Here is a 57,553-nt window from a genome sequence, read left to right as displayed (position 1 = left end):
TCAGATCAGCCGGAACCTGTTTAATACCGAGAACCGTCATGCGGATCGTCGGAGGCATCGCGAAAATAACAGATGCCACAACGCCTGGCACAACCCCGATATTAAAGAAGAAAATTGCAGGCAGCAGGTATACGAAAGCCGGCATGGTCTGCATTAAATCCAGAATCGGTGTGACAATGCGGCGGACCGTTTCTTTCTGAGACGCCCATATGCCGATCGGAACCCCGATAATAATGGAAATCAAAACAGATGTGACGACAAGCGCCAACGTTTGCAGCATCGGCGACCAATAACCCAAATAATCAATAACAAGGAATCCGATTAACGTAAAGAGTGCAATTCCTCTCGTACTGATCCACCAAGCGAGAGCTGCAAAAATAACAGTCAATAAAATAGACGGGATGAAACCCAAACCGCTCACAATCGCGTTTACGAAAGCGGCCAAACCGTTTGAGATTCCGTCAAAGAAACCTCCGAACGTCATGGTAAGCCAGTCAACAAACCGGTCAACGATATCTGCTAACGGAATTCTAGGCAATCTGTCCATTTACTTCACCCCCTGAACAGAAGAATCCTGAGCTTGTTCAGCAGAATCTTCAACATTTATATAATCGTTATTTCCTGAAAGCGCGCCGATTAATGCGCCTTTTACGACAATGCCTCTCATGCGGTCCTTATCGTCCGTGACGGCGATCGGAATATTCGCATCAGACACGACATCGAAAATTTCCGTCAAGTATGTGCTTTCATGCACAGTCGTAAATTCAGTATTTAAAATATCCTGAAGCGATAAGTCGGATTCCACCGCTTTTTTCGCATCCGCCGCGTGAATGACACCGAGAAGCTGTTTCTGTTTATCAACGGCGTAAATAGAAGAAATACCGAGATTCTTCATGAGCTGCAGCGCTACACGAGGCCCTTTGTCAATCCGCACGGTTTCAGCGCGCTTCATGATGTGGCCCGCTGTCAGAACTTTGGATAAGTCAACGTCCTCAACGAATTTCTCAACGTATTCATTGGACGGGCTCATCAGAATTTCTTCAGGCGTCCCGATCTGAACGATGTTACCGTCTTTCATCAGCACGATTCTGTCACCGATGCGCAATGCTTCATCAAGATCATGCGTGATGAAGATGATCGTCTTGCCGACAGAGTCATGAAGGTCTAAAAGCTCATCCTGCATGTCTTTGCGGATCAGCGGATCAAGCGCACTGAAAGCTTCATCCATCAGAAGAATGTCAGGATCATTCGTCAATGCGCGGGCAAGTCCGACACGCTGCTGCATTCCTCCGCTGAGCTGATCAGGGAATTGGTGTTCAAAGCCTTCAAGACCGACAAGTTTAAGCGAATCAAGCGCTTTTTGCTCACGCTCTTTTTTGTCGACGCCTTGGAGCTCCAACCCGTATTCCGTATTTTCAAGAATCGTTCTGTGTGGAAACAGCGCAAATTTTTGAAAGACCATGCTGATTTTTTTCCGGCGCACTTCCCGGAGCTGGTCTTTTGACATATTTGTTATCATGTCACCATCAATATAAATATTCCCGGCAGTCGGTTCAATAAGCCGGTTTAACAGCCGAACTAAAGTTGATTTACCGCTCCCCGATAGACCCATGATGACAAATATCTCCCCATCATATACATCAAAGTTTGCTTGATTGACACCAACGGTTGATCCGGTCGCTTTCAGGATCTCTTTTTTGTTTTTTCCGCTGGACAGCATCTGAATGGCTTTTTTTGTCTGTTTTCCGAAAACCTTAGATACATTTTCGACTTTTATCTTAATTGGTTTCTCATCCAAATTCATATTTTCCCTCCATAATAAGCAATCTTTAATACCGTAACACGTTTGTAATAAGTCAAACAAACAGCATAATCCCTTTTATTTTGTATCATTACTTTAAAAACATCCCTGTGTCTTATTTTCCTCTGGTATGCTTCTAAATACTCTCTAATCCTCCTTATTGAGGATAAATTATAACGGAAACCGGGCTTTTATCAGGCTTGAGAACGTTTCCATCGAATGTGCTGCAAACTGATTTCCTACCCTTTTTTTACAAATACAAGAACTTTTTTGCGACATTGTCCCGGAAAAAGAAGTTTTCGCTTCCTGAAAATAAGGAATTTTAAGGAAAAATATAGGTCTGCCAACAGACAGCCCCACTAAAAAAAGCACCCCAAAAGGGTGCTCATTGCGCAAGCTCTGTCTGTTTCGTTTCTTTTCCGAGAATAAGAATAGTGATGACGGCAATCAGGATGGCCGCACAAAAGACGGCGAAAATCACTGTAAACGAAACGTTCCGTGCTGCAAGCGATCCGACGAGAAGCGGACCGAAAATGCCGCCGATTCTGCCGACGGCCGCCGTTGTTCCGGAACCGGTCGCACGGATCGCCGCAGGATACTGCTCCGGTGTATAGGCGTAAAGCACGCCCCATGCGCTGAGATTGAAGAAGGACAGCAGCATGCCGGCTGTGAGCAGCATGCCCAATGAATCCGCGGCACCGAAGAAATAAGCGCTGCCCGCCGTTCCGAGCAAATAGATGACTAAGATGGTCTTCCGCCCCGCTTTTTCGATCAGCCACGCCGCTGAGAAATATCCGGGAAGTTGGGCAAGTGTCATCAGAAGGACGTATTCGAAGCTCTCAATCATGCTGTAGCCTTTCATCAGCATCACGCTCGGCAGCCATAAAAACATGCCGTAATAAGAAAAGACGACACAGAACCAAACGACAGACAGCAGCACCGTCGCCCGGATATACGGTTTCGTCCAGACACTTCCCGCCTGCCCGCGTATGCTTTTTTTCTGCGGCAATGCCTGATGCGCCGGTGATTCCGGAAGGCTTTTCCGCAAGTACAGCGCATAAAACGCGGCCAGCGCCGTTAAGAGCAGCGCGGCCTGCCAGCCGAATGCCGGTATGACAAAGTAGGAAATCACCGCCGCAAGAAGCCAGCCCGCGGCCCAAAAGCTCTCAAGCAGCACGATGATCCGTCCCCGCTTTTCGGGAGCGGACGCTTCTGACACGAGCGTCGAGGCAACAGGCAGTTCCCCGCCAAGCCCCATTCCGATCAGAAAACGCAATATGAGAAAAACCGTCAATCCCGTTGCGAAAGCGGATATGCCGCTTCCGACAGAAAAGAATAACAGCGTGATCATAAACACTTTTTTCCGGCCGATCCTGTCGGCCAGCATTCCGAATACAAACGCACCCGCTGCCATACCTATGGAATTGACGCTTCCGATCCATTTCATTTGATCGGGTGTTAAATTCCAATCAGTGTGTAGCGCGGCGATAATAAACGATAAAATTCCGACATCCATCGCATCAAACAGCCAGCCCATTCCGGCAATCGCCAGAAGTTTTCGCGGAGTGACGGCAGGTTGTTTGTTCATAAGCAGCACCTCAAATCGAAAATGATTACCGTATAAGTTTACACCTGTCTTTACACATTGTCATTACCTTTTTCACAAAAAAATCCCGCTTGCCGTAAGCAAGCGGGGTGTGCGTTAATTCTTTAAGACTGCGTTTTTAATATTATCCTGAAGCTGTTGAATCCGTTTCGCTCCGTCTTCTCTGATACGTCTGTTCTCTTCCTCGATCTGTTTCGTTTCCTGCATACCGCTGACAATCGTATTCCAAGACGTTTCAATCGTCTCAATGTCAATGCTCGGACGGCCTGCCATACGGGCAATCTCCACGCTTTGGTTTGAAATATTTTCAGCGTTGCGCTTCAGCATTTCATTCGTGCGGCGGTCCAGCTCGCTCATTGAATCAGCCACAAGCTTTTGCCGTTTGACTGTGACAGCCTGAATAATGCCGTTTTTGAAAATCGGAATTGTAATGACGAATGCGGAATTGATTTTCCCGATGAGCTTCGTATTTCCGCGCTGAAGGAGGCGGATCTGCGGCGCTGTCTGCAGCGCCACCATCCGCGCCATATCTAAATCATAGACACGTTCCTCAAGCGCCTGAAGCCCGTCACGCAGCGTGTCAAGCTGCATTTGCGCAAGCTGGTTCCCGCCGGCCGCTTTTTCTTCATAAGAAGGAATGAGCGCCTGCATTTCCTCAAGCTTCATCTGCCCGGCAACGACATATTTTTCAAGCTCCATGTAGTAGTTAATGTTGTTTTCATACATCTCTTCAAGCGTATGGTTCGTCTTTGCCATTTCATCTTTGTATTTCGAAATTTCGACGTGGATTTTTTCAATTTCTCCGCCCAGGGTGCGGTACTTTTGAAAAATCTTTTCAATCATGCTGTTGCCGCGTTTGAACATTTTAGCGAGAAATCCTTTTGGTTCATCGAAATCATTTTTGTCGAAACGGTCCATGATTTTTCCGAGCTGCGTCAGCATTGTGCCTGAATCCGTGACACTTGTTGTTTTCATCATATTTAAGATGCGGTCGGAGAACTTCGAGATTTCAACTGCCGGTTCTTTTCCGTACTCAAGCAGCTCCATTTGGTTTTTCACGTCAATCTGCTGCGAAATGCGCTGCACTTCAGGGTCTTGGCGCAGCTGCATCCGGATGTCATCTGCTTTTTGTTCAGAAATCTCTTCATTTTTATCAAGAACAAGCGGATTTTGATTTTCTGTCATGTTTATTTACTCTCCCTGCTTTTGCGTAATGGTTCTAAACAGCTTTCTTACGAGTGACGGCTCCTTATATTCCTGCCGAAACACCATGTCCTCCAGCCAATGGACATCAAATTGGCTTTCTTCAATATAATGCTCAATGTCCTGATGGCCCGGCGGATTATACAAGATGATATCGACGCCGAATTTATTTAAAAACAAAAGAGCGGCGGCATCAGAACGTGTGAGTTCGCCATTTTGTTCCGTATGATATAAAACGAGTTTCGGAACGGTTTGGGCGTAATCAAACGTCTGAATCAATTGCAGCAGCGAAGCGGGCAGATTCGTCGCCTGGCGGAACAAATAGATTGCGGCATCCCTTGACTGCTCCCCGGGCAAAGTCTTCAGCCCTGGGTTTCTGCACATGTCAGAAATCACATTGGCGATGGCGCTCTGCACACCTGAAGGCAGATGCTTGTACTGCCAGATGTTGCTTCTTTTCAGCCTGTCCGCGTCAATCTCTCCTTTTTCATTTAAAACCTGACTGTAGTGATACTGGTAGTTGGCTTTCAGCTCTTCCGTAAACGGAAAACTGCGGATCATGTGTGTCTCCTGATAGTCCGCGGCGGTATGAAGTCTGTTCCAATATTCTTTCGTATCTTTGGAAACCCCCATCACTTTCGCAAAAAGGTTCGGAACGGCCACCCGCTCCCTGTCCGCTTTAAATTGCGGCCGGATAAACGCCCGCTCCTTCGCAATGAGAAATAACTCATCATATGTCGTTTTTAAGGTCACGGACTGCGGGGTGTGCTCCCTGAACTGCCAAGGCTTATACATCATGGATTCCTCATGGTTCAGCACATGCTCAATTTCTTTCGTTGACCGGTAGGCCGTCGTGGACGTTCTGTCCGGCTTTTCTTTCGGAAAAGGCTCAAGACCGCCTGTTGCGGGGAGCTTTATCACAAAGCTGAGCTCCTCATCCGGATCAATCAAGCTGAACGGATCTTCCGCAGCCGGATGAAACAATAGGACATCACAGCCGATCAGCATGAGATAATAGAGAAAATAGAGCTGGCTTTTGGTCGCGTCTCCATACCACACCACCTTCGGCATCTCACGCTCTATATCGGCTTGTTCGAGCCATGGATTCAGGTGGTTCAGCGAAAACTTTGACACATCCAAGAGCACACGCCGGAAATCGGGATGATTCAGCCCGTTTTCATGCCGGTCCGCAAAGGTTTCCAAAAGCGTCATAAACGCGGTCCTCAGCCGGCGGTGCATAAGCGGATCGGCGTGTTTGGCAAGCAGCCTGCCCCCATCGAGAAACGCGACAAACCTGGAAACCGAAAGCCCTTTCTCTTTTTGATTGACCGAATGGATGTGCTGCAGCGCCTGAAACGTTTCCGGCGCGATGGTCTTATCCAGCGTCTCGCTCAACACATGGATGTTTTCATGAGAAGACAGCTCGAAAAGCTTACTGTAATACTCCGTCTCATCATAAGGAGTGCCCAAAATCCGGACGGCAAGCCGGGTAAACGCCAGCCCGTTTTCCCGCTCGTAACCGGGACGTTCCGGCAGCGGCCGCATCAGAAACGTTTCCCAGTCATCGTTTTCCGGCTCGGCCTTTCGGATCACCAATTCTTCCTGCTTCATCATTTTCCTCCTTTCTCTTCATAATAATCGGTACAAAAAAGGAAGGAAATGAACTCTCCCTCCTTTTTTGTTTTATTCTTCTTTAGATGCAGCCGTCTGCTCCTGAACCTGCTTTTGTTTGTTGAAATAGTGGATAATAAACGTCACCACAAACGCAGCGATGATGATTCCGAAGAACACCACGTGCGGCATTTCATAATCAAAGGCGCTCGCCGCCATTTTCACGGCGATAATCCCGATCAGCACAAAAGCCGTGTTTTCAAGCTCAGGGATTTTATCAATTAACACAAGGAATACTTTTGCGACTGTACGCATCATGAGAATGCCGAGCATACCGCCGATCAAGAGCACCCACACTTTTTCCGATACCGCAAACGCGGCTAAAATGCTGTCAACAGAGAAGGCCAGATCCATTAACTCAACTGAAACGACAGTGGCCCAGAAAATTCCGAACGTACGGACCATCCATGAATTTTTCTTCATGCCTTCCGTATCGTCATCACCTTCTCCGATCCAGAAATGCTTAATGACGAGCCAAGCCAGGTACAGCGCGCCAAGCACTTTGATCCACCAGAACTTAATGAGAAGCATCCCGATTCCGATAAAGATAAAGCGGAAAATATATGCCCCGAACAATCCGTATGTTAATGCTTTCTTCCGCTGTTTTTCAGGCAGATGCCTTACCATAACCGCAAGCACTAACGCATTGTCGGCCGACAGCAGCCCTTCCAGCAGAACCAAGGAACCGATCAGCCCCCATGATACAGGGTCAGTCAGCACCTCACCCCACATTTTCCAATCAAAAAAGGAAGCGTAGGTCGACATAATATGATGTAGAAAATCCAAGTTTTTTCCTCCTATTTAGTAAAACGGTAATTTCCTGCTTACACCTGCAAGCCGTAATTCCGGCAAAGTGATGCCAGACCGCCGGAAAACCCGCTGCCGATGGCGTTAAACTTCCATTCAGCCCCATGGCGGTAAAGCTCACAAACGACAACCGCCGTTTCAATCGAGAAGTCTTCCCCTAAATCGAAACGAAGCAGTTCATTCTGGCTGTTTTCATCGACGACGCGCACGAACGCGTTCGAAACTTGTCCGAAATTTTGGCCGCGCGCTTCCGCATCATGAATCGTGACGGTGATGCCGATCTTTTCAATATTTGCGGGTATTTTTGAGAAGTCGACGATAATTTGTTCATCGTCTCCCTCTCCCTCGCCCGTCCGGTTGTCTCCCGTATGGATGACGCCCCCGCTCGGGTGTTCCAGGTTATTGTAGAAAACAAAATCAAGATCATTAACACAGTTGTCATGGGCATCGACAAGAAAAGCCGACGCGTCAAGGTCAAAGTCATGCCCTCCGGAGTACTTGTTCGTATCCCAGCCTAAGCCGATCACCGCTTTTGTAAGACCGGGGTTCGTTTTTGTCAGATCAACACGCTGTCCTTTCGCCAATTGAATAGCCATGTGCCGTCTCTCCCTTCTGTGCTTGATATGGTTTTAGCCGATTTGCAGGCCGTAATCTGTCGCAATACGGGCCAGTCCGCCTTGATAGCCTGAGCCGATCGCGGAAAACTTCCATTCGCCGTTATGTCTGTAAAGCTCTCCTGCGATAATGGCTGTTTCAATTGAGAAATCTTCAGCCAGATCGTAGCGGATCAGCTCTTCATTTGTCTCTTCATTGACAATGCGAACGAACGCGTTGGAAACTTGTCCGAAGTTTTGGCCGCGCGCTTCCGCTTCATGAATCGTGATGACGAATGAAATTTTGTCAATAGCGGCAGGCACCGCGCTCAGGTTGACCCTTACGCTTTCGTCATCGCCTTCGCCCTGGCCTGTGAGGTTGTCGCCTGAATGTGCGACAGAGCCGTTTCCGCCTTCAAGCTGATTATAGAAAATAAAATCATCGGGCGACGCGCATCTTCCTGCTTCATTTAATAGAAAGACGCTGGAATCTAAATCAAAATCATGTCCGCCGTCGTATTTGTTTGTATCCCAGCCAAGGCCGACAACGACTTTAGAAAGACCCGGATTTGTTTTAGTCAAATCTACTTTTTGTCCTTTTGCCAATGAAATTGCCATGTGTGCACTCTCCTTTTTATCGTTTAGGCGTATCGGTTAACGATATCGCCGATTTTTGTATCGTTTGTGCCTTCTCCTACCGCGGCGAATTTCCACTCGCCGTCCTCGCGGTAGATTTCAGCCGCGATCAGGCTCGTTCTGCCTGAATAGTTATCTCTTAAATTGTACGTTACCAGTTCTTCGCGATTAGCCTGATCAACGACGCGGATGAACGCGTTTTGAATCATGCCGAAGTCCTGTTTTCGTCTGACGCAGTCGTAAATATTGACGACAAACACAAGTTTATTAATCTGAGCGGGCACTTTCGCCAAATCGATGAGAATTTGTTCATCATCGCCGTCGCCTTCACCCGTCAGATTGTCACCCGTATGTACGACACCGCCGCACCGGCTTTTCAGATTGCCGAAATAGATGACGTTTTTGCTGTCTGTCATTTTATCATTTTCAAGCATCAGTACGGAAGCGTCACAGTCGATATTGGCACCGCCTCCGCCGAACAGCTTTCCGAAAAAGCCGCCGGATGATACAGGGTCCCAGCCGAGTCCGACCAGCAGTTTTGACAGGCCGGCTTTTCCTTTTGTTAAATCAATCCGCTGTCCTTTTTGTAAAGAGATCGCCATATGATTCACTCCTATTCTGTAAGGGTGCCGCTAAGCACGCCGCAAGTGCGCATTTTTACTAAATTCCGGGACAAGAATCCCGGTGTTTATTAAGATATACGTCTTTTATTATATCAAAGTTTCATAAAACATAAGAATTTTTGGCGAAAAACGGCGAAAAATTACTTCCTATATTCTCCTTCGTTCCGGAGAGAATAGAGAAAACAAAGAAATTGACGGGGACTGAACATTTTTCCTATCCTTGTATCAATACATGTCAGGAAAGGGGCAGACGAGTGATTGATTTAAGCATACTTGATCAGGCGCCCGTATCCAAAGGAAACGGGCCGCACGAGACGCTCCGCCGTTCAGCGGAGCTCGCCCGCCTCAGCGAAGGTTGGGGCTATAAGCGGTACTGGTTTGCCGAGCATCACGGCACAAGAGGGCTCGCAAGCGTTTCGCCGGAAATTATGATCGCTCATACCGCCGCAGCCACAACATCCATCCGTGTCGGATCAGGCGGCGTGCTGCTGCCGCAGTACAGCCCCTATAAAGTCGCGGAAACTTTCCGTCAGCTTGAGGCGCTGCATCCGAACCGGATTGACCTTGGGGTCGGACGCTCACCGGGCGGCACGACGAAAATCCGGCTCGCCCTCACAGACGGGGTAAAGAAAAGTATGACCGAGTTCAACAGGCAGCTTCAGGATTTATCATCCTTTCTGACAGATTCGGTTCCCTCGGACCATGCTTATGCCGGAATAAAAACAGCGCCTTTGATTGAAACAGCCCCGCAGCTTTGGGTGCTCGGCCTCGGGGAAAACAGCGCCAGACGCGCCGCTCTTCAAGGTGCGGGCTATGTCTTCGGCCATTTCATTAATCCGGAACGCGGGGTAAAAGCCTTTCAGATCTATCGGGACCATTTCCGGGCCTCCGCCCATTTTTCCGCTCCGGCCTCACTCTGTGCCATTTTCGTCATATGCGCAGCTACGGATGAGAAAGCGGAAGAACTCGCCTTAAGCCAGGATTTATGGCTTCTTCGTGTCGGAAAAGGCGCCGACAGCCGCGTGCCGAGTGTGGAAGAAGCGAAGGCTTATCCGTATTCGCCGGAGGACCGTAAACAGATTGCAGAAAATAGGAAGCGGATGGTGATCGGCTCTGCTGCCGCAGTGAAACGCCGTCTGCTTGAACTTTCCGAACGTTATCAGACAAAAGAGATGATGGTGCTGTGCAACGTCTTTGATTTCGAAGCAAAAAAAGAGTCATATGAGCGTCTTGCTGATATATTTCTGTAAAAAAAGCCGTCAAACGGCGCAGCAGATGAGACTGCTGCACCGCTTAACGGCGGTTTTTTCGTTCTTTTCCTTTTTTAAACGCATTCCAAATCCCCTGCAGCATAAAGCCGAGCAGAAGCAGAATGATTAACAGTAAAGTGATTGACGGCCCCGGAGGCGTCCCGAGCTGGTATGAAGACGTCAGCCCCGTGAACACACTGAACAGAGATATGGCAATGGCGGCCGTAAACACCCATTTAAATCCTTTGGCGATACGGATCGCAAAAGCCGCGGGCAATACGAGGAGCGCGGAAACAAGCAGCACGCCGATAATCGGAATAATGACCGAAATCGCAAGCCCCGTCACGATGCTGAAAGACATTGACAGAAGATTAGTGTTAATGCCGGATGTCTTCGCCGTCGCTTCATCAAAGGTAAGCAGATAGAGCGGTCTGTTTAAAATAATGAAATAAAGCAGGATCAGCAGGGTAATTCCGCCGATAATATAGACTTGCTGCTGGCTGACCGTCACAAGCGATCCAAATAAATATTGATCGATGCTCATCGACGCGCCGCCTTTTGACAGGCTGATCAGAAACATCGCAAACGACAGCCCGGCCGCCATTAAGATTGCGATGGATACCTCTGAATATGTACGGTATGCCCGCCGCATATATTCGATGCCGATCGCTCCGATCGTGACGACAACGATGCTCGCCGCCGTAATATTGGTACTGAGAAAAAAACCGATGGCCACGCCCGACAATGAAATATGAGACAGCGTATCCGCCATCAGCGCCTGTCTTCTCAGCACGAGATATACGCCTAATATCGGCGCCATAATTCCGATCATGCTTCCCGCTAGAAAAGCTCGTCGCATGAATTCCAAGTCAAACATTTCCATCCGCCTTTTTCCCCCCTCTCAAGCCGTATGACTTTATCCAAATACTGCTGTACTTCGTTTTGTTCGTGTGTCACCATGACGACAGTGCGGTTGTGATTTTTCACCTGATGGTGCATAAATTCGTAGAAACCCTGTCTGCTTTCATAATCAACCGCGGTTGTCGGTTCATCAAGCATCAGCAGATCCGGATTGCTTGCAAGCATTCTCGCAATGCAGATTTTCTGCTTCTGTCCGCCGGATAAATCGCCGATTTTCCGGTGGCGGAAATCCCACATTTCCACCATCTTCAGCGCGTTTTCCACCTCGTGGTGATCCGTTTCGTTCAATCGTTTAAACCATTTTCCTTTCGTATAACGGCCTGATTGCACAAGCTCCAGAACCGTGCTTGGGAATCCTGCGTTAAATGAAGAAATCTGTTGCGGAACATAGCCGATTGTCAGGCGTTTTCCGGCTGCGTTTTTTTTACTGATCTCGGCCGTTCCTTCCCAAGGTCTGAGCATGCCGAGCATGACTTTCATGAGCGTCGATTTTGACGCGCCGTTCGGTCCTGTAATGCCGACGAATTCGCCGCTTTTGATTTCCAGCGACACACCGTCAAGCACGGGTGTATGCGAATAACCAAAAACGATATCCTGTAATGTAACGAGATTCATGCTGACCTTCCTTTCCCGCATAGAAATAGTGTGCACCCCGCGGCGCACACTATGTTATTTAACCAATAGCGAATCTTTCAGTGCATCAAGGTTTTTCTCCATAATGTCGATATAACCGATGCCTTTATCCCGTTCTTTTTGGCTTAAACCTTCCAGTGTATTGAGCACTTCCGTTTTCGCGCCGATTTCACCGGCAAGTGTATCTGCAACTTTAGGCGATGCAACTTCTTCAAAGTAGATGATCTTCACATCATGCTTTTTGGCAAACGTTTTGAGATCCGCCAGTTTGGCCGCACTCGGCTCTTCTTCAGGAGAAAGGCCTGCAATCGCGACTTGTTTTAAGCCGTATTCTTTGGCGAGATAGCTGAATGCTGCGTGCTGTGTGATCAATTCTTTTTTCGACGCTTTATTTAATGTTGTACGGTATAGTTTATCAAGATCCTGCAGTTTTGCAATATATTCTTTACTATTTTTCTCATAGTATGCTTTATTCTTCGGGTCCTGTTTTACGATCTGCGCCGTAATGGTTTTGACCTCTTTTTGCGCAAGAACCGGGCTGAGCCACACGTGAGGGTCCATGCTGCGGCTGTGGTCATGACCGCCGTGTCCATGTTCCTCTTCCTCTTCATCCGAACCTTCGAGCAAGTCAATTCCTTTCGACGCCTTTACAAACTTCGCATGATCAGAGCTCATGCTTTTTTCCGCTGAAGGAACCCATGTCTCCATATATTCGCTGTTGTATACGAAAAGATCGGCGTTTTGAATGCCGGCGATATCCTTCGGCGTCGGCTCCCAATCATGGGGTTCGACCGAAGACGGGATGAGAATGTCTACATCGCCTTTGTCTTTGACAATTTGTTTCGTGAATTCGTACATAGGATAAAAGGTCGTCACGACGTGCAGTTTGCCGCTTTTCGAAGAACCTGACGAACCTTTCGAAGATGAATTGCCGCAGCCCGCCGCAATTAAAAAGCATGCCGCAATGACAATGATTCCGCTCCATTTTTTAAACAAGCCGTTTCCCCCTGTTCTGTAAATCAGAATGATGACGATTTCCAAAGCGTACTTTCTCGTTCATTTGTTACCTATACCATAATAAAACGAAGTAATTACGTTTTGCAAGAAATTTTTTTCTAAATTGATAACCGATTTACCTAAAAAGCCCCGCCATGTATGGACGGGGGCGTCGTATCACATATCAGGCAAGCAGATAAACTCTTGTTTCATAAGGGCGGAATGTGATGCGGGATTCCGCACCGCCGTTATTTTCATAGTTGCTGAGAAGCAGCTTGGCCCTTTCAGATCCGGAGCCGTCCGGCCAATAAAAGGCGGCTTCTTCTTTCGATACGTTGCTGATGGACATGAGTTTTTGTCCGTTTGCCTGTCTTTCATACACAAACAGCTGCGGGTCATCAGGAAACAGCAGCGTGTAGCTGCCTTTTATGATATCAGCATACTGTTTTCGCAGGCGGATCAGTTTTTTGTAAAAGTTCAATATAGAATCGGGATCATCCTGAGCCTCGGCCGCATTGACGGTTTTGTAATTGGGATTGACCTTCAGCCACGGTTCGCCCTCCGTAAATCCGGCATTCTTGCTGCCGTCCCACTGCATCGGTGTACGGGCATGATCGCGGCTTTTCGCCATAATGGACGCCATGACTTCTTCTCTGTCACGGCCCATTTCAAATACCCTTTTATGATACATATTGACGGTCTGAATATCTTGATAATCCTCTATTCTGTCAAACGGAGCGTTTGTCATGCCGATTTCTTCCCCCTGGTAAATGTACGGCGTGCCTTTCATGAAATAAAGCAGGGCGGCAAGCATTTTGGCGGATGCTTTGCGGTATGTGCCTTCGTCTCCGAAACGGGATACGATCCGGGGCTGGTCATGATTGCACCAATACAGCGTATTCCAGCCTTGATGTTCCAGTTTTTCCTGCCAGTCTGTGAGCACTTTCTTCAAATCGGCCAGCTCAAGCGGTTTTACATCCCAATGCTCTTGGCCCGGCTTTTGATCAAGCTCCATATGCTGAAAATGAAAAATCATATTCAGTTCATGCTCATCGGTTCCCGTGTAGACCAGTCCTTCCTCAGGCGTCACTGATCCGGCCTCGCCGACCGACATCACGTCATATTTGGAAAATACCTCTTTCGTCATTTCTTTTAAGTAATCATGTATCCGTGCTCCGTTTGGCCGGAAAGGCTTCGGGTCGGCCCGGCGGGCGATGTAATCTTCATATGGCGGCAAGTATTCTTTTTTTGACAGAAGATGAAGCTGGTCTATTCGCAATCCGTCCACGCCTTTATCGAGCCAAAATCTCATCATCTCGTATACTGATTGCCGAACCTCGGGATTTTCCCAATTCAGATCGGCTTGTTTGACGGCGTTCATATGCAGGTAATATTCGCCCGTATGTTCTTCGTACTGCCAGACGGATTGTCCGTAATCCGACACCCAATCGGTCGGCGGGCCGTCCGCGGTGCCCGGCCGCCAAATATAATAATCGCGGTATTTGCTGTCCGGATTCATTTCCGCCTCTTTGAACCAAGGATGCTCCGTGGAGGTATGATTTAAGACGAAGTCCATCACAAGCTTTAATCCGCGGCTGCGGCATTCTGCAAGCAGACCGTGAAAGTCTTCCATCGTTCCGTATGATTCCATAATCGCTTGATGATCCGTCACATCGTAGCCGTTATCGACGTTTGGAGACGGATAAATCGGGCAGATCCATATCACATCAGCGCCAAGTTCTTTTATATAATCGAGACGCGCGATAATCCCCCGCAGGTCGCCTATGCCGTCGCCGTTCGTATCTTGGAAGCTTCGCGGATAGATTTGATAGACAACGGCGTCTTTCCACCAGTCACTCGCCATCTTGCGGCCCTCCTGTTTTTTAGAGAACCATTTCCTTTATGACCCTTCTCTAAACAAAAAAGAGAAGGTTTCCCCTCCTCTTTTAACTTTCCAGCTGAGACGGATAAAGCGTCATGCCTCCGTCGACGAAAAGTGTCGTTCCGGTTACGTAACTCGCTTCTTCCGACACCATCCATGCGGCGGCCGCGGCGACTTCTTCCGGTTTTCCGAAGGCGTTCATCGGAATTTTTTTCAGCTGGGCCTGTTTATGTGTTTCATCTTCCAGATCCTTATTGGACTCTGTGGCGATCGTTCCGGGAGCGATGGCATTCACCCGGATGCCTTTGTCTGCGTAATTGAGCGCCATCGTTTCCGTCATCATTTTGATCCCGCCTTTGGATGCCGAGTACTGCACGTTTTCAGGACGCGGTATTTGCTGATGAACGCTCGATATGTTTAAGACCGTTCCTTTTTTGCCGCGCTCGAGCATATGTTTCAGTGCCGCTTTCGCCCCCAAAAAGGTGCCGGTCACGTTGACGTCGATGACCCTTTGCCAATCCTCCAGGCTCATTTCATGGGGCATCGCTTCGGCTCCGTTAAAGCCGGAATTGTTGACCATCACGTCCACGCCCCCGAAATGCTCCTGAGCGGCATTAAACAGCGCCTGAATCCCTTCTTCTGAGGATACATCGGCTTTTACGGTGACGGCTCTGCCTCCCGCTTTCTCAATGATGTCCGCCGCTTCTTCCGCTCCGGCGGAATCACCGAGGTAGTTCACTACCACATTCATCCGCTCCTTGCCGAAGCGTTCGGCAATGGCTTTTCCGATTCCTTTCGAAGAACCTGTTACGATCGCTGTTTTTCCCTGTAAATCCTGATACATTGTCTCATTTCCTCCCTGATGTTAATACAGAGCATGTACCCGGTTTTAATCGGCTGAAAACAAAAGGAATCATAAAAAGAACGATGAAACCGAAGCTCCCTCGTTCTTTTTTTCATTATGCGTAGTTGTTCATTTGCAGCCTTTTTTGCACGCCGACAAGCCTGCTGAAAAAATAAGATGCCGCTTTGTAGTTCTCCCGTTTATGAAAGAAATGAGCCGCGTCCTGAAGCAGTTCCTCTGTGTCAGCCAACAGCTCCTTTGATTCCAGGATGTCAAAATACTCTTTGAGCGAATCCTGTCCGCCTTCCCCCTGATAAAGCTCTTTAATCAGACGGAATTTCGTCATATAGATCTCATCTTCCCACTCCGCCGCGCTTCTCATGCCCCGCGCGCAGCTGGCGGCGGCTTCACTGTATTTTTCCGTTTTAAAGTAGATATGTGTGAGTGAAAAAACAGCCTGGATGACCTGCCGGAAGCTGTGTGCTTCAAATCCGGCAGCCGCCCGTTCAAAATCCTCCGCCGCCTTGCAAAAGTCACCCAGACTGTACATACAGTGCCCGATATTATAATAGGCCGCAGCAATCATATATTGATCATCAAGCCGCTCCGCGTGCTCCAAGGCGCATTCGAGGTATTCCAGCGCTTTTTTATGCTGCTGGGCGTCCATCAGATTTCCGGCAATGATAAATTTGCACTGCACCCTTCGCATTCCGTATAATTCATATTTCTTGTAAATATCAAGCGCCTGTCCCGCGTAATTCATCGAAAAGAAAGTCTGCTTGATATGATAGTACACCTCAGAAATTTTATACAGAAACTCGGCTTTCTCTATGTCATCTTCCACATATTCAAGCTTTTCCTCAGCCCGCTTATAATGAGAAATCGCTGAGATGAAGTTTTTCTGCTTAAATTCATACATTCCTCTGAAATAGTAAAAATAATATTCCAGTAAGCCGGTCAGCTTTTGCTGGTTCATCTCAATCTCAGTGAGCATTTCAGAGAACGGAGGCTGGCAGTCGCCGTCTTTCATGGGTTTTAATTTATCCAGCATGATGCGGTGCCTAAATTCCATCAATGAAAAATACAACAATAAATCCTGATTTTCTTCCATATCTTCGAGTTCATATTGAATCTCCCGCTTCAGCGCTTCAGCTTTATCGGCTTCAAACGCGCGGATCAGCTTATACCATTCATTCATCTTAACGGCCACTTCTTCAGATGGAATCTTGGATTTCATAGATTTGCCTCCTTCCTCCGGCTACTAATTATGTTATATTTTATCATAGCAAATTTATGGCAGTGAGCAAACAAAGATTTTAATCAATTAAAGAAAGAGAGAATTCACCATGAAACTACCAGTCAGAATTGCGCTGCTTTTGATCCTCTTCTTTTCCGCAGACCTATGTTTTTCCTATGTGCAGAAAGAACTGAGGCCGCAGACGGCATTACAAGATAGAGCCATTCCAAGCGCTCTTCATCCGCTCGTGAAACAGAATGCGGAGCTATTGCAGACGGCCGCTCTGAAAAAAGGCATCACCGTCGTTATCACAGAGGGTTTCAGATCAATTGAGGAACAAAACGAATTGTACCGTCAAGGACGTTCAAAAAAAGGAAATATCGTCACCTACGCAAAAGGCGGGGAATCTTACCACAATTACGGCCTTGCGATCGACTTCGCCCTGCAAAAAAAGGATGGAAGCCTGATGTGGGATATGACGTACGACGGAAACCGAAACGGCACGCCCGATTGGCTTGAGGTCGTATCGATTGCCAAAACGCTCGGTTTTGATTGGGGAGGCGATTGGAGAGGCTTTAAAGATTATCCTCATTTACAAATGATCCCTGGCTAATAAAACCTTTTCTTTTTTCGCTTTTGCGCATCAATGTACGGAGGATAGACAGGCCTGTACACAAGCTTATATCCTTCATTGCCGGACGGCGTAAAATCGCGCTGCCACTCCAGCCGCAGATGGAAATCGGATAAAAAAGCGGCCTTTGCTTCTTCGGGAGTAACGGCCGGCACCGGATTGATCTTCTCCAGCTGCTCCGGGTCAATGTCAGGCGCCATGTAAGCTTCCACAAGCCCCGTTACGGGACTGACAAGTATTCTCGCAGCGCCGAACCGCAGCGGAATATCCTGATGCCATACGGAAAAATGGAAGCGGAACCTGCCCCTTCCGTCCGTTTTCAGCGGGTTCATTTTAAAAAACTCGTCCGCTCTCGGATAAAGCTTGTATAAAAATTGAAGCGCGACGGTCTCACACTCTTCCGCAGAATAAAAGGCCGGGCCCTGATGCTCAATAAAAGATTTAAAGGCTGTCATTTTCCCTGTCTTTTTGTCCGTTTTCATCTTCATTGTATTTTTGTTGCTGGTTTCAAAATAGCTTTCGATACTCAAATCTTTCCGTTCCGGAACCGACCCTTTCCGCCATGTCGTTCCGATCTCATCCCCGAGATCGCGCCGGCGCGTCTGAACCATATCCGAGGTAAACCCCATTAATTCATCCAGGCTGATTTCCCGTTTATGTTCAAACGCGGGAAGCGGTTTTGCCGGCTCATTCCTGTCTTCGCAAAGCTGCTGATCCGGCACGATATCATCTTCACCGGCCGGATAGCTGTAAGCCGGCAGAATCGGTTCATAGACGAGACGCGGTATTTTCTCAAAATTGACCACATCATAGACGAGACTGAATGTCAGCACACTCATATAATGCGAGACGACTTTTTCCCGATCGACGAATGTTTCCGGGACGGGCGCTTCACCCTTATCCCCGTAATAGATAAACTGCACGACGAAGCCGCTCCTGGTTACATCAACGAAAAAACCTGAATCGGGAAGCGGCCGGCCGAGCACTTTTTTTGTATAGATAAATCGGATGCACCCATTGCGTTCTTCCCTCGCCTGAAAGATGAAATTCATAAAAGTAAGCGGGCGGTGTCTCGCCGCAAACCGAAGAGCCGTCAGCTTTAATTCGGCGTCTGACAGCTGCATGTCTGAACCCGGACAGTCGTTGCGTGAGTATGTAAGCAAAGATCCGTCGTCGCCCAGCTCAATCGTTACCGTTTTATCCGGATGGTTACGATCTTTCCATATATAATAGGCTCTCGTTTTTTGTTTTTCATCATAATCTTCTATTTCAAGCTCATAGTGCGGCGGTATATTCCCGATCTCCAGCGCTTTTTTTCTCAGATGTTCTTTCAGCAATGGGGTCATCCTTTCAGAAGAGTGTATAAAAAAGAACTGTTTTTAATTATATAAAAACGTCCTTATCCTTTTAAAGGGAAGAAAGTGCCTTTTATGTGTCTATTTTTAGCAAAGAGGGAAAAGAGCCGTATTCAGAGCGGTTGTTCCCCATACAAAAGTCACATTTCCCATGAAAGACCCGGGACGAACGCCCATGACCTTCAGCCTATTAAACTCGTGATCACTTCTCCCGTATGAGCCTCAATAAACCGCGGGAAAACCGGCTTATATACGAGCCTGTACACTTTTCCGCAGCTGCCGTCTTCGTAACAACGATCCCAAGCGAGCTCGGCTTTGATGGCCCGGCGGATCGCGTCCTTCGCCTCTTCCATTGTCAATGAAGGAACGGGATCGATTTCCTCGAGCTCTTTCGGATCAATTTCCGGCGGCATATATACAGTGACAAGACCCGTCTTTTTGCTGACACAGATTCTCCCCTCTCCGAATCGCAAATCAACGCCGCCCGAACAAGCCTTATATGTAAGTCCCACGTTTTCTCCTTCATCATCCGGCTCATCATATTGAACCCGGAAATACTGATCCGCTTCCGGAAACATGGCGAACAAAAAGCGGATGGCCATGTGATGGCATTCTTCCTCGGAAAACTCCGGTTCGCCTTCACTATGTATAAATGACATCACTCCGGCGAGCCGGCCCGATTCTTTATCATGCATTGTTTTCAATACATGTTCATTCCGCTCTTTTAACAGACTTTCTAAGCTTTTATCTTTCCGTACGGATTTTGTTTTTTCAGGATGCCAGGCAATGCCGATGCGGCCGTCCCCAAGATCGCTTTCCCTCTCTTTATAAAAACCGTCGTGCAGCCCGATCATGTCATTGATGCTCATCTTTTCCACTTCAGGTGCAGGGCATGAAATCGGGACATACGGCAGCGTGCCGTCTTCCAGCTCTTCATATTCGTCTATTTCTGCATTCTCTTCCTTCAGGTCAGCCGATATCGGCCGCGTCGGAGACACGATTTCATAGACGAGATGGGGCTTGTCATCCCCCTGCACATAGACGGACTGATGCAGTACGGTGAACAACAGCTCCGCTTCAATATGTTTGACAAAGTGAGCCAATGCTTCCCGCTTGTCCGCAATTGTTCCGGGTCTTAAGAGATTATCGGCCTTCCCATGGTAAGAAAAGCCGGTTACTTCCCCTGTCAAAGACAGGTCGACGTAAAACCCGGTCAGCGGAAGCGGCAGACCGTCAGCCATCTGAACATAGGAATATCTCACATCACCATCATTGGCGGAGCCGCTGTTTTCCAATTCGAACTCAGCCAATGCCCCCGGACGATGGGTTTCTAAAAACGCCCGCATCCGTTCTTCTATGTCCGATTCCGAAAGAGCCGGCAGATCAGTCCGGAAAGCCGGACGGGATAAGGATTTCAGTTTTCCGTCCCGGTCTAGTTCAACCATGATGCCGGCTTCCGGATCATTCTTATCTTCCCACCAAAACAAAACCTCATCTTCCTGGTATTCTTCCACATTACTCTCGTAGCGGGCAGGTACGTTTCCGATCCGGAGAGCCAGCTGTTTCAATTCTTCTTTTTTCATCATAACACTTCCTTTTCTTCCAAAAATATTGATGATTACCAAGACTCTTTTATACAAAACTAGTATAATTAACCTGTCTGTCTTCATGACTATTAAATTAATCATTATAACAACAGGGGGTAAACCAGATGTCCATCAAAAAAATGAGCGCCGTGTTTTTCATACTGCTTCTCACGGCATTTACCGCCGCATGCAGCAGCGAAACGAGCGGCGGCCAGGAAAGCAGCACGGCGAAAGTGAAAATAAAAGAGACGGCATGGGCCGCTTCAGACGATACTGAACATCCGGCCGCGCTGAAAGTAACGGTCACCGTCAAAAATACGGGCAAAGACCCGCTTACCGTCAAAAGCAGCGACTTCTCGCTTTATCAGGATGACGCGAAAACAGCGGCGGCCGATAAGGATGACCAGATGCAGAGCGGCACGCTTCATGCGGGCAAGACAGTGACGGGCAATCTGTACTTCACGGCTGACGAAGGCAAATCATATGAATTGGTATATCAGCCGCAGGCAAAAGACGCGAAGCCTTTATCTTATAAACTGAAAGTCAAAGGCACAGCCTCAAACGCAAAACCTGACCCGGCGGACGCATTATCCGCATACATTGATGTGATGCTGTACGGCAAGCACAATAAAGATTTCACCCGCCTGACCGGTGTAAATGAAAAAATGACGGCCGCCGCATATCAGGAATCGGCGAAAGCCAGCTTTATCGCTTCTGCAGGCATTTCACAAGAACAGGCGGATTCAAAAGCCATTTCCGCTATTATTGACGCCATGTCATCAGCGCTTCGGGATAACACAGAGCTCAAGGTGCATACCAAATCCATGTCAGGCAAAAAAGCCGTCCTTGAAGCAAAAGTGACGCCGCTTGATATGTCTCCGCTTGCGGGCCAGCTGCAAGACCGCGTGCAAGACTATGCCGGAAAGCACCCCGATGCTGATGAAAACGAAATTGTCAGCCACCTGCTTTCTGTCTATCCGGAAGAGTTTATGCGCCTGAAACCGGCTTCTTCTTCCGTAACAAGAGAAATCGAGATGAAGAAAAACGCCCGCGGCCAGTGGTATCTGGATACAGACGCGGATCTGGAAGGATTGACAGAAGCGTTTTTGAAAACGTCCTGACAGCAAGAAAGGAAATAGCGCAGGCTATTTCCTTTTTTTATTTTCACTTGAAGATGTCACTGATATATTGAACCTCATCCTCGGTCAACTGCACATCAAGCGCGCCCAGATTGTGTTTCAGCTGGCTGGGGCGTTTGGCTCCGGGAATGATCGCATCCACCGCCGGCTGCGACAGAAGCCACGCGAGTGCGATATGCGCTGTCTGCGCCCCTTTTTCTTCCGCAACGGACCGAAGCTTATCCACTCGCTCCAGGTTTTGGTGAAAAGCTTCTCCCTGAAACGGCGGCCTGTTCTTTCGGCTGTCCTCAAAGACTGTGTCTTTTGTAAACTTTCCCGTCAGCAAGCCGGAAGCAAGCGGAAAATAAGGAATAAAAGAAATGCCGTTCTTTTCACAATAAGGCAGCAGATCATGCTCCGCCTCACGCTGAATCAGTGAATATTCCGATTGAAAAACCTCTAAATAACCGTCGGCGTTAAACTCCTGCAATTGCCGGAAGCTGAGATTGGACGCGCCGATTGCTCTGATTTTCCCTTCGTCCTTCAGTTCTTTTAGCGTGCCCGCCACTTCGGAGAGCGGTGTTTTGCCGTCAGGGAAGTGGACGTAATACAAATCAATTACGTCTGTTTTCAGCCGCTTCAGGCTGTTTTCCGCCTCACTACGGAGAAATTCACGGCTGTTGTCCAGCTCGATTTGTCCGTTGACCTCTTTGTGCGCGCCTTTTGACGCAATCACGAGGCTGTCCCGCACGCCGCGCTCTGCGACAACTTCACCGATTAACTCTTCGGAACGCCCCAAACCGTATATAAACGCCGTATCAATAAAATTGACGCCGCCGTCCAACGCTGTGCGGATGAGTTCTTTTCCCGTTTCATCATTAAGATTCGGAAACAGATTATGTCCTCCGACCGCATTAGCGCCAAAGCCGATACGCTTTACCCGTAAATCCGTCCTGCCCAGCGTACGTGTCTCATCCATGGCTCAGGCTCCCTTCCTTTTATCGCTCTGTTTAGTATTAGATAACCGGTAAGAATTATCCTGCCCCGAGAGCATTTCTGCAGAAAAAACCTTGAAAAGCATGTGCCCTTCAAGGTTTTTTGGCTGTGTATTAAGATGTCAGAGCTGCGGCGAAGCGTTCGGCTTCATCTGTGAGAGCACCCTCGATTTCCTTATAGCGGCTGGAAATCGTTGAGGCGCTGACGCCGTACTTCTTCGCCAGCTTAGCTTGAGAAACGGACGCGCCGTTCAGAGAAATACTGTTTACGTAATATTCGACCGCCGCCGCGAAAGCTTCCGGCTTTCTGATCGTCGGTGCTTTTTTGACACAGAACGTTTTCCACAGGTCAATAACGGCCGGAACCAGCTCAGCCGGGTATTCATCCCCGCTCAGGCCTTTTTCAATGGCGTCCGCCGTTTCCTTCTCCATGTCGTTCGCCCACTCCGTCTGTTTTTCTTCAGCAGCCTGCTCAGGCTCTTCCGCCGTTCCTAAAAGAGCGGCCAGCACAGTGTCGAAGTCTTCCTGCATAAAGCGCTCAGGCGATTTTCCTTCCGCAAGGGCCGGGGCAGCCGCCTTTTTCACTTTGCTGATTAGAGCTTCGGTCCGCTTCACAGGGAAGATCGTAAACTGCATGAAGAACTCCGCTTTTTCCGCTTCGTGGATCGGATAGCCGAGAATCAGGCTTCCCGCCGGCGGAAGATCCTGCTGGCTGACGTCCATTTCCACTTTGAATTGTTTCTTTGTCATCACATCTTCAAAGTGAATCATTCCTTCTTTCACATCTTCAAGCACCATAACCGCTGGTGTCATGCTTTTCCATGATTCAACGATTTCCCGTGTTTTCGGACGGTTGATGCCGCCGGCTTTTTTCTGAAGATATTCTTCAAAAATCGTCTTGCCGCCTGCCAGCGGACGGAAGAAAATTCCCCAGATGCCGAGGTTGAAGACTCCGATGTCTTTAGTCTGTCTGTCCAGCTCCGTAATGAACTCATGCTGGTTAATAAATGATGATATGCCGTCTCTATGTGCTGTAAAGGCGTACTCCATTAAGCTTTCCTGAATCTGTTTCGCTTCTTTTGCCGCGATGTCTGCCGGAATGGCAGCTTCTTTGCTTCCGCAGCATTTTTTATATTTCTTCCCGCTGCCGCATGGGCAAGGGGCATTTCTTTTCACTTTTCCCACAATAAACCCTCCGAATTCTGATATAACTTTATTATTTTAACAAAAATAACTTCAGAGGGCTTGGTTTACGGCGAAAAAAGAATATGGAAGAAAAAAAGACCCCGGGATATTCTCATTCTCCGGGGCTTTGAAACTGTTAATTTGTATTTTGTCCGCCGCCATTCAGACCTTCTTTAATCAGCCCGTTTACTTGGCTGTTCATCAAAAGTCCGATGTGTCCGACACCGTGAATCTGCACGTTTTTCCCGCCGATCAGTCGTGACAGCGGGTTCAGGACGATCAAGTCCGCTGAGCTGTAAATCGATGTATATAAAATCTTTTGGTTCGGATCAGTCCCCGGAAGCGCCCGGTTGGTCACAAGGCCGTTCGCTCCGCCGAGTGTGACGACGTTTGCGATTTTGTCTCCGCCGTCAAGATTTTTAATGTAATAGAGCGTGTTGGCGCCGCCCATGCTGTGCGCGACGATATCGACTTTTTTCGCACCTGTTTCGCTGAGCACTTTTTTCACGTAATTGGACAGTCTCGGCGCATTGTGTCTGTTGTTTCCGGTTTTGTCTAAGAAATCAATGGCGTACATCTCTTTTCTTGACCAGCCTTGGGATGCCAAATATGTTTTGATTCCCGCGAAGTTAAAGGACGCCCCGCCGATTCCGTGGACCATGACAACAGGGTTATGCCCTGAGGAGGCTTTCGATACGGTCGGCTGGAAGGCAAATACGGAAATGACGGACAGCATGCAAACTGTAAGAATCGCTAGGATTTTGCTTTTGATTTGTTTCATGAACTTTCCTCCTGCTATGTAATATTTTTGCAATTTTCATTCTATTAGAGAAGGAAAGGAAAAAATAGTGTATTTTTTACTGTTTTCAACAATTGAAAAAGAGGCGAAAAAATGAGAAAGACGCCCCTTTCCCGAAAGCACGCTTATGCTTTAATACGTCATACCGAAAAAGGAGAGAACACCCGGTTCTCTTCTCCTAGTACTCATTGAAATAGGTTTGAATCCGCTTAGGATCATGCGTTTTTGTCAGCGCGAGCATGAGCAGAATCCGCGCTTTTTGAGGGTTGAGAGAGTTTGAAGCTGTCAAATGGTCTTTTTCATACTCTCGATTAGGTGTTACCGTTCCGTTTCCCGTCCTTGTGGAACGGACGACCGCCAGCCCGCTTTTGACCGACTTTACAGCGCCTTTTAGCGCCGCATCAGACATTGAGCCGTTTCCCGGGCCTGCAAAAATAATGCCTTGCGCCCCTGATTTTGCGGCGGCTTCAAAGAGATAGCTTCCGTCATTTTGATAGCCGTATATAATATCGACCTGCGGCAGTTTATCAAGTTTATCTATCTGGAAATCTGTATCCTTCGTATGCTTTCGGGTGATGATGTTATTAAAATAGACGTCATCGGCAATTGTTCCGATATAACCCATTTCTTCCGATTTGAAAGTGTCGATCGCGGTTGTATTGGTTTTTGTCACATAACGCGCCGAAGCGATTCTGTCATTTAATACGACAAGCGTCCCCTTGCCTTTCGCCTCAGGCGCAGCCGCTGTTTTTACCGCGTTATATAAGTTGGACGGCCCGTCCGCTCCGATCGCCGTGGACGGCCGCATTGACCCGGCGACAACAACGGGCTTGTCACTTTTGACCGTCAGATTGAGAAAGTAGGCGGTTTCCTCAAGTGTGTCTGTTCCATGTGTAATGACAATGCCGTCTGTATCATCAGACTTGAGCAGCTTGTTTACCCGTTTTGCAAGTTTCAGCAGTGTCTCGTTATTCATATTCTGGCTGCCGATATTCACAACCTGTTCTCCGCTCACATGCGCGACCTCTTTTATCTCCGGAACGGCCTGAATCAGGGCATCAACTCCGATTGCCCCCGCCCTGTACTCCGTAGCGGACGTCTTCGAAGGAGCAGCGCCTGCAATTGTGCCGCCGGTGGCAAGAATTTTAATATTCGGAAGTCCGTCTTTTTTCGCAGAGGCTGCGGCTGCCATCTGGGGCGGTGTTTCTTTCGTTTGAGGAGATTGGGAGCAGCCGGCCGCGATGAAGAGCAGAGCCGTGATAAATGTAATGAAGGGCATGAATTGTTTTTTCATTCTTTTCTCTCCTTTTCTTTATTTATGAAGATTTTCCTCTCACCGGTCAACGCGCTTGTCAGGCAACCTTCCGAAGAAAATAACCGTTAAAAATTCTTGACACCGTCATGCGAAATCCAGATAATAGACCAGTCACTATATTTTAAATTTGTCACAAATCAGTAAGGTGGGAACATTATGAGCTATGGAGATTCTCGTGAAAAAATCCTCGCCGCGGCAACCAGGCTGTTTCAGCTTCAGGGGTATTACGGCACGGGACTGAATCAGATTATTAAAGAAAGCGGTGCGCCGAAAGGTTCTCTTTACTATCATTTTCCGGACGGCAAAGAGCAGCTCGCCATTGAGGCTGTCAATGAAATGAGCCATTATATCCGTATGAAAATAAAAGAAAGCCTTGATGCCTATCCTGATCCTGCGGAAAGCATTCAAGCGTTTTTACAGGACTTATCAAGCCAATTCACATGTCCGGAGAATTTTGAAGGGTTTCCTGTCGGTTTACTGGCTGCCGAGACTGCTTTAAAGAGCGAAAAGCTCCGGCAGGCCTGTCAAAGCGCTTATCAGGAATGGGAGAATCTGTTCGCGGGCAAATTAAGATCAGCTGGTTTTTCTGATGAGAAAGCGGCGGAAATCAGCACTGTTTTAAATGCCATGATAGAAGGCGGCATCATTGTGTCCTTAGCCAAAAAAGACAAAATGCCGATCCTCCATATTTCTAAACAAATCCCCAACCTGCTGAAGACATAAAATACGAGAGACATGTACGTATAGAAAGAGAGGAGAATGATTTTGGAAAACGCTCAGCCTTCCAAACAATATAAAGTCATGCCGATCATGATTTCTTTGCTGACGGCAGGGTTTATCGGCATGTTCAGTGAAACGGCGCTGAATATCGCCCTGACTGATCTGATGAAGGAGCTACATATCACTCCTGCGACCGTCCAGTGGCTGACGACGGGCTATCTGCTCGTTCTCGGTATTCTTGTCCCGGTATCAGGTCTGCTTTTGCAATGGTTTACGACGAGACAGCTGTTTATCGTTTCACTCGCTTTTTCCATTATCGGCACGCTGATTGCAGCGCTTGCGCCGAGCTTTCCGTTTCTTTTGGCGGCAAGAATCGTGCAGGCTTTAGGAACCGGGCTGCTGCTGCCGCTGATGTTTAATACAATCCTCGTCATCTTCCCGCCGCATAAGCGCGGAGCGGCGATGGGGACGATCGGGCTTGTCATCATGTTCGCTCCTGCGATCGGTCCGACATTTTCAGGGCTTGTGTTAGAGCATTTGAACTGGCATTGGATTTTCTGGATTTCCCTGCCGTTTCTTGTGTTGGCTCTTTTATTCGGCATCGCCTACATGCAGAACGTGTCTGACATTACAAAACCGAAAATTGACGTGCTTTCCATTATTCTGTCTACGATCGGGTTCGGCGGCATCGTATTCGGATTCAGCAATGCGGGCGAAGGATCAGACGGCTGGTCAAGCCCGACGGTTATCGGTTCGCTCACTGTCGGCGCGATCGCGCTCATCTTATTTTCCATCAGGCAGCTGACAATGAAGCAGCCGATGATGAATCTGCGCGCTTTCCGCTATCCGATGTTTGTTCTCGGTGTCGTGATTGTGTTTATCTGTATGATGGTTATCTTATCGACAATGCTCCTATTGCCTATGTATTTACAAAGCGGACTGATGCTGACGGCGTTTACGTCCGGGCTCATCCTGCTGCCGGGCGGTATTTTAAACGGCTTTATGTCTCCGGTGACGGGGCGTCTGTTTGATAAATACGGGCCGAAGTGGCTTGTCATTCCCGGGTTTGTCATCACGGCAACTGTGCTTTCGTTTTTCTCAAACATTAACGGCGCTTCTACGGCGCTTCTGATTGTCGCGCTTCATACATGCCTGATGATCGGCATTTCCATGATCATGATGCCGGCGCAAACGAACGGCTTAAATCAGCTGCCGCCGGAATTTTATCCGGACGGAACAGCCATTATGAATACGCTCCAGCAGATGGCCGGCGCAATCGGCACTGCGGTGGCGGTCAGCATCATGGCTGCCGGCCAGAAGAATTATATGAGCACCGCGAAAAACCCGAATGATCCTTCCGCATACTCTCACGCGCTGATTGCGGGCGTCCAGCACGCCTTTATCTTCGCGATGATTGTCGCCGTTATCGGCTTGATCAGCGCTTTCTTTATGAAACGGGTCAAAGTGAATCATTCATAAGAAAACAGCAGGCTCCCCGTGAGTCTGCTGTTTTTTTTATATACCGCGCGCTTCAGCCAGTTCATCAATCGCATAGATCAGATCGTCAGCCGTGTTATAGAAATGAGGCGCCAGCCGGATGATTTGTCCGCTGGGTGCGCATACGATGTTTTTCCGCCTCAACAGCGCAGCCGTTTCCGCCGCTTTTTCATCCCGTATGGAAATCATGCCGGGTCTGTCATCGGCAGACGGCGGCCCTGTGAGATTCAGTCCTTTTTCAGAAGCGTATTCATACGCAAATGCGCTGAGTTTTTTTACTTCTTGGTGAATGCGGTCTGTGCCGGCATCGTTTAATAGAGATAAAGCCGCCTGTGCCGCATATATGCTGATAAATGCCGGGGTCCCGGTCTCAAAGCGTTTGGCTCCGTCCGCATAAGAAAAACGGGTTAAATCCAGCATCGACGCCCGCTGCTGCCCGAACCACCCGGTGACTTTCGGCTTCAGCCGTTCGGCAAGTTCCTTTCTGACATAAAGAAACGCCGTTCCCGGTATGCCGAGCATATACTTTCTCGCGCCCGCGGCCAGCATATCAACTCCCCATTCTTTTACATCAATCGGGATGTGCCCCGCCGATTGATAAGCATCGACAAAAAGAAGCGATCCCTTCTTTGCGGATATCTCGGCAATGCGCTTCATATCCTGGACAAACCCCGACGTATATGACACATGGGGCACACAGGTGAAAAGCGTCTGCTCCGATATGTACGTCTCATACCGCTCTAGCGGGATCATTCCATCTTCAGACGGCACGACTGAAAGCTCCATCTCAGTCTGTGCCTTCAAAATGTGGGCGATCGCAGGAAAATCCAATTCCGTATACACCGCCTGTTTCTTTCGGCAATCCGTTAAAGCAGAAACGACGGCAGAGACAGCAGCCGTTACTGAAGGTAAAACGGCGATTTCTTCAGGATGGGCGCCGATCAATTTCGCAAATTCACACCTTGCCTGCTCCGTACGTCCAATGGCTTCTTCCCAGTTTCCGCCATGCTGAAGCAGGCTTTCCTGATAGTCATTGACCGCTTTTGAAACCGGCAGGGCAAGAGCGCTTTGAGAGCAGCTGGCGAGCATCGTATGTGTGCGGAGCGCCGGAAATAAAGATCGGTATTGCACCAGAGGCGAATTCAAGACATGTTTCCCCCTTCGGCAGGAATATATGTCCATTATAGAGTATGGTAAAAAGAAAAGGAGGGTTTTATATGGAGAAAAAAGTATTGCTGACAGGCTTTGACCCCTTCGGCGGGGAAACGGTCAATCCTTCATGGGAAGCGGTCAAACGGCTGGACGGTTCCCATGAAGGCCCTGCCTCTATCGTATCTGAACAAGTGCCGACCGTTTTTTATAAGTCTCTTGCCATGCTGCGCGAAGCGGTCAAAAAGCATCAGCCTGACATTATCATTTGTGTCGGACAGGCAGGCGGCAGAATGCAGATCACGCCGGAACGGGTCGCAATCAATCTGAATGAGGCGCGCATACCGGATAACGAAGGAAACCAGCCTGTCGGGGAAAACATTTCTCAAGGCGGTCCCGCAGCCTATTGGACCGGCCTTCCGATTAAACGGATCGTTGAGGAAATCAAAAAGGAAGGCATTCCCGCGGCTGTATCCTACACGGCGGGGACGTTTGTATGCAATCATCTCTTTTACGGGCTGATGGATGAAATCACCTGCCATCATCCGCACATCCGCGGCGGGTTTATACACATCCCGTACATTCCGGAGCAAACCTTGCAGAAGTCTGCGCCGAGCCTCAGCCTTGATCTCGTGACAAAAGCGCTCAAAATCGCCGCGGTGACCGCCGCGGCGCATGAGGACGATATTGAGACCGGCGGAGGCGAACTTCACTAAGCTGCAGACGGCGGCGCCTCGGCCCATTTCTTCCGGTAAACGATGCGGGACAGCGTCACACTGATTTCATAGAGAACGAGCAGCGGAATCATGACGAGAAAGTCAGACATAAAATCCGGCGGCGTAATCAGCACCGAGACGACGATCAGCAAAAAATACGAAAGCTTCCGCGCCTTTGCCAGCCGGGTTGGATTCACGATTCCGAGCCGTGTCAGAAACATGACGGCCAGAGGCATTTCAAACAAAAATCCGAACGGCAATGTAAGATTCAGCATAAAGGTAAAATACTTGTCCGCCGTAAATACCATGTCAAAATGGCCGGCGGATAATTGTGTTAAAAATCCGAGCACAATCGGAAACAGCACAAAATACCCGAAGGAAATTCCGATAATAAACAAAACCGAAAGCCCCGGAATGTAAAGCAAAGCGGCGCGGCGTTCAAACGGGGTCAAAGCCGGCGCCGTAAAACGCCAGAGCTGAAAGGCCGCAACCGGAATCGCTGCCGTAAGGGCGCATATTCCCGCAATCATCATATACACCCATAAAATCTCGCTCGGCCCTAAAACGGCCAGCCTGCCATGCAAATCCTTGATCAGCCAGTCATAAATATCCTGCACAAACCAGCAGGCGCCGATAAAAAACACAAGAAAGGCGATAACGGTTTTAATGAGACGCTGCCGGACTTCCTCTAAATGCCCGATCAAGTGGGTTTCTTTTTTATCCAATCGTACATCCTCCTTATAGAGAAAGAGGCAGAAGCGGATTCGTCTGCCCCCATGTCAGGATTCAGCCTGCCGTTTTGTCTTTCTCAGCCGTCTGCTTGTCCGGCTCTTCATTTGAGACCAATGTTTTTGCGGCGCTTTTAAATTCAAGCAGCGTGCGGCCGGCGGCACGGCCGATTTCCGGAAGTTTTGAAGGTCCGAAAATGATGAGAGCGATGACGAAAATCAGGATCAACCCGGGAATGCCGATATTTGAAAACATGAGTGCGCCTCCTTATTGTGAGATTTTGGCCCGTTTCTTTCTCATTTGCTTTTCATGCGCATTGTTATGGGCGAAGAAACGATCCTCTTCCACCTCGTTTGACTGCTTTAAACCACCTGCAACCGCCGCTTGAGAGACCTTCCGAATCCCCGTCTGGTCTTTCTGATAAATGAATGAAGCCCGCGTGGATACCTCAGCCCCCGGCTCCGTCACGTACGGCACCACTCTGTAATCCGCTCTCCATTGGGCAGGAGTCACCGTACAGCGGACATAGCCGCGGTAATCGTTGAAAAACTTAATATGCGGGTTTTGTTTTAAGATCTGATCCGTATCGGCCCGTTTATCCGCCCCGTTTCCTCCAGATGTAATGGAAGTCCCGACGAATTCGGCTCCGAAAATTTTTGAATTCGTTTGATTAAAATCGGTATGCAGGTTTGACGCCCAGCTTGCATGAACATCACCCGTCAGCACGATGACATTGTTCAGGTTTTTGCTTTTTATAAAATTGATGACCCGCTCCCGCTGAGCCGGGTAGCCGTCCCATGAATCCATGCTGTATATCGGATTGGCGGTTGTTCCGAAATTCCATTGCGCAAAAAAGATTTGCTGCGCCAGCACATTCCACTTCGCTTTTGAGGCGGCTAAATTTTCGAAGAGCCATTGCTCCTGCTCTGTCCCCATCAATGTGCGCTTCGGGTCTCTCCACTCATCAGAAGGCGGCTTATTCCCGTCGCCGTTGGCCTGATCATCTCTGTACTGTCTCGTATCAAGCACATTGAACGATGCTAAATTGCCATAAGAAAATTGCCTGTACAGCCGCATATCAGGACCGTTCGGCAATGACATGCGCCTGAGCGGCATGTGTTCATAATAAGCCTGATAAGCTGCGGCCCTCCTGAGCACAAACGCTTCAACGGATTGGCCTTTTTCAGGGATAACATTGGCATAATTGTTTTCCACCTCATGATCGTCCCACGTCACGACCCACGGAAATGCGGCGTGGGCGGCTTTCAGATTGGCATCAGAGCGGTATTGGGCGTGACGGTTGCGGTAATCTGACAGTGTGTACACTTCGGCGCTGCTGTGCGTCCTGACATTTCCCGTTTTTGATACATATTCGTTCGGTCCGTATTCATAAATGTAATCTCCGAGATGGAATACGAGATCAAGCTTTTCCTTCGCCATATGTTTATACGCCGTATAATAGCCGTGTTCATACTGCTGGCATGAGGCAAATGCAAACGTCATGGCGGATACGTCAGCGCCGGGAGCGGGCAGCGTTTTCGTCCGGCCGACGGGGCTGAGCTCATGCCCGCTTTTAAACCGGTAATAGTACACTTTATTGGGCTTGAGCCCGTCCGCCTCGACATGGACGGAGTGTCCGAGATTCGGCTTGGCCATTTCCGTTCCGCGTTTGACGATGTGACGGAAATGTTCATCTGCGGCGATTTCCCATTTTACCGGCACGGCCTGCTTCGGCATGCCGCCCCCATTCAGCGGGTCAGGGGCAAGACGCGTCCAGAGAATGACGCTGTCAGACAGCGGGTCGCCGGAAGCTACGCCGAGGGTGAACGGATAGTTTGAAAATTTTGGAGCGGCATTCACTTCAAACGCGCCGATGGATTGCGCGATCGCTAACCCAAGGGAAAGACCGGCGATTTTCCCGGCGCCCTGTATAAATGCACGGCGGTCAAACGTATTGTTCTGAAAGCTTTTGTTCTCCAATTCCTTGATCCATTCATCTAAACGGCCGTCATGTGTCATGTCAGTTCCCCTTTCGTCTCATTGATCGCCCTTATTATAAAAAAGAAATGTTAAACCGCTATGAAGAAGTGTGAAGGGTTTGTAAGGCTGAAAAATGGACGGCGGGAGACATTTTTCACATTGTTTCGACAAACCTTGCCCCGCCGGAAGAAAACCCCCTCTGTTTCTTTTTGGCTTGTCATCCGTCAAGCGCACTTTTTTCCTATTTTTCTTCACAAAACATTAAAAAAACACCGTTCATTTTAAGAACGGTGCCCCCGGGATTAAAATGTATTGTATACGTTTTCGCACGTCTCACCTGTCGGCTGATAGAAGCAGTGGGATCTGAATCTGGCGACAAACGGCTGGCCATACCAAGTCTGCGGGCAGTTGCCCGGCGGCTTAAAGTACCACAGACTGAACTTAGCCGGCCAAAACCGTTCTCCGTTAATGTTCCTGCGGGCAAGCCTCCGCTCGGATTCACGCGGTCTCTGGTAAAAGTATCCGTGAGTCACCGCTTCAAACGCGTGCGGCTGAAACACCATCTGCCTGATGGTGCGCAGGCCTTTAAAATCAGAACAATTCGCCCGCACCCGATTGATTCCCACATTGCCGACCAAAAGCATTCCCTGCTTCCCTTCGCCTTCCGCTTCCGCCCTGAGCAGCCTTGCCATTAGATCGACATCGGCGCTCGACGCTTTTACGACTGCCATCATGACACCTCCCGTATTTTCTCCTTTCATCATATTCAGCCGCGGCCCAGTGATGACAGCCAAAAGCCAGAAAACAAATGTTCACGAAAAAAGGGTTTATATTTCACGTTATGAGGAAACATACTAACATGATTTCCATAAGGAGGAATTCGCATGGAACACATTAAAGCGCTTGCCATTAAAGGCATTATGACCATCATTATTCTGTATCTGATACTCGGCTTAGGTTTTCGCTTTACATTCGGTGACGTGCTGCTGATGACCATTGTGCTGGGAGCCGTTTCCTACTTTACGGGCGACCTGTATGTGCTTCCGAGATGGAATAATATCACGGCGGCGTCCGCTGATTTCGGAATCGCGTTTCTTGTTGTCTGGCTGATGGGAATGCCGCTGTCCATGGGCATTTCCGGAGGAAGACTGGCGTTTGCCGCTCTAATTTCCGCCGTGATCATCGCCGTCGGAGAATATTTTTTCCATATCTATCTGATGAGAAAAGACTTGGGCGGGTCCCGTTTTTTAGAACCCCGGTCCGAATAATGTAAAAAAGGCCGGATAACGGCCTTCAGCTTGTAGAGAAAATGATGTTTTTTCTGCAAGCTTTTTTGTTTTGTGCTGTTTCTTTACATATTCATTTGATTTCAGGTACAGAAAAAGGACATCTATGTATTTATCAATTTTTCGAAGCAGGTGATCCTCTTCGACGAGTTGGTCAAACAGAACGAATTCGGCTGTGTTTTGAGAAGCGTCTCTTGTGCGGGTCTTTTATTTTATGACAGGGGAATGGATATTTTAAGGGAAAAATAAAGGCTGTCGAGATTTCCTCGACAGCCTGAGCCCCTTAAAGGGGTGCTTTTTATTTGTAAAGTATAAACACTTTATACATCTTGATATAACTGATAAACCCTTTTCAGCCTTTCTTCGAGCTGTTCAAAATGAACAAAGCGGGCTTCTCTCAGAAACTCAGTCCCATCAATGAACAAAAGAAGCACGGGGACAGTGAAGACTGAAAACCTGCCGGCAACCTCTTCTACCTCGTCAGCGTTGGTATGCCCCAATTTGATATTCGGAAACTGATCCAATACGTTTCTGAGCTGCGGCAGAACAGCGTGACATACTGTACAGGCAGGTCTTGAAATGTAGATAAAACTGAATTGATGCTGCTTAATAAAATTCTCGATAGAATCTAATGAATGTAAGTCTGTCAGCTCTTTCATCAAAACCCTCCTTCAAATCGGCTCGTCTTTCATGACCAAGCTCATCAATACTCGTACATTCACTATACACATTTATATTGATCATATCCTCTTTTTTGCGATTCAGAGCACCTTAACGTCGTGCTTGAAAAATAAAAGAACAGTTACCGCTTTTCAGTAACTGTTCTTAGATACTTATATTAAAAATGCAAAGCGTACGCCCCTGAACCGATGAGTGCAACTCCGATGGAGACGGCAATCAGCACCACGTTATATTCAAAACCGCCGGCACCGTTCGCAAACCCTTTCGCTCCATGAACTTTTACAATGGCACCTAACATAATGATCGTTATGAGAGCAGCTCCAAGCGGGAGGAATACACCTAAAATAAATAAAATTCCGCTTGCGAGTTCCCCGAGACCTGATAAAGCGGCCGCGGCATTGCCTGGTTTAACTCCAATTGACTCGAACCATTGTCCGGTTCCTTTAATCCCGTATCCGCCAAACCAGCCGAATAATTTTTGTGATCCATAAAACAGAAACACCACACCAATCATGATTCGAATAAGTAATAGTCCTGCATCTTCCATTTTTATCTCTCCTTATTTTTCATATTATATGATGTGCTGCAAGGCAGGCAGCTTGTTTACCAACAGTCGCTTCCAGCAAACATCTGTTAAATGTATGTCTCTTTCTTTTTCTTCATGCGTCAGCAGTCATTAAGACTAATCTAGTTCCCTTACTTCAAACGGCAGCAGCCCTTGTTCAATTTGTGCCCGGTGCGGTTCATACTGCTCAGGGAGCATCAATTTTCCGCCCATTGTTTCTTGTGATTCATCATGTGCAAAGCCCGGCGGATCAGTTGCGATCTCAAATAAGATTTCCCCATGTTCTCTGAAGTAAACCGCATTAAAATAGTTTCTATCCTGAACAGGAGTCACACCATATCCGTGCGCAGCAATGAATCTTTGCCAATCTAATTGATCTTCGTCATCCTGAGCCCGCCAAGCGATGTGATGCACTGTGCCGACACCCATTTGTCCGCGGCCGATCGGCGTTAATTTAAGATCAATCACATTCCCGATATCACCGGCAGAACGATAACGAACGAAGTCTCCTTCCTTGCCGACTCGCTCAAGCCCCATGATGTTTTCCAGCAGTTCACCTGTTTTTTCAGGCTGTGCTGATAACAGGGTTGCACCGCCAAAGCCTTTAATGGCAACATCCGGGGTTACATCTCCGAAAGTCCACGTATTGGCCTCCCCTGCTTCTCTTTCCACGATTTCTAAATGCAGGCCATGCGGATCATCAAATTCTATATATTGTTCTCCAAAACGCTCGATTTTTGTGTATGGCACGTTGAACTTTTCAAGTCTCTTTTCCCAAAATGCCATGGCACCTCTCGGCACGACGTAAGATGTCACGCCAACCTGTCCGTCTCCAATGACGCCTTGACGGGCATCCGCCCACGGAAAGAATGTGATGATTGTTCCCGGCTTCCCGCCTTCATCCCCAAAATAAAGGTGATACGTACCCGGATCATCAAAATTGACCGTTTGCTTGACCAATCGCAGCCCCAGCACTCCAGCGTAGAAATCAGCATTCTCTTGAGGGTGGCCGACAATTGCTGTAATATGATGGATTCCCATCGTTTTTTTAGCCATTTCTATGCGCTCCTTTACAAATATTTAAATATATTCCACAAACTCATTCACAGGCTTTCGGTAGCCGCGCGGCCTTCTGCTTTCTATTTTTTCTTTCCCGATTGTAATCATCATGACGACCTCAAATTGATCATCTATATTCAAAATCTGTTTCACGGCTTCAGTATCAAACCCTATCATCGGACAGGTGTCCCAGCCTTTTTCCTTAGCAGTCAGCATAAACATCATCGCAGAAAGTGAAGCATTTCTTATCGCCTCATCTCTCTTAAACGGTTCTCCCCTGTTTTCATAAAACGAAACGGTGTTTTGAACCATGTGATCATACTCTTGTTTACTTAATACCCCCAGCACCTTCAACCCTTCATAGATGTCAGCCGCTTGCTGATATGCCTGCTTATCCCCTAAAACCAAAAGAACCGCTGATGAGCTGAACACTTTATATTGTCCGTTTGCGGCCTGCTTCAGCTTTTCTTTTACCTCCGGGTCAAGAACCGTCACATATTTTGTATGCTGCAAATTAAAAGCTGATGGAGCCAACGCAACCAATTCAAACATTTCGTTGAGCTCATCTCTTGTGATTGGATGTTCTGGAAGAAAGTTGCTTGCAGATCTTCTTTCATTCACCAGCTGTACAAATTCAGCCATTTCTCTCGCACTCCCCTTTATCTCGAATTCGAGATATTATGGTATAAAAAATCAAATAGCATATGATCAAAAAACGAAACGATCGGCAGGTTCTTATCCTGCACTCTAATTAAATTATCTCGAATTAAAATATCTTGAATTCAAGATAATAATAAAAGATAAATACTCAAATGTCAACAGTTCATTTTTAAATTCAGCGCAATTTTGTTTATGTACTATTTAGCCCTGCTCCAACTTTTTTTCTGTCACCTTATTTATTAGTAAACAGGAAACAACCTTGCTATAGACCCACTCGAAACTGAATTGATATGATAAGCAAAGTGATTACACAAGAAAGGATACGGAGAGCGAATCAAAAGCGCTCCTATTTTTTTGTGCAGTTTTATAGGAGGAAAAAATGACAAGTGAAAGAGAACAAATAAGCAAAAAAGTTGCTTTGATTGCATTGATAGCCAATCTGATCTTAATGGCAGGAAAGATCTTTTTTGGACTGATAGGCGATAGTGAAGCAGTTTTTGCCGACGGTATACATTCTGCAGCGGATGTCGTGGCTTCAATTGCTGTCCTGGCCGTCATCGGTATTTCTAATAAGCCGCCCGATCAAGACCATCCTTTCGGGCATGGCAAAGCTGAGGTCATCAGCGAAGCGATTGTAGGAATCATATTAGTGCTCGTTTCCGTGTATATTCTGATAGAAGCGATTTCGTCCTTTGTTGAAGGTCCAAGCATCCCGCAATACAGCGCATTGTTTGCGGCTCTGATATCCTACGTGGCTAAGCAGATCTTATATCGTTATTCGATCAAACAAGGGGAAAAATGGAACAGTAAAGCGATTATAGCGATTGCATACGATCATAAAGGCGATATCGTTGCCTCTCTTGCCGCTTTTATCGGCGTCCTATTGGCGATTATCGGGAACACACGCGGATGGTCCTATCTGTTGTACGCCGATGCGATTGCCAGTGTCATCGTGGCGTACCTCATTTTTAAGATTTCAATGGAATTAATCAGGCCGTCTGTTGATGTTCTCATGGAAAAAAGTGTCGATCCCGAACTGATAGAGGAATATAAAGCGGTTATTTTGCATTGTCCTCAAGTCAAACGGCTCGATAAAATCCGAGCGAGAGAACACGGCCACTATAAATTGCTTGATGTCCGGTTATCTTTGGATCATGATTTGACGATTAAGCAGGGACACGATATAGCCCGGGAAATCCGAAATGAAATCAAAAGACACTTTTCAGATGTTGAAGAAGTGCTCATCCATGTGAATCCTTATTTTGAAGAATGAAAAAGCAGCTTGTAGAGAAAACGATGTTTTTCTACAAGCTTTTTTGTTTTGTGCTGTTTCTTTACATATTCGTTTGATTTCACTGATCCATATGCTTTCTGATAAAATGCAGCAGCGTGTTTCCTTGAGCGGTCAATATGACGCCCTTCGCGCCGCACTTCGGACAGGGCGTCCCTTCTTTCTCCTCGCCGGTTCCTTCACAATGCGGACACGTGAGCTCAAGATCGTCGGTTGCGATCACCATGAATATCCCTCCTTTTTTGATTGTCTGTCCGTCTCCAGTCACTTTCCATGGCCATCACCTCCTTAACAACGCAAAAAAACCCCGTCCATCAAAGGACGAGGTTTTCGCGGTGCCACCTTTATTAACGGCTGAAAAGCCATTCTCTCAAAAAGTACAGAAACTCAGGGTTTCAATACTCCTTTCTTGATAACGGGGAAAGAATCCCGGCACCGCCTACTGTCATTTCAGCGCAGCAATTCAGAAGCCCATTCGGCACCGGACGGGGATCGGTTCACAGCGGCCACCGACTCTCTGAACCCCGCGCGCTGATGCGTACTTACTCTTCCTCAGCATTGTTCATCCGTTCTATGATTTTAAAATGTATCATACGCTGTCATCCGGCGGAAGTCAATAACCTTTCGGATCGGACAGGCCGAGCATGTCCCGCGCCATTTGCATATGCTCCTCTTGCCCCGTCTGAAGCGCGAACTTCGCCGTTTCCACAGGGTAAGCGGCCTGCCATTCTGTCACATGCTCCTGCATTTTCGGCCAGACGCGCCCGCCCTCAGCTTCGTAGCTCTTCATCAGCCGTTTTGTTTCTTTTTCTCCTAATATCACTTGATAAAGGACAAAATCCTTGGCCGGATCGGCAACCTTTGCCTCCGTCCAATCGAGGAGACCCGTCACACGCTGATTTTCGCCGATCAAAATATGCGGAGGATGCAAGTCGCCATGGATCAGCGCGGAAAAATCAGGCCAGTACGAGCTGTCATTTATCCACGTTTGCCATCTTTTCCAAAGCTGTTCTGAAACCCCGATTTCTTTTTTTATATGATCCATTGATTCCGCCGCCCTTTGCCTGACGTCATCCGGTTTTATGATTTCAATTCCGGATCTGGAGGCCGTATCCGGGTCTGCCCCGTGCAGCCCGGCTAATGCTGCGGCAAGCGAGCCGACAAAACCGTCTGAAGGCGGCTCGTGTTCCATATTCCAGACATACTGTTTCTTATCCAGATCAATTGCGGCAGCCGGTATTCCGTCCAGTTTCGGATAAGCGATCAGTTCCGGTGTATGAATCCGCCAATCGGGGACTGATACAGCGGCATGGCTGCGGAGAAACGCGAGAACATCGCTTTCTGCAGCTGCTCTTTCGATAACATCGGGACGGCGCGGCTTTCGGAGCACCCATGTCACGCCGCTGTCATCTTCAGCAAATACGACTTGGAAGTCCATACCCGTTTCATTTATGTCCGCCCCTTCATATTTTAACCGTAAGCCATTTTCCTTTGCGATGTTCAGAACGGATTCTATTTCCCTTTGTTTTGTCATTTCGTTTCCCCATTTCCCTTATTTACTGACACAGAGCTTCGCCTTTAGACGGAGGAGAAAGAGATATGTGAAGACGCCAAAAAGAGGGCGGCATAATCGCCGCCCCCTCACTATTACTGTCAGGTTCCTTATTCAGGCAGACAATCCCGGTTTCCTCCGCGCTCAAGGCAGAGACTTTGACACTATTTCATTAGTGCGAAAACCGGAATTTGATCAGCCATCAGGATCCCTCCGTTCCTTCTTAGTTAACATTATTTTACACAAAAACCTTATATACGTAAACCCTATTTATCAGCTTACCGGCTGCCTCCGCTGACAAATTTTGATCCTTCGCGTAAATCTTTCGCCTCCAAAAAAAAGACGTGAATGAATTTTTTCATATTCACTTTAACCGGAGAAAGCGGCACGGTTTCCTTAGCCTGCATTTCTTTCATTCTCTTGCTGACAGCGGGGAAATCAAAGAATTTCGAGGCGTAATATTCAAATTTGGGGTTTGAAAAATCAGTTGTGCCCAATGAAGCGAAATGGTTTAACGAATGAATGACGGCCCTTCTGATCCGCTGTTCCGAGGCTTTGATTTCTCTGTTAACCTCGGCTTGTGCCGCCGCAGGCCCCAGCTTCCGAATGGCGGCGTTTGTAAACATCTGCTTTAAAGACGGGATGTTTCTTTCCGCCTGTTCATCCTCAAATAAATAGTGAAGGACGGCCATGAGGTCATGCGCCCCGCTTTCTCCCACGATGCCTAATTCCGATAAAAGAAATTTTCCTGTTTCTTTGATTGATTTCTCGTGCATCCCCCCCGGCCCGCTTTTTTTCGGCTCATTCCGCTGAATAAGACGGCTTAACGAGTGTTGGATGTCGCCGATCGAGGTTTCCAGTTCAATCCGCTCTTTTACTTTTCGCAAAACGGTGACGATCTCGATTTTGTTGATCGGTTTATGGATAAAGTATTCGATGCCGAGAGAATAAGCTTCTCCCACCATTTCCTTTGCCTCCACCTGCGATATCATCACCGCTTTTCCGTTGTACGCCCCCTGAAGATGCCGTATCGTCTCAATCCCGTCCCGGCCCGGCATCAGCAGATCAATTAATAAAATATCGACTTGTTTGAAATGGAGATAATGCCCTTCAATCTGGCTTCCATCCTCTGCCTCACCGACGACTTCGCCTAAGTCCTCGTCCTCAATCATCTGTTTTAAAATGGAACGGATCGCCCGGTCATCATCAGCTATAAAAAAACGCATATTATGAGTTCATCCTTTCTGCAATCAAATGCTTCACCGGCAGCTTAATCGTAAATATGACGCCTTTTGGCTTGTTATGAAAGGAAATGTCTCCGTCAAGTTCGGTTACGATTTCCTTCACGTATGAAAGCCCGATGCCCGTTGAAGGTGTGCCGAATTCATCGTATTTGGACGTAAAACCGGGATCATAAACGACCTCTCCGATTTTTTCCGGAATGCCGGGACCGTCATCTTCCGCCTCAAATTCAGCCATCTCTCCCTCAGCCCTGCGCAGCGCGAGGCGGATCTCACCCCTGTCACCCATGGCTTCGACGGCATTGGCGGTCAGGTTATTTAAGATCGACAGGACGGTAAAGACGTGATAATCGGGGTGTTCTCCTTCAATCACGCTTTTGAATTGAATGTCTTTGCCTAAAGATTCGGCGTATTTTTCATTGATGCGGATAACGAGGCCGACCAGATCGGCGGCCTTCATGTAATCCCGGAATCTCTCATTTGAAATCAGCTTCGACAGGCCGGCGAATATTCGCTGATTGTCTTTTTTCACTTCATGAATTTCTCCCGCAAGGCGCAGCATTCGGCTCCCGAGCTCCCGGTCGTTCCCGCTCATTTCCCGATACAGCTGATAGGATTCTTTCGTCACATGCTCCGTCGTTTTTAACGTTTTTTTCAAATGAATCGTTTCTTCATATAAGTTAGATACAATCATCAGCATGTGCTCATGCTGCTTTCTCGTTTGTTTTTCCCTGACCTGAGATTCGTGCAGCTTCATCACGTTGAAAAAACTCAGCACAATAAATGTGTGAGAAACAGCGATAACCGCGATATCCGCCAGCTTGTCCGGGATCATAATCTGCTTGCCGCCGGAAAACTGAACCGTCATTTCAACGGCATCGGACGCCATTTCAATGAGAAAACCGAGAAACCCGATCATGAGCGGCCGATCCCAAAAAAGCCTGACCTTCAGCACATAAAACAAGCAGGCATATGTAAAGTAAAAAAAGAAACTGGGATATTGGCTGAAAAAAGCCGCCGTAAATCCGGCATGCTCTCCTCCCCAGCAAGCCAGGCCGATTCGGAATGCCACAACGGCTGCACCTGTCAACAGCCCTGACAATACCGCCGGCACATGCCGAAGCAGCAGCAGAAAAAAGAAAAAAGCCGGGGCGCCGAAGCTGATCCGATATACCTCATTCAGGGGGTAAAATTTCAGTTCCCCCGCCAGCGGCACGGTGATCAGCATAAGGGCGAAAAGATAGCCGTCTTTTTTCAGTAAATAGTCGAGCCTGATCATAATCACTTCCTTCTTCTGTCTATTTTGAACAAGACCGATACAGTCCGCAAATTTCTTTAGACCCGAATGGCGGGACACTCCGGCTGATTTATAAATCTATCGGCTTATTTTAAGAATGATTTTGTCGTATTTTGTATGATTCTGTAGATGTCATTATACATTAACATGGAACACGCTATTTTTGAAAACGTTTTCCAAGACCGGTTTCCGCTTCGGACAGGCTTGCAATAGAGGAGGAATGTTATGAAAGATATGGTCAGAGAGCGCCTTGAAAAAGAGGAACTGGCTTCACTTTTACAAGATTGGGTCGAGCATTACCGACCGTTTTCCGTCAATGGAAAAAGCGCAAATTATATACCCGCCCTCGGAGAAATCAACGACTCTCAGCTGGGCATTTGCATATTAGAGCCGGATGGCTCAATGATTCATGCCGGTGAATGGAATGTCCCGTTCACATTGCAGAGCATCTCAAAAGTCATCAGCTTTATTGCCGCCTGCATGTCCAGAGGCATTCCTTATGTGCTCGATCGTGTGGACGTGGAGCCGACAGGTGATGCGTTTAATTCTATCATCCGGCTTGAAATCCATAAACCCGGGAAGCCCTTCAACCCGATGATCAATGCCGGCGCCATTACCGTCGCCTCGCTGCTTCCGGGTGAAACGGCGCATAATAAATTAGAATATCTCTTTTCCGTTTTTGAAAAATTAATAGGAAAACGGCCTCACATTCACGAGGAGGTCTTCCGTTCTGAATGGCAGACCGCGCATCGGAACCGAGCGCTCGCCTACTATTTAAAAGAAACGAACTTTCTCGAGGCGGATGTGGAAGAAACGCTTGAAGTGTATTTAAAGCAGTGCGCCATGGAGAGTACAACCGAGGACATCGCTTTAATCGGATTGATACTTGCCCATGATGGCTACCATCCGATCCGACGGGAACAGGTCATTCCGAAAGATGTCGCGAAACTCGCCAAAGCCCTGATGCTGACGTGCGGGATGTACAATGCGTCAGGCAAATATGCGGCTTTCGTCGGCGTCCCGGCCAAAAGCGGGGTATCCGGCGGCATCATGGCATTGGTTCCCCCAAGCGCCAGAAGAGAGCAGCCTTTTCATAACGGCTGCGGCATCGGCATTTACGGTCCGGCCATTGATGAATACGGCAACAGCCTGACCGGCGGCATGCTGCTGAAACATATCGCACAGGAGTGGGAGCTCAGTATTTTTTAATCAAACGAACCAAGAGGTGATTGGATGCAGGAATTCCTTGAAAATGTAATCGGCTCGGCAAATGATTTTTTATGGTCAAAACTGTTAATCGTACTGCTTCTTTCTCTGGGACTGTTTTTTACGTTCAGATCAAAGGGTCTGCAAGTCCGCATGCTGAAGGAAATGATCCGGGTTTTGAAGGAAGGCGCGGCCGCCCGGACAAAAAACAGCATTTCCCCGTTTCAGGCATTTTGCATCAGTATGGCGGCGCGTGTCGGAACAGGGAATATTACCGGAATCGCCATTGCGATCGCACTCGGCGGTCCGGGCGCTATTTTCTGGATGTGGATTATCGCAGTCATCGGTTCGGCTTCAAGCTTTGTTGAAAGCACGCTGGCCCAAATTTATAAAGTAAAAGATCAAAACGGATTCCGCGGCGGACCTGCCTATTACATGGAAAAAGGCCTGAAGAAACGCTGGATGGGCGCGCTGTTCGCCGTATTAATCACACTGTCATTCGGGGTTGTTTTTAATTCCGTTCAATCCAATACGATCAGCGTCGCCTTTCAAAACGCATTCGGCACCAGCCGGCTTACATTGGGCATTATTTTAATCTTGGTTTTCGGCGGCGTAATCTTCGGCGGCGTCAAACGAATTGCGAAAATGGCGGAATACATCGTAGTCGTCTTGGCCGTTTTATATATCGGTGTCGCTTTCTTTGTCATTCTGACGAACATCACCCAATTGCCCGGCGTTCTGTCGCTAATCGTAAAAAATGCGTTCGGCATTGATCAGGCAGCGGGCGGCGCTTTAGGTGCGGCCTTGATGCAAGGTGTAAGACGCGGGATTTTCTCAAATGAAGCGGGTATGGGAAGCGCTCCGAACGCGGCGGCGACAGCTACGACGAGCCACCCGGTGAAACAGGGGCTCATTCAGGCATTCGGCGTCCTGACGGATACGCTCGTCATTTGTACAAGCACGGCGCTTATCATTTTATTTTCAGACGCTTATCACCAGCCGGGACTGAGCGGCATCGCGCTTTCTCAGGCCGCCTTGAGCGATCATGTCGGCGCGTGGGCGTCAGGTTTCCTTGCCGTCTTAATGCTTTTGTTCGGCTTCAGCGCTCTGATGGGCAACTATTATTACGGAGAAACCAATATCGGATTTTTAAGCCAGAACAAAAAATGGCTGTTCATTTACCGCATCTGCGTGCTCGGAATGGTACTGTTCGGCTGTATTTCCAAAGTCCAGCTTGTGTGGGATATGGCTGACTTGTTCATGGGTTTAATGGTGGTCGTGAACTTAATCGCGATTTTCCTTCTGTCGAAAAAAGCGTTTGCCGCTTTGAGCGATTATGCCCGGCAAAAGAAAGCCGGAAAGGACCCCGTCTTTTACAGAGATGTGCTCCCTGATGATGACGGGATCGAATGCTGGGAGTATTCAGATATCGCGAAAAGCGCGAAAGGCAAAAACATTTCCTAAACAAAAGGTGTTCGGGCAGCGTCCTGAACACCTTTTTTCCGCCGGTTCATTGACAAAGAGAATAGCGTCCATTACCCTTTTTATATATTTTCAGTAAAGTCAGAAAGGAAGGCCTATGAATCCCATTACACAAATATTAAATGAATACCCGGTTATGATCATAGACGGCGCGATGGCAACCGAGCTTGAGCGGATGGGCTGTGATTTACATGACGATCTGTGGTCGGCCAAAATTCTTTTGGAGAGACCCGAACTGATCAAACAGGTGCATGCAGAATATTTTGCCGCAGGCGCTGATTGCGCGATCACCGCCAGTTATCAATCGACAATTGAAGGATTTGCAGCGCGCGGCATCCCGGAAACCGATGCGATACGTCTCATTCAGACATCTGTTGAACTTGCCGCACAAGCACGCGATGAATTTTGGGCGCATGAAGAAAACCGTTTACACCGGCCCAAACCTTTGGTCGCCGCTTCTATCGGACCTTACGGCGCGAGCCTCGCTGACGGCTCTGAATATCGCGGGCATTACGGACTGACGGAAGATGAGCTGATCAGCTTTCACCGCCCCCGGATGAAAGCCCTCATAGAATCCGGCGCCGATCTTTTGGCCTGTGAGACCATTCCGTGCCTGTCAGAAGCAAAAGCGATCACAAGGCTGCTGGAGGAATTCCCCGGCACTTATGCATGGATCAGCTTCAGCGCTAAAGACGGACGGCATATCAGCGAAGGCACGCCTATTTCCGAATGCGCGGCCCTGCTTGACTCCTGCAGCCAAATCGCAGCGATCGGCATCAACTGCACACCGATCGAACATATTCCGCCGCTGATAGAAGAAATCAAACGGGCAGCATCCAAACCGATTATCGCCTATCCGAACTCCGGTGAACAATATGACCCGGTGACAAAAACCTGGAAAGGCGCAGCGTGCGAAAACCATTTCGGAAAAAGCGCGCAAAGCTGGTACGAAAACGGCGTGAGCCTGATCGGAGGCTGCTGCCGGACGAAACCTGAGGACATCCAAGCCATTGCCGATTGGGCCAAGACCTTAAAAACAACTTGACTAATCGGAATAGTTTGTATATTCTATTCAAAAAGCCGGTTCGCCGGAATCTCGTGCCGTTCGCCGGCATGAGATTTTTTATTAGAACGGCCCTCGCAGAAAGTTGGAAAACAATGAACAACAAGAACGAGACGAATTTTCAGAGAAGTATGAAAAGCAGACACCTCTTTATGCTATCACTCGGAGGTGTGATCGGAACGGGGCTGTTTTTAAGCTCTGGGTATACCATTCATCAGGCGGGTCCGGCGGGCACCATTTTCGCTTACCTTTTGGGCGCGGGCATCGTCTATCTTGTCATGCTTTGCCTCGGTGAACTGTCAGTGGCCATGCCGGTGACGGGCGCATTCCACACCTATGCGAAGACCTATATCGGGCCCGCGACGGGCTTTACGGTCGCATGGCTGTACTGGCTGACGTGGGCGGTGGCGCTGGGCTCTGAATTCACGGCGGCCGGGCTCTTCATGCAGCGCTGGTTCCCGCATACTTCAGTTTGGATGTGGAGTGCGGTATTCGCTCTTTTCATCTTTTTATTAAACGCCTTCTCCGTGAAATTTTTTGCTGAATCGGAGTTTTGGTTCTCAAGCATTAAAGTCTTAGCCATCTTACTGTTTATTTTATTGGGCGGAGCGGCGATGTTCGGCCTCGTCCCGATGAAAAGCGGTGAGGCCGCACCTATGCTGTCGAACTTTACGGATGGCGGCAGCCTTTTTCCAAATGGCTTTTTCCCGATACTGATGACGATGCTTTCAGTAAACTTCGCCTTTTCAGGGACGGAATTGATCGGAATCGCCGCCGGGGAAAGCGCCGATCCGGAAAAAACCGTTCCGCGCGCCATTAAGACCACAGTCTGGCGGCTGGCGCTTTTCTTTATCGGAACGATTTTTGTGCTGTCAGGGATGATCTCCATCAAGGAAGCCGGTGTGATTGAAAGCCCGTTTGTCACGGTATTTGACAGAGTCGGCGTGCCTTATGCGGCCGATCTGATGAATTTCGTCATTTTAACGGCGCTTCTGTCCGCGGCCAATTCAGGGCTGTACGCGTCATCACGTATGCTGTGGTCCCTGTCTAAAGAAGGGGAGCTTCATCCCGCCTTTGCCAGGCTGACCTCTAAAGGCATTCCTTTTAACGCTCTGATCTTCAGTATGATCGGCGGCATTCTGTCATTGTTGTCAAGCGTATTTGCAGCGGATACAGTCTATCTTGTTCTCGTCTCTGTCTCAGGATTTGCGGTAGTGGCTGTGTGGATGAGCATCGCCGCCTCGCAATTTTTGTTCAGAAGACGGTTTCTTAAAGAAGGGCACCAGCTTTCAGACTTGAAATACAGGACGCCGGGATATCCGGCCGTACCGATAGCGGCCTTTCTCCTATGCCTCGCCTCCTGTATCGGCATCGCTTTTGATCCGAACCAGGCCATCGCCCTTTATTGCGGAATTGCCTTTATGGCCGTTTGCTACACCGCTTATTACTTGAAAAACCGGAAAAGCAGAGCCCGCGTGCAAGCCGTAAAATCCCAATAATCCAAAAAAGAACCCTGCAGCGCAGGGGTTCTTTTTTCATTTATACTTCAACGACCCATCTGAACGAATCCCGCACCTTCCCGACTTGGATGCCGGCAATCGTTTCATAGAGCTTTTCTGACACTTCACCGATCAAACCGTTATTCAGCTCAATCGTTTCGCCGTGAATGTGCAGCGCGCCGACCGGCGAGATGACGGCCGCGGTTCCCGTACCGAATACCTCCGACACCTCGCCTCTCATTGCAGCCTCATAGATGTCATCAATGGCGACCTGTTCTTCCCTGACACGGATGCCCCAGCTTTTTAACAGCTCTATCACAGATGCGCGTGTGATGCCCCCGAGAATGCTTCCGTTTAACGCCGGCGTTACGGCCTCTCCGTTTATGATGAAAAAGATATTCATACTGCCTACCTCTTCGGCATATTTCTTTTCCACCCCGTCGAGCCAAAGCACCTGATCATACCCCAGTTCTTCGGCTTTCCGCTGAGCCTGTAAGCTGGCCGCATAATTTCCGGACGTTTTGACGTCGCCCACTCCGCCGGTGACGGCGCGCACATACTCATCCTCCACATAAATGCGGATCGGTTTCAGCTGATCGCCGTAATACGAACCGACCGGCGTCAGAACAACCATGAACTTGTAACGCTTTGAAGGCCGGACGCCTAAAGAAGGCTCAGTCGCAATCACAAACGGACGGATATATAAAGAGGTTCCTTTTTCTATCGGTATCCATTCCTGCTCCAGCTCCACCAATTGTATCAATGCTTCCAGCGCCAGCTTCTCGTCAAGAGGCGGCATGCTCATCCGCCGTAACGATTTATTCAGCCGTTTTATATTTTGGTCAGGACGGAACATCAACACCCGTCCGTCTTCTGACCTGTAAGCCTTCAGCCCTTCAAATACGGCCTGCCCGTAATGGAAAACCGATGCGGAAGGATCCAGATGGACCGGTTCATAAGGTGTGATTCTCGGATCATGCCACCCTCTCTCCTCTTCGTAATCCATGACAAACATGTAATCTGTGAAATACTTGCCAAATCCCAATGAAGCGGAATCCGGTTTTTCTTTTCTAGCTGTGACCTTACGTCTTTCAATCAGTTGATTCAACAAAAGCACACCTTTCTTCTAATTGTTTAAATTTTCAGTCTTTTCTGGGCTGCATGTTTTTTCTGTCCCGAATCTTGTATGCACAGATATATGAGAATGCAGTTGACCATATCATATCAAATATACCACTTATAAGAGGATAATTATCAAAATTTTTAATATTTTCAGCAGAAATCTTTCTTTATTTTTATGCTCCTTCTTTTTTTCCAATGCGGACTTTCTGTCATATTCAATGATTGCGCTTACATAATGTAAAGCAATCCTTCCTTTCGCACAGTCAATAATGTGACAAATTTATGGCGGAGAGGAAGGTGGTTGCCGCCTGCTTCACGAATTACGTAAGAAATGCGCAAGTAAAAGGGGGATTCGCTTGAAAAAATTTATCGCATTCCAGATTTTGATCGCTTTAGCCATCGGAGCATTGATCGGCCATTTCTTCCCGGATTTCGGGATGGCGCTGCGGCCCGTCGGAGACGGATTTATCCGCCTGATTAAAATGATTGTCGTGCCGATCGTGTTTTCGACCATTGTTATCGGAGCCGCCGGCAGCGGCAGTATGAAAAAAATGGGCAGTCTCGGCATCAAAACGATTATTTGGTTTGAAGTGATTACGACGCTCGTTCTGGCGCTCGGTCTGTTATTGGCAAACGTGCTGAAGCCGGGAGTCGGACTTAACCTCTCTCATCTTGCTAAAAAAGACATTCACGAGCTTTCCGGCTATACGGAAAAAGTAGTCGACCTGAAACAAATGCTTCTTGATATTATCCCCGTTAACATCATTGACGTTATGGCGAAAAATGATCTACTCGCCGTCATTTTTTTCGCGATCCTATTCGGTGTTGCCGCAGCCGGCATCGGCAAAGCCTCCGCACCTGTCATGAATTTCTTTGAATCCACGGCAAATATTATGTTCAAGCTGACGCAGATGGTGATGGTCACCGCTCCGATCGGCGTTCTCGCCCTGATGGCCGCCTCCGTCGGGCAATTCGGAATCGCGCTTTTGCTCCCGATGCTGAAGCTGATCGGCACTGTGTTTCTCGGGCTGTTCCTGATACTTTTTGTTCTGTTTCCGATCGTGGGGCTTATCTTTAAAATCAAGTACTTTGAAGTGCTGAAAATGATTTGGGATCTGTTTTTGATTGCTTTTTCCACGACAAGCACAGAAACCATTCTGCCTCAGCTGATGGATCGGATGGAGAAATATGGCTGCCCGAAGCGGGTCGTCTCCTTTGTGGTTCCGTCAGGTTTATCGCTGAACTGTGACGGCTCCAGCCTCTATTTATCGGTGTCCTGTATTTTCCTGGCGCAGGCGTTTCATGTGGAGATGCCGCTTTCTCAGCAGCTTCTGATGATGCTTGTGCTCGTCATGACAAGCAAAGGCATTGCCGCCGTCCCGTCAGGCTCACTCGTCGTGCTTCTGGCGACAGCGAATGCGGTCGGTCTCCCCGCGGAAGGCGTCGCCATCATTGCCGGTGTCGACCGCGTCATGGACATGGCGCGAACCGGTGTCAACGTGCCCGGCCATGCGGTCGCCTGCATCGTCGTATCCAAATGGGAAAAAGCTTTCAAATATAAAGGACCCGTCACGGCAGACCAGACCGCACGGACAGAAAGTATGTAAACACAAAAAAGACCACCTCATTGGTGGTCTTTTCTATTAATCAATCGCCGCATGATCCTCTTTTTCAATCAAAGCAAGGCGTTCATTGATTTCTTCCTGAGTCATTTCGTGCTCTTTCACATACATGTTGCGTTCGTTCGTACGGCATTCGTGACTGCAGCTGCGCATGTATTTGTATTCATTCTCAGGTGTGCAGATCATTTTTTTATTACATGCCGGATTTGCGCAGTTCACATAACGCTCGCACGGCTCGCCCGTGAAATAATCTTTTCCGATGATAACGTGCTCTACGCGGTTGACCGGTACGCTGATTCTTTCGTCAAACACATAGCACTGTCCGTCCCACAGCTGCCCTTGCACTTCAGGATCTTTACCGTAAGTGACGATACCGCCGTCAAGCTGGGACACGTCTTCAAAGCCCTGCTTTAGCAGCCAGCCGGAAAATTTCTCACAGCGTACGCCGCCTGTGCAGTACGTGAGGATTTTTTTGCCTTCAAGCATGTCTTTGTGTTCTTCAATCCAGTCCGGCAGCTCACGGAACGCCTCAATATCAGGTCTGACCGCTCCGCGGAAATGACCGAGATCATACTCATAGTCGTTTCTGGCGTCGATCACGATCGTGTCAGGATCCTGCATTTGCTCATAAAAGTCTTTCGGTTTCAAATGCTTGCCCGTCGTGACATTCGGATCAACATCATCTTCGAGACGAAGCGTCACCAGCTCTTTTTTATGGCGCACAAACATTTTGCGGAATGCATGGCCGTCAGCCTCGTCAATTTTGATCGGCATGTCGGCAAAACGCGGATCAGCTTTCAGCGCATTCATGTATTGATCCGTCTGTTCAACCGTTCCGGACACCGTACCGTTAATGCCTTCTTCAGAAATCAAAATACGGCCTAACAGACCGAGCTCCTTACAAAACTTCAAATGCTGAGCCGTGAACTCTTCAGGCTCATCAATCTTTACATATTTATAATAAAGTAAAACTCTATATTGTTTTTCCATGATTTATACACCCTGTTCAATTATATTAATGATCACGCACACTATACTATATCATACAGGAAAACGGGCGAAAGATGAACATTTCCGTCCGTACTCTTTCTTCCAGTCACGCTTCGCCTTTTAAAACCTGCTGAAAATAAAACCGATACGTATTGCGCAAAAAGGTCTCAAGCGAAAGGCCGGCCGCGGTCTGATACTTGCCGATAATAAACGGAAAACGGTCACGGCCTTTTGCCCGCAGAAGATCGGCGCTGTCTTCAGCCAGTTCTGAGATGAGCGCCTCAACAACAGGCCGGCATGCTTCCCGCACCGCTTCAAGAATTTGCTGATCGCCTGTATGCCGGTACTGTTCGATCAGCTTTCCCAAATCCTTTTCTTCCATAAAGTTCACTTCCTTACACCATATAAAAAAGAGGAGCAGCTTTTATAAAGCGGACGCCTCCTCCTGTGACTCCGCATAACCGATGATCTGACCGACCTGTAATTCACGGCCTTCAGTCAGGTTATCCGAAGGGGTAAACATATCTTTCTCGAATACTAAAATAACGGTCGATCCAAATGAAAAATAGCCCAGCTCTTCTCCCGTCTCAAGCCGGTTTCCGGTGTTTGTCTGAACGATCGAGTTAATATTCATCGCACCTACCGGAATCATGAGCATCTGCTGATCAGCACGGGTCAGCTCGTACACATAACGGTAATTTTTTGAGAGCACATCTTTCCCGTACTTTAACCCCATCGTATTAACGGGATAGGAGCGTTTCCCCAGCTCGGCCAGCTTTTGATACGTGCAGCTGACGGGAGAATGGAAGCGGTGGTAATGTCTCGGGCTCAGGTAAAGCACGGCAAAACACCCGCCGTTATACTTGTGATCGGCGCTTTTAAACCCCGTCAGTTCAGCGAACGAATAATCCTTCCCTTTTACCATGAAAGTTTGATTGGGATTAATCATGCCCACCGTCTGAACGACGCCGTCCACCGGGCTGACGATGGCGTTCTTCTCTTTTGCCACGGGGCGGAGATTCAAATTAATATCACGAATGAAAAATGACGCCAGTGAATCAAAGTCAGAAGCCGTGCGTTCCGTTTCATTCCAGTTAATGCGATAGTGTTTGGAAAACAGCGGAATCATCGGCTTGCTCAGTTTCGATTCACAGAAGTTTTTAATGAGATAAGACGTCAATCGATTATTAGTCAGTTCAATCAATGAACGGTAAAGAACTTTAGCGGCAGTATTAAACATTGATTACTCCTATGAATTTTCCTATAGTAATAAAAATAAAACACCATAAAAACGCTCCGATGGCGGCGAAGCATAAGTAGGTTTTGAATTCCATTCTGCCGATTCCGGAAAAGTAGCAGGTCACGTGTCTGATGCCGGGGATGAAATAACCTAAAATAATGGTGTACGGCCCGTACTTCTTCATCCACCTGTCTACTTTCTCCATCCTCTTTTCCTTCAGGCCGACCCATTTCCCGAACTTATTAATAAACGGCCGGCCGGCTTTTCTGCCGATGAAGTAGCTGATAATCATCCCAAGGAGCGCTCCGATAAAGCTGATCAGAATGGAGAGCCCGTAATTCAGCACGTTTAAATGAGCGAAGTAGCCCACAAGCGTCATCATGACTTCATCCGGAATAGGCAATCCGATAATACCGAGTGTCAGCATAAGAAAAATCGCGATATATCCGTAATCGGATATTAATTGCTGAACTAATTCCATCTTCTGCTCTCCAGGTTTTCAGGCGCCTGTTTTTTAAAGTGCGGAAATTTAATATTGCTGACCATTAAATAACCGAGCGCGATCGTTCCCGCCCCCAGAAGAAAAGCGTTATTGATAAAGCTCAAAATGACAAGACACATACCCGCAAACGGAATCGGCATCCCGATAAACGTCGGCAGCTTGCTTTGTTCAATATTAAATCTGGAAAGACGGATCATCCCGCAGATGCTGTAGGAAAGCGCGATTAAAATTCCGATGAACGGAAGCGTATATAGTGAAACACTGTAAGCGAGCATGGACGGCGCTACGCCGAACGTCACGAGATCAGCAAAAGAGTCAAGCTCTCTTCCCATCTCCGATACCGCGTTCAGCTTACGGGCGGCCAAACCGTCAAAGAAATCAAGAAACATCCCGGTGAAAATAAAGATCACCGCAGAGTGTATATTATGATACAAAAGGGAATGAATCGATAAGAGCCCGCAAATGAAATTTCCAATTGTAATCATACTAGGTATATAATTCACAGTTTACACAAACCTCCAATTAAAACCATATCAAATCGGACTGCGTATGCATAAAGAATACATTTTAAGGAAACATAAAATGAAATTCTTTCGATGCTATCATTCAAATTCTTTTATTATACAGCATTTGGTGTTATTTGAACAATCTAATCTGGTGATTTTTGTTTTTTCGCCGTTCATATTAAGGTAAGCAATCATGGTTTCCTCTATTCCGGATTACCCTGCTTAAATATTCCATGCTGCGATCCGGATTGTCCGTTCTTGATGAATGAAAAGCCGTATGATGTATTGTTATTTCCTTCTCCGTCAAATGAGAACATTACATATAACGATTGCGGACATAAAAAGTTTCAAGAATTAAAAAACCAGCACAAAACGGCCTCATACATTATCTCACAACCCCGTTTTCCAGTATATAGTCTGTCCAAACAAAAAAGGCGCCTTACCATTACGGTAAAACGCCTTTTAAGATCATTTTATGTAATTGATAAATGACTGAGTGCTTCGGCCGCTCTTTCTCTGGCCTCTTCAACGGTCTCGGCTGCAGAAAGCGCAACCGCCATACGGCGTCCGACTTTCGTGACGGGTTTACCGAATACGCGGACCTGAGTGCTTTTTACCGCCAAAGCTTTCTCCAAACCTTCAACCGCATAATCAGCAAGCTCTTTTGGCGCCTTCAGCGGACGGCTTGCCCCCGGCGACAGCTGAGTGATTTCCGGAATCGGGAATCCCAATATCGCGCGGACATGCAGCGCAAACTCTGACAAATTTTGCGTCACAAGCGTAACGAGCCCCGTATCATGCGGACGGGGAGACACCTCGCTGAAATATACTTTATCTTCAGTAAGGAAAAGCTCCACCCCGAACAAACCGTATCCGCCGAGCTCATCCGTTATGCTTTTCGCAATGTGTTTCGCCTCTTCAATCTGCTGTTCCGTCATATGATGAGGCTGCCATGATTCAATATAGTCACCGTCTTTTTGTTCATGTCCGATCGGCGCGCAAAAGGACGTACCGTTCGCCGCGCGCACTGTCAAAAGAGTGATTTCTGACTCAAATGGAATGAATTCCTCAACGATGACCCGGCCGTTTTTCACCCGGCCGCCTTCCATTGCCATGTCCCAGCAGCTTTTCAGCCCGGAAGCCGAGCGGCACACGCTTTGCCCTTTTCCGGAAGAGCTCATCAGCGGCTTTACCACGCACGGAAAGCCGATTGTTTCCGCCGCTTCTTTAAATTCTTCATATGTATTCGCGAATTCATAGCCGGCAGTCGGAAGATGAAGCGTCTCTGCCGCAAGCCGTCTGATGCCTTCACGGTCCATCGTCAGCTTTGCCGCACGCGCATTCGGAATGACGTGAAACCCTTCTTCCTCAAGCTTCAGCAGCTCATCCGTCGCAATGGCTTCCACTTCCGGCACGATCAAGTCCGGTTTTTCTTTCTCAATGACTTCTCTGACCTGCGCTTTATCAAGCATATCAATCACATAGCTTTTGTGCGCGGCCTGCATGGCGGGAGCATGCTCATAGCTGTCAACGGCTATAGTGACAACCCCGAGCCGCTGCGCTTCAATGACGACTTCTTTCCCCAGCTCGCCTGATCCTAATAACAACATCTTCTTCGCCTGATACATGTCCTTTGGCCCCTCCCTTTCTATACCCCACTCATTATAACGGAAATATTCAAAAAATAAAGACAAGACAGATTACAAGCTCTATCCTGTCTTTTGTGCTGATTCGAGCGATTCAATCGCCGCTGACACGTCCTTCTCGCAATATTGCCCCATTAAGCATAGCGATTCTTCCGCCCGGCAGGCGTGAGAAGCGATGCGGCGCTTTGCTTCCTCATGGTTGTCAAGAATGCCGAGATCACAGAGACTGACGGGGAAACCGAGCCGGCGGTAAAACGGAAGCAGCTCTTCAATCTCATGTCTCCGATTCTCAAGCGCGAGCTGCACCAATATGCCGTAAGCAACCTTCTGGCCGTGCAGCACCTGATGTGTCTCCTGAAGAAAACTGAGGCCGTTGTGGACCGCATGCGCCCCTGCCATCCTGCACAAACGGCCGCCATACCCGCCGACCGTTCCCGCAAGCATAATGATCGTTTCCGCCGTATGGATGAACGGCACGGACAGCTCGCCTTTCTCCATGCTTACGACGGCGGCTTCACTGTAACGCAATAACAGATGACGGATATATTCCGCCTGTCTCAGCCCCGCCTGCGCCATCAGCGGCGGCGCCTCCTCCGTATTTCTGATGACCGCCTCGGCCTCATACCATTTCGCCAGCGTATCACCGATCCCGCTTTTCATATATTCAATGGGAGAGGAAAGCAAAAACAGCGGATCAACAAGCGTCAAATAGCTTGAACGCTTGTGATAATCAACTCTGATAAAATTGCCGCTCTCATCATATATGACACTCAACGGCGTACTTGCCGCACACGTCCCCGCAATGGAAGGAACCATCACAGCCTCAATATCAAGCCGGTCTGCCGCCGCTTTTGCCAAATCCAAAATCGTGCCGCCTCCGATACCGATGATCACATCCGCGTCTTCCGCCTGCTCACAGACCTTACGCACCGCCTCAGGTGAACAGTATCCTTTGTGCTGAATCACATCCCAGGAAGAACCGCCGCCGTAATCGGAGAACGCCTGATAAGATTTGATTCCGGTCACAATAACGGGTTTTCTGAATGTCTCCAGCAGCCCCGGAAGTTCTTTTGCGATTCCTTCCTTGCATATGTACTGATTCGGGCCGCTTCGCACGATATCTTCAGGCTTCATTCGAATCTCTCCTTTGGCTGGAATTTATATATATTTTCTCACTTGTCAGAAAATACATCAACCGGAGGTGCGTCAGCGCTTCGCTTCTTCCGCCTCCAAAAACAGCTCATCAAGCCGCTCCAAAGCCTCTGCCTTTTCAAAACTGCTGAACCACAGATCATCATAAGAATCAAGGATGCGGTAATGGTGGGAAATCAAATGCTGCTGCAAGCGGAACTCGCCTTTTTTCTCGATGGCTTTCCACCACACCTTGCCGCCCATCGTCTTCCCCTTCGGCCTGTCAATTGTGCGGTGAGCAACCGTTTCAATGACCTCCAGCGGATCATCTCCTAATACGGATTGCAGTGTTTCACTTGATCTGAAAAGCGCGCAAACCGCCACAACGTGCGGCCATTCCGCAAGCGCCCGCCCTTTCTCAATCTGCACCAGCGACTTTTTAGAAAGGCCGATCACATCCGCCATTTTCTCCTGTGTGTAGCCTCTCTCCGACCGGATTTTCTTCAGCTGGACTGAGACAAGCTCAGTCATATAATCTTGATCCATCTCAACCTCCATTTTTATCAATATAGCCATTTTACACCGCGGCACGCCTTTTTTATATCAGAACATTTTCAAACAAATCAAAAGGACCCGGGATCGGCTTTTCATTGAAGCGATGTACCTTTCCGCATAATCCAGAATGATGCGGTGAATACAAACGTACGCCCGAAGAGACAGGTGCGGGCTCCCTGGCGGTTGAGCTCCGGAAAAAATAAAAAGCTGCCGCAGCTGCGGCAGCTAAAACATTATAAGCTGAAAATCAAAATTATGAAGCGAATACAATCCAACTCGCACTATAATTGACACGTTTTTTCGAACCTTGATTGACCATTTTAAATCTGTATGAATCTCCTTTTTTTAACAAAGGTGTTTCAAAATAAGTCGTTCCATTTTTCTTTGCATTGGCGGTTTTGATTGTTTTCCAGGCACCTTTGCCGTTGACTTGCTTTTGGACGTATATTTTATACGTGCCCTTCCCTTTACTGTTGGATTTAAAAGTCACGGCTCTCAAGCTGTACTTTTTTGTCGTCTTAGTGAATTTAGGGTGATAGGTATTGATCACATAGTTAGTGAAATACCCGCTTTTATAAGTATGAAGCCAATCTTTAGCCTCTGCTTTTTGCGGAGAAGAAAAACCCATAAAACCAATTCCGCTGATTAAAAGAGTAAAAATAATGATGAGCGACTTAAAAATCTTTTTGCTTTTCATCGAGAAAACCCTTCCTTCCTGTAACTATTTACCCTATTTATGTTAATGACAATATAGCTAATCATAAATCCGTCCAACTAACCATTTTGACTGCAGGAAGAGATGAAAACAGCCCTGAAAATGACTATATGACTACTACTTATGATTCTTGTTATTTTTGATTAAGTGATAAAGTTACTTTA

57 protein-coding genes and 1 other annotated feature (1 of these 58 running past the window's edge) are annotated in these 57,553 nt (G+C 48.0%); of the genes, 13 read left to right on the top strand and 44 right to left on the bottom strand.

Features of this window, described 5'->3' with window-relative positions; translation table 11 throughout:
• The 9 genes from opuAB to ACWJJS_RS15875 form a co-directional block, all read right to left on the bottom strand.
• Positions 1-547 carry the 5' portion of a glycine/proline betaine ABC transporter permease subunit OpuAB gene (gene opuAB / locus ACWJJS_RS15915; RefSeq protein WP_003156639.1) on the bottom strand. Its footprint begins 302 nt before the window's first position, so 547 of the gene's 849 nt are visible here — the first part of the coding sequence; its start codon is at positions 545-547; the stop codon falls past the left edge of the window.
• Positions 548-1,804, bottom strand: a complete 1,257-nt coding sequence (gene opuAA / locus ACWJJS_RS15910) for a glycine/proline betaine ABC transporter ATP-binding protein OpuAA (protein WP_069448531.1) — start codon at positions 1,802-1,804, stop codon at positions 548-550. It lies immediately after the preceding gene.
• A gap of 382 nt (positions 1,805-2,186) precedes the next feature.
• Entirely contained in the window at positions 2,187-3,389 is a 1,203-nt protein-coding gene (locus ACWJJS_RS15905; RefSeq protein WP_454023699.1) for an MFS transporter, read from the bottom strand.
• Positions 3,390-3,503: 114 nt separating this feature from the next.
• The gene (locus tag ACWJJS_RS15900; protein ID WP_003156642.1) at positions 3,504-4,592 is read right to left on the bottom strand and encodes a toxic anion resistance protein; all 1,089 of its coding nucleotides are present in this window, start codon (positions 4,590-4,592) and stop codon (positions 3,504-3,506) included.
• 6 nt (positions 4,593-4,598) lie between these two features.
• Positions 4,599-6,221: a YceG family protein gene (locus ACWJJS_RS15895; protein ID WP_454023698.1), complete on the bottom strand. Its 1,623-nt coding sequence runs from the start codon at positions 6,219-6,221 to the stop codon at positions 4,599-4,601.
• Positions 6,222-6,293: 72 nt separating this feature from the next.
• On the bottom strand, positions 6,294-7,067 hold the full coding sequence (locus tag ACWJJS_RS15890) for a TerC family protein (protein WP_003156644.1): 774 nt from the start codon (positions 7,065-7,067) through the stop codon (positions 6,294-6,296).
• Between the two features lie 38 nt (positions 7,068-7,105).
• Positions 7,106-7,684, bottom strand: a complete 579-nt coding sequence (locus ACWJJS_RS15885) for a TerD family protein (RefSeq protein WP_003156645.1) — start codon at positions 7,682-7,684, stop codon at positions 7,106-7,108.
• A 33-nt stretch (positions 7,685-7,717) separates the two neighbouring features.
• On the bottom strand, positions 7,718-8,299 hold the full coding sequence (locus ACWJJS_RS15880) for a TerD family protein (RefSeq protein ID WP_003156648.1): 582 nt from the start codon (positions 8,297-8,299) through the stop codon (positions 7,718-7,720).
• 23 nt (positions 8,300-8,322) lie between these two features.
• A complete protein-coding gene (locus tag ACWJJS_RS15875; RefSeq protein ID WP_003156649.1) occupies positions 8,323-8,919 on the bottom strand; it encodes a TerD family protein in 597 nt (198 codons plus the stop codon).
• Between the two features lie 275 nt (positions 8,920-9,194).
• Here ACWJJS_RS15875 and ACWJJS_RS15870 point away from each other — a divergent pair, with 275 nt between their 5' ends.
• Positions 9,195-10,190 carry an LLM class flavin-dependent oxidoreductase gene (locus ACWJJS_RS15870; RefSeq protein ID WP_454023697.1) on the top strand — a complete coding sequence of 332 codons (996 nt, stop codon included), beginning with the start codon at positions 9,195-9,197 and terminating at the stop codon, positions 10,188-10,190.
• 43 nt (positions 10,191-10,233) lie between these two features.
• Here the strand turns inward: ACWJJS_RS15870 and ACWJJS_RS15865 are convergent, their stop codons facing one another.
• The 6 genes from ACWJJS_RS15865 to ACWJJS_RS15840 form a co-directional block, all read right to left on the bottom strand.
• Complete coding sequence (locus tag ACWJJS_RS15865; protein WP_102421777.1) at positions 10,234-11,073, bottom strand: metal ABC transporter permease; 840 nt, start codon at positions 11,071-11,073, stop codon at positions 10,234-10,236.
• The gene (locus ACWJJS_RS15860) at positions 11,031-11,726 is read right to left on the bottom strand and encodes a metal ABC transporter ATP-binding protein (protein ID WP_003156655.1); all 696 of its coding nucleotides are present in this window, start codon (positions 11,724-11,726) and stop codon (positions 11,031-11,033) included. The genes ACWJJS_RS15865 and ACWJJS_RS15860 overlap by 43 nt, the downstream gene beginning before the upstream one ends.
• Before the next feature lie 54 nt (positions 11,727-11,780).
• Entirely contained in the window at positions 11,781-12,740 is a 960-nt protein-coding gene (locus tag ACWJJS_RS15855; RefSeq protein ID WP_003156656.1) for a metal ABC transporter substrate-binding protein, read from the bottom strand.
• A 184-nt stretch (positions 12,741-12,924) separates the two neighbouring features.
• Entirely contained in the window at positions 12,925-14,604 is a 1,680-nt protein-coding gene (locus ACWJJS_RS15850) for a glycoside hydrolase family 13 protein (protein WP_454023696.1), read from the bottom strand.
• Between the two features lie 82 nt (positions 14,605-14,686).
• Positions 14,687-15,466, bottom strand: a complete 780-nt coding sequence (locus tag ACWJJS_RS15845) for a glucose 1-dehydrogenase (protein ID WP_003156659.1) — start codon at positions 15,464-15,466, stop codon at positions 14,687-14,689.
• A 115-nt stretch (positions 15,467-15,581) separates the two neighbouring features.
• Complete coding sequence (locus tag ACWJJS_RS15840) at positions 15,582-16,703, bottom strand: response regulator aspartate phosphatase (protein ID WP_003156660.1); 1,122 nt, start codon at positions 16,701-16,703, stop codon at positions 15,582-15,584.
• Positions 16,704-16,812: 109 nt separating this feature from the next.
• Between ACWJJS_RS15840 and ACWJJS_RS15835 the strand changes: the two genes are divergently transcribed.
• Positions 16,813-17,316 (top strand): M15 family metallopeptidase, encoded by a 504-nt coding sequence (locus ACWJJS_RS15835; RefSeq protein WP_077721755.1) that lies wholly within the window; start codon positions 16,813-16,815, stop codon positions 17,314-17,316.
• Here the strand turns inward: ACWJJS_RS15835 and ACWJJS_RS15830 are convergent.
• Together ACWJJS_RS15830 and ACWJJS_RS15825 are read right to left on the bottom strand one after the other, a co-directional pair.
• Positions 17,313-18,671 (bottom strand): YcdB/YcdC domain-containing protein, encoded by a 1,359-nt coding sequence (locus tag ACWJJS_RS15830; protein ID WP_077721754.1) that lies wholly within the window; start codon positions 18,669-18,671, stop codon positions 17,313-17,315. The genes ACWJJS_RS15835 and ACWJJS_RS15830 overlap by 4 nt on opposite strands.
• 200 nt (positions 18,672-18,871) lie before the next feature.
• Entirely contained in the window at positions 18,872-20,272 is a 1,401-nt protein-coding gene (locus tag ACWJJS_RS15825; RefSeq protein ID WP_176283097.1) for a YcdB/YcdC domain-containing protein, read from the bottom strand.
• Positions 20,273-20,400: 128 nt separating this feature from the next.
• Between ACWJJS_RS15825 and ACWJJS_RS15820 the strand changes: the two genes are divergently transcribed.
• A complete protein-coding gene (locus tag ACWJJS_RS15820; RefSeq protein ID WP_014304282.1) occupies positions 20,401-21,396 on the top strand; it encodes a DUF5105 domain-containing protein in 996 nt (331 codons plus the stop codon).
• 43 nt (positions 21,397-21,439) lie between these two features.
• On the opposite strand, the gene ACWJJS_RS15815 is transcribed toward ACWJJS_RS15820, so the two are convergent.
• The 4 genes from ACWJJS_RS15815 to ACWJJS_RS15800 form a co-directional block, all read right to left on the bottom strand.
• Positions 21,440-22,372: an aldo/keto reductase gene (locus ACWJJS_RS15815; protein WP_070081327.1), complete on the bottom strand. Its 933-nt coding sequence runs from the start codon at positions 22,370-22,372 to the stop codon at positions 21,440-21,442.
• Positions 22,373-22,502: 130 nt separating this feature from the next.
• The gene (locus ACWJJS_RS15810; RefSeq protein ID WP_070081326.1) at positions 22,503-23,573 is read right to left on the bottom strand and encodes a helix-turn-helix domain-containing protein; all 1,071 of its coding nucleotides are present in this window, start codon (positions 23,571-23,573) and stop codon (positions 22,503-22,505) included.
• A 136-nt stretch (positions 23,574-23,709) separates the two neighbouring features.
• Positions 23,710-24,354, bottom strand: coding sequence for an esterase/lipase family protein (locus tag ACWJJS_RS15805; protein WP_070081325.1), 645 nt, complete (start codon positions 24,352-24,354; stop codon positions 23,710-23,712).
• A gap of 196 nt (positions 24,355-24,550) precedes the next feature.
• Positions 24,551-25,666 carry a type II asparaginase gene (locus tag ACWJJS_RS15800; protein ID WP_436335376.1) on the bottom strand — a complete coding sequence of 372 codons (1,116 nt, stop codon included), beginning with the start codon at positions 25,664-25,666 and terminating at the stop codon, positions 24,551-24,553.
• A gap of 177 nt (positions 25,667-25,843) precedes the next feature.
• Between ACWJJS_RS15800 and ACWJJS_RS15795 the strand changes: the two genes are divergently transcribed.
• Both ACWJJS_RS15795 and lmr(B) read left to right on the top strand, forming a co-directional pair.
• Positions 25,844-26,410, top strand: coding sequence for a TetR/AcrR family transcriptional regulator (locus tag ACWJJS_RS15795; protein ID WP_070081323.1), 567 nt, complete (start codon positions 25,844-25,846; stop codon positions 26,408-26,410).
• 36 nt (positions 26,411-26,446) lie between these two features.
• Positions 26,447-27,886 carry a lincomycin efflux MFS transporter Lmr(B) gene (lmr(B), locus tag ACWJJS_RS15790; RefSeq protein WP_007609218.1) on the top strand — a complete coding sequence of 480 codons (1,440 nt, stop codon included), beginning with the start codon at positions 26,447-26,449 and terminating at the stop codon, positions 27,884-27,886.
• A 36-nt stretch (positions 27,887-27,922) separates the two neighbouring features.
• Here the strand turns inward: lmr(B) and ACWJJS_RS15785 are convergent, their stop codons facing one another.
• Entirely contained in the window at positions 27,923-29,050 is a 1,128-nt protein-coding gene (locus ACWJJS_RS15785; RefSeq protein WP_167859851.1) for an aminotransferase class V-fold PLP-dependent enzyme, read from the bottom strand.
• 71 nt (positions 29,051-29,121) lie between these two features.
• Here ACWJJS_RS15785 and pcp point away from each other — a divergent pair, with 71 nt between their 5' ends.
• On the top strand, positions 29,122-29,769 hold the full coding sequence (gene pcp / locus ACWJJS_RS15780) for a pyroglutamyl-peptidase I (RefSeq protein WP_070081320.1): 648 nt from the start codon (positions 29,122-29,124) through the stop codon (positions 29,767-29,769).
• Here pcp and tatC read toward each other — a convergent pair.
• From tatC to ACWJJS_RS15760, 4 genes are all read right to left on the bottom strand, one after another.
• The gene (gene tatC, locus ACWJJS_RS15775; protein ID WP_071392170.1) at positions 29,766-30,494 is read right to left on the bottom strand and encodes a twin-arginine translocase subunit TatC; all 729 of its coding nucleotides are present in this window, start codon (positions 30,492-30,494) and stop codon (positions 29,766-29,768) included. The genes pcp and tatC overlap by 4 nt on opposite strands.
• 61 nt (positions 30,495-30,555) lie before the next feature.
• Positions 30,556-30,753 (bottom strand): twin-arginine translocase TatA/TatE family subunit, encoded by a 198-nt coding sequence (locus ACWJJS_RS15770; protein ID WP_003156681.1) that lies wholly within the window; start codon positions 30,751-30,753, stop codon positions 30,556-30,558.
• Between the two features lie 12 nt (positions 30,754-30,765).
• Positions 30,766-32,517, bottom strand: coding sequence for an alkaline phosphatase D family protein (locus ACWJJS_RS15765; RefSeq protein ID WP_043866804.1), 1,752 nt, complete (start codon positions 32,515-32,517; stop codon positions 30,766-30,768).
• A gap of 263 nt (positions 32,518-32,780) precedes the next feature.
• Positions 32,781-33,209 (bottom strand): cell wall hydrolase, encoded by a 429-nt coding sequence (locus ACWJJS_RS15760; RefSeq protein WP_003156683.1) that lies wholly within the window; start codon positions 33,207-33,209, stop codon positions 32,781-32,783.
• Positions 33,210-33,362: 153 nt separating this feature from the next.
• Between ACWJJS_RS15760 and ACWJJS_RS15755 the strand changes: the two genes are divergently transcribed.
• Positions 33,363-33,746, top strand: a complete 384-nt coding sequence (locus ACWJJS_RS15755) for a DUF2512 family protein (protein ID WP_003156684.1) — start codon at positions 33,363-33,365, stop codon at positions 33,744-33,746.
• Between the two features lie 338 nt (positions 33,747-34,084).
• Here ACWJJS_RS15755 and ACWJJS_RS15750 read toward each other — a convergent pair whose 3' ends face one another.
• The 4 genes from ACWJJS_RS15750 to ACWJJS_RS15735 all read right to left on the bottom strand — a co-directional run bounded on the left by ACWJJS_RS15750 (position 34,085) and on the right by ACWJJS_RS15735 (position 36,711).
• Positions 34,085-34,423, bottom strand: a complete 339-nt coding sequence (locus tag ACWJJS_RS15750) for a thioredoxin family protein (protein ID WP_071392173.1) — start codon at positions 34,421-34,423, stop codon at positions 34,085-34,087.
• 179 nt (positions 34,424-34,602) lie between these two features.
• A complete protein-coding gene (locus ACWJJS_RS15745) occupies positions 34,603-34,992 on the bottom strand; it encodes a DoxX family protein (RefSeq protein WP_454023695.1) in 390 nt (129 codons plus the stop codon).
• A 135-nt stretch (positions 34,993-35,127) separates the two neighbouring features.
• A complete protein-coding gene (locus ACWJJS_RS15740) occupies positions 35,128-36,066 on the bottom strand; it encodes a ring-cleaving dioxygenase (protein ID WP_060657916.1) in 939 nt (312 codons plus the stop codon).
• A gap of 24 nt (positions 36,067-36,090) precedes the next feature.
• Positions 36,091-36,711: a nitroreductase family protein gene (locus tag ACWJJS_RS15735; RefSeq protein WP_454023694.1), complete on the bottom strand. Its 621-nt coding sequence runs from the start codon at positions 36,709-36,711 to the stop codon at positions 36,091-36,093.
• 397 nt (positions 36,712-37,108) lie between these two features.
• On the opposite strand from ACWJJS_RS15735, the gene ACWJJS_RS15730 reads away from it, so the two are divergent.
• Positions 37,109-38,002: a cation diffusion facilitator family transporter gene (locus tag ACWJJS_RS15730; RefSeq protein ID WP_058906537.1), complete on the top strand. Its 894-nt coding sequence runs from the start codon at positions 37,109-37,111 to the stop codon at positions 38,000-38,002.
• A 79-nt stretch (positions 38,003-38,081) separates the two neighbouring features.
• On the opposite strand, the gene ACWJJS_RS15725 is transcribed toward ACWJJS_RS15730, so the two are convergent.
• The 4 genes from ACWJJS_RS15725 to ACWJJS_RS15710 all read right to left on the bottom strand — a co-directional run bounded on the left by ACWJJS_RS15725 (position 38,082) and on the right by ACWJJS_RS15710 (position 42,092).
• Positions 38,082-38,246, bottom strand: coding sequence for a tryptophan RNA-binding attenuator protein inhibitory protein (locus ACWJJS_RS15725; RefSeq protein ID WP_015388747.1), 165 nt, complete (start codon positions 38,244-38,246; stop codon positions 38,082-38,084).
• Positions 38,247-38,334: 88 nt separating this feature from the next.
• Positions 38,335-38,585, bottom strand: a binding site (T-box leader).
• 48 nt (positions 38,586-38,633) lie between these two features.
• Positions 38,634-39,554 (bottom strand): macrolide 2'-phosphotransferase, encoded by a 921-nt coding sequence (locus ACWJJS_RS15720; RefSeq protein ID WP_077721744.1) that lies wholly within the window; start codon positions 39,552-39,554, stop codon positions 38,634-38,636.
• A gap of 296 nt (positions 39,555-39,850) precedes the next feature.
• Positions 39,851-40,798: a DNA-binding domain-containing protein gene (locus ACWJJS_RS15715; protein ID WP_060386739.1), complete on the bottom strand. Its 948-nt coding sequence runs from the start codon at positions 40,796-40,798 to the stop codon at positions 39,851-39,853.
• 1 nt (position 40,799) lies between these two features.
• Positions 40,800-42,092: a sensor histidine kinase gene (locus tag ACWJJS_RS15710; protein ID WP_301952243.1), complete on the bottom strand. Its 1,293-nt coding sequence runs from the start codon at positions 42,090-42,092 to the stop codon at positions 40,800-40,802.
• Between the two features lie 243 nt (positions 42,093-42,335).
• On the opposite strand from ACWJJS_RS15710, the gene ACWJJS_RS15705 reads away from it, so the two are divergent.
• From ACWJJS_RS15705 to ACWJJS_RS15690, 4 genes are all read left to right on the top strand, one after another.
• Positions 42,336-43,319, top strand: coding sequence for a glutaminase (locus ACWJJS_RS15705; protein ID WP_017419333.1), 984 nt, complete (start codon positions 42,336-42,338; stop codon positions 43,317-43,319).
• Positions 43,320-43,343: 24 nt separating this feature from the next.
• On the top strand, positions 43,344-44,780 hold the full coding sequence (locus tag ACWJJS_RS15700) for an alanine/glycine:cation symporter family protein (RefSeq protein ID WP_014304265.1): 1,437 nt from the start codon (positions 43,344-43,346) through the stop codon (positions 44,778-44,780).
• Between the two features lie 115 nt (positions 44,781-44,895).
• Positions 44,896-45,843, top strand: coding sequence for a homocysteine S-methyltransferase (mmuM, locus tag ACWJJS_RS15695; protein ID WP_070081311.1), 948 nt, complete (start codon positions 44,896-44,898; stop codon positions 45,841-45,843).
• Between the two features lie 113 nt (positions 45,844-45,956).
• Positions 45,957-47,360 (top strand): amino acid permease, encoded by a 1,404-nt coding sequence (locus tag ACWJJS_RS15690; RefSeq protein WP_161985653.1) that lies wholly within the window; start codon positions 45,957-45,959, stop codon positions 47,358-47,360.
• A gap of 40 nt (positions 47,361-47,400) precedes the next feature.
• Here ACWJJS_RS15690 and ACWJJS_RS15685 read toward each other — a convergent pair whose 3' ends face one another.
• Complete coding sequence (locus ACWJJS_RS15685) at positions 47,401-48,468, bottom strand: branched-chain amino acid aminotransferase (protein WP_025853807.1); 1,068 nt, start codon at positions 48,466-48,468, stop codon at positions 47,401-47,403.
• Between the two features lie 370 nt (positions 48,469-48,838).
• On the opposite strand from ACWJJS_RS15685, the gene gltP reads away from it, so the two are divergent.
• Positions 48,839-50,089, top strand: coding sequence for a glutamate-aspartate/proton symporter GltP (gene gltP, locus ACWJJS_RS15680; RefSeq protein WP_024084845.1), 1,251 nt, complete (start codon positions 48,839-48,841; stop codon positions 50,087-50,089).
• 36 nt (positions 50,090-50,125) lie between these two features.
• Here gltP and trhO read toward each other — a convergent pair whose 3' ends face one another.
• The 9 genes from trhO to ACWJJS_RS15635 all read right to left on the bottom strand — a co-directional run bounded on the left by trhO (position 50,126) and on the right by ACWJJS_RS15635 (position 57,371).
• Positions 50,126-51,094 carry an oxygen-dependent tRNA uridine(34) hydroxylase TrhO gene (trhO, locus tag ACWJJS_RS15675; protein WP_025853808.1) on the bottom strand — a complete coding sequence of 323 codons (969 nt, stop codon included), beginning with the start codon at positions 51,092-51,094 and terminating at the stop codon, positions 50,126-50,128.
• Between the two features lie 106 nt (positions 51,095-51,200).
• Positions 51,201-51,476, bottom strand: coding sequence for a hypothetical protein (locus tag ACWJJS_RS15670; RefSeq protein ID WP_071181507.1), 276 nt, complete (start codon positions 51,474-51,476; stop codon positions 51,201-51,203).
• Between the two features lie 42 nt (positions 51,477-51,518).
• The gene (locus ACWJJS_RS15665) at positions 51,519-52,334 is read right to left on the bottom strand and encodes a phosphatidylserine decarboxylase (protein WP_015239079.1); all 816 of its coding nucleotides are present in this window, start codon (positions 52,332-52,334) and stop codon (positions 51,519-51,521) included.
• Entirely contained in the window at positions 52,327-52,815 is a 489-nt protein-coding gene (locus ACWJJS_RS15660; RefSeq protein WP_003156711.1) for a DedA family protein, read from the bottom strand. The genes ACWJJS_RS15665 and ACWJJS_RS15660 overlap by 8 nt, the downstream gene beginning before the upstream one ends.
• The gene (gene pssA, locus ACWJJS_RS15655) at positions 52,806-53,339 is read right to left on the bottom strand and encodes a CDP-diacylglycerol--serine O-phosphatidyltransferase (protein ID WP_003156712.1); all 534 of its coding nucleotides are present in this window, start codon (positions 53,337-53,339) and stop codon (positions 52,806-52,808) included. The genes ACWJJS_RS15660 and pssA overlap by 10 nt, the downstream gene beginning before the upstream one ends.
• Before the next feature lie 476 nt (positions 53,340-53,815).
• On the bottom strand, positions 53,816-54,970 hold the full coding sequence (purT, locus tag ACWJJS_RS15650; RefSeq protein WP_017419324.1) for a phosphoribosylglycinamide formyltransferase 2: 1,155 nt from the start codon (positions 54,968-54,970) through the stop codon (positions 53,816-53,818).
• Between the two features lie 81 nt (positions 54,971-55,051).
• Positions 55,052-56,122, bottom strand: coding sequence for an iron-containing alcohol dehydrogenase family protein (locus ACWJJS_RS15645; protein ID WP_094247279.1), 1,071 nt, complete (start codon positions 56,120-56,122; stop codon positions 55,052-55,054).
• Positions 56,123-56,194: 72 nt separating this feature from the next.
• A complete protein-coding gene (locus tag ACWJJS_RS15640) occupies positions 56,195-56,665 on the bottom strand; it encodes a helix-turn-helix transcriptional regulator (protein ID WP_003156718.1) in 471 nt (156 codons plus the stop codon).
• A 262-nt stretch (positions 56,666-56,927) separates the two neighbouring features.
• Positions 56,928-57,371: a hypothetical protein gene (locus ACWJJS_RS15635; protein ID WP_014304257.1), complete on the bottom strand. Its 444-nt coding sequence runs from the start codon at positions 57,369-57,371 to the stop codon at positions 56,928-56,930.
• Positions 57,372-57,553: the final 182 nt, after the last annotated feature.

The sequence above is a fragment of the Bacillus sp. JK106 genome (genome assembly GCF_053663355.1).
This window is presented reverse-complemented; position numbering and strand designations above follow the sequence as displayed.

Excerpts from the sequence above, each read along its gene's own strand:
- opuAA (WP_069448531.1), bottom strand. The coding sequence starts at position 1,804 with ATGAATTTGGATGAGAAACCAATTAAGATAAAAGTCGAAAATGTATCT.
- ACWJJS_RS15905 (WP_454023699.1), bottom strand. The coding sequence starts at position 3,389 with ATGAACAAACAACCTGCCGTCACTCCGCGAAAACTTCTGGCGATTGCC.
- ACWJJS_RS15900 (WP_003156642.1), bottom strand. The coding sequence starts at position 4,592 with ATGACAGAAAATCAAAATCCGCTTGTTCTTGATAAAAATGAAGAGATT.
- ACWJJS_RS15895 (WP_454023698.1), bottom strand. The coding sequence starts at position 6,221 with ATGAAGCAGGAAGAATTGGTGATCCGAAAGGCCGAGCCGGAAAACGAT.
- ACWJJS_RS15885 (WP_003156645.1), bottom strand. The coding sequence starts at position 7,684 with ATGGCTATTCAATTGGCGAAAGGACAGCGTGTTGATCTGACAAAAACG.
- ACWJJS_RS15880 (WP_003156648.1), bottom strand. The coding sequence starts at position 8,299 with ATGGCAATTTCATTGGCAAAAGGACAAAAAGTAGATTTGACTAAAACA.
- ACWJJS_RS15875 (WP_003156649.1), bottom strand. The coding sequence starts at position 8,919 with ATGGCGATCTCTTTACAAAAAGGACAGCGGATTGATTTAACAAAAGGA.
- ACWJJS_RS15865 (WP_102421777.1), bottom strand. The coding sequence starts at position 11,073 with ATGGAAATGTTTGACTTGGAATTCATGCGACGAGCTTTTCTAGCGGGA.
- ACWJJS_RS15860 (WP_003156655.1), bottom strand. The coding sequence starts at position 11,726 with ATGAATCTCGTTACATTACAGGATATCGTTTTTGGTTATTCGCATACA.
- ACWJJS_RS15850 (WP_454023696.1), bottom strand. The coding sequence starts at position 14,604 with ATGGCGAGTGACTGGTGGAAAGACGCCGTTGTCTATCAAATCTATCCG.
- ACWJJS_RS15845 (WP_003156659.1), bottom strand. The coding sequence starts at position 15,466 with ATGTATCAGGATTTACAGGGAAAAACAGCGATCGTAACAGGTTCTTCG.
- ACWJJS_RS15840 (WP_003156660.1), bottom strand. The coding sequence starts at position 16,703 with ATGAAATCCAAGATTCCATCTGAAGAAGTGGCCGTTAAGATGAATGAA.
- ACWJJS_RS15835 (WP_077721755.1), top strand. The coding sequence starts at position 16,813 with ATGAAACTACCAGTCAGAATTGCGCTGCTTTTGATCCTCTTCTTTTCC.
- ACWJJS_RS15825 (WP_176283097.1), bottom strand. The coding sequence starts at position 20,272 with ATGAAAAAAGAAGAATTGAAACAGCTGGCTCTCCGGATCGGAAACGTA.
- ACWJJS_RS15820 (WP_014304282.1), top strand. The coding sequence starts at position 20,401 with ATGTCCATCAAAAAAATGAGCGCCGTGTTTTTCATACTGCTTCTCACG.
- ACWJJS_RS15815 (WP_070081327.1), bottom strand. The coding sequence starts at position 22,372 with ATGGATGAGACACGTACGCTGGGCAGGACGGATTTACGGGTAAAGCGT.
- ACWJJS_RS15805 (WP_070081325.1), bottom strand. The coding sequence starts at position 24,354 with ATGAAACAAATCAAAAGCAAAATCCTAGCGATTCTTACAGTTTGCATG.
- ACWJJS_RS15800 (WP_436335376.1), bottom strand. The coding sequence starts at position 25,666 with ATGAAAAAACAATTCATGCCCTTCATTACATTTATCACGGCTCTGCTC.
- ACWJJS_RS15795 (WP_070081323.1), top strand. The coding sequence starts at position 25,844 with ATGAGCTATGGAGATTCTCGTGAAAAAATCCTCGCCGCGGCAACCAGG.
- pcp (WP_070081320.1), top strand. The coding sequence starts at position 29,122 with ATGGAGAAAAAAGTATTGCTGACAGGCTTTGACCCCTTCGGCGGGGAA.
- ACWJJS_RS15770 (WP_003156681.1), bottom strand. The coding sequence starts at position 30,753 with ATGTTTTCAAATATCGGCATTCCCGGGTTGATCCTGATTTTCGTCATC.
- ACWJJS_RS15765 (WP_043866804.1), bottom strand. The coding sequence starts at position 32,517 with ATGACACATGACGGCCGTTTAGATGAATGGATCAAGGAATTGGAGAAC.
- ACWJJS_RS15760 (WP_003156683.1), bottom strand. The coding sequence starts at position 33,209 with ATGGCAGTCGTAAAAGCGTCGAGCGCCGATGTCGATCTAATGGCAAGG.
- ACWJJS_RS15755 (WP_003156684.1), top strand. The coding sequence starts at position 33,363 with ATGGAACACATTAAAGCGCTTGCCATTAAAGGCATTATGACCATCATT.
- ACWJJS_RS15750 (WP_071392173.1), bottom strand. The coding sequence starts at position 34,423 with ATGAAAGAGCTGACAGACTTACATTCATTAGATTCTATCGAGAATTTT.
- ACWJJS_RS15745 (WP_454023695.1), bottom strand. The coding sequence starts at position 34,992 with ATGGAAGATGCAGGACTATTACTTATTCGAATCATGATTGGTGTGGTG.
- ACWJJS_RS15740 (WP_060657916.1), bottom strand. The coding sequence starts at position 36,066 with ATGGCTAAAAAAACGATGGGAATCCATCATATTACAGCAATTGTCGGC.
- ACWJJS_RS15735 (WP_454023694.1), bottom strand. The coding sequence starts at position 36,711 with ATGGCTGAATTTGTACAGCTGGTGAATGAAAGAAGATCTGCAAGCAAC.
- ACWJJS_RS15730 (WP_058906537.1), top strand. The coding sequence starts at position 37,109 with ATGACAAGTGAAAGAGAACAAATAAGCAAAAAAGTTGCTTTGATTGCA.
- ACWJJS_RS15725 (WP_015388747.1), bottom strand. The coding sequence starts at position 38,246 with ATGGTGATCGCAACCGACGATCTTGAGCTCACGTGTCCGCATTGTGAA.
- ACWJJS_RS15720 (WP_077721744.1), bottom strand. The coding sequence starts at position 39,554 with ATGACAAAACAAAGGGAAATAGAATCCGTTCTGAACATCGCAAAGGAA.
- ACWJJS_RS15715 (WP_060386739.1), bottom strand. The coding sequence starts at position 40,798 with ATGCGTTTTTTTATAGCTGATGATGACCGGGCGATCCGTTCCATTTTA.
- ACWJJS_RS15710 (WP_301952243.1), bottom strand. The coding sequence starts at position 42,092 with ATGATCAGGCTCGACTATTTACTGAAAAAAGACGGCTATCTTTTCGCC.
- ACWJJS_RS15705 (WP_017419333.1), top strand. The coding sequence starts at position 42,336 with ATGAAAGATATGGTCAGAGAGCGCCTTGAAAAAGAGGAACTGGCTTCA.
- ACWJJS_RS15700 (WP_014304265.1), top strand. The coding sequence starts at position 43,344 with ATGCAGGAATTCCTTGAAAATGTAATCGGCTCGGCAAATGATTTTTTA.
- mmuM (WP_070081311.1), top strand. The coding sequence starts at position 44,896 with ATGAATCCCATTACACAAATATTAAATGAATACCCGGTTATGATCATA.
- ACWJJS_RS15690 (WP_161985653.1), top strand. The coding sequence starts at position 45,957 with ATGAACAACAAGAACGAGACGAATTTTCAGAGAAGTATGAAAAGCAGA.
- trhO (WP_025853808.1), bottom strand. The coding sequence starts at position 51,094 with ATGGAAAAACAATATAGAGTTTTACTTTATTATAAATATGTAAAGATT.
- ACWJJS_RS15670 (WP_071181507.1), bottom strand. The coding sequence starts at position 51,476 with ATGGAAGAAAAGGATTTGGGAAAGCTGATCGAACAGTACCGGCATACA.
- ACWJJS_RS15665 (WP_015239079.1), bottom strand. The coding sequence starts at position 52,334 with ATGTTTAATACTGCCGCTAAAGTTCTTTACCGTTCATTGATTGAACTG.
- ACWJJS_RS15660 (WP_003156711.1), bottom strand. The coding sequence starts at position 52,815 with ATGGAATTAGTTCAGCAATTAATATCCGATTACGGATATATCGCGATT.
- purT (WP_017419324.1), bottom strand. The coding sequence starts at position 54,970 with ATGTATCAGGCGAAGAAGATGTTGTTATTAGGATCAGGCGAGCTGGGG.
- ACWJJS_RS15645 (WP_094247279.1), bottom strand. The coding sequence starts at position 56,122 with ATGAAGCCTGAAGATATCGTGCGAAGCGGCCCGAATCAGTACATATGC.
- ACWJJS_RS15640 (WP_003156718.1), bottom strand. The coding sequence starts at position 56,665 with ATGGATCAAGATTATATGACTGAGCTTGTCTCAGTCCAGCTGAAGAAA.
- ACWJJS_RS15635 (WP_014304257.1), bottom strand. The coding sequence starts at position 57,371 with ATGAAAAGCAAAAAGATTTTTAAGTCGCTCATCATTATTTTTACTCTT.